The sequence below is a fragment of the Lysobacter sp. HA35 genome (assembly GCF_054061195.1).
In genome coordinates, this window is sequence record NZ_JBSSDY010000001.1 from 1,738,470 (window position 1) to 1,796,140 (window position 57,671).

General features: G+C 67.0%; 41 protein-coding genes (2 of these 41 cut by a window edge). 14 read left to right on the plus strand and 27 right to left on the minus strand.

The features are described from left to right. The 4 genes from ACVWZN_RS08685 to ACVWZN_RS08700 all read left to right on the plus strand — a co-directional run. Positions 1-1,091 carry the 3' portion of a chemotaxis protein CheA gene (locus ACVWZN_RS08685; RefSeq protein WP_456953455.1) on the plus strand. The gene continues 877 nt to the left of window position 1, outside the view, so 1,091 of the gene's 1,968 nt are visible here — the last part of the coding sequence; the start codon falls outside the window, past its left edge; it ends in the stop codon at positions 1,089-1,091. Between the two features lie 23 nt (positions 1,092-1,114). Beyond that, positions 1,115-1,603, plus strand: a complete 489-nt coding sequence (locus ACVWZN_RS08690) for a chemotaxis protein CheW (protein ID WP_027083209.1) — start codon at positions 1,115-1,117, stop codon at positions 1,601-1,603. Between the two features lie 209 nt (positions 1,604-1,812). Next, positions 1,813-2,235: a YsnF/AvaK domain-containing protein gene (locus ACVWZN_RS08695; protein WP_456953456.1), complete on the plus strand. Its 423-nt coding sequence runs from the start codon at positions 1,813-1,815 to the stop codon at positions 2,233-2,235. A gap of 43 nt (positions 2,236-2,278) precedes the next feature. Further along, on the plus strand, positions 2,279-3,091 hold the full coding sequence (locus tag ACVWZN_RS08700) for a YsnF/AvaK domain-containing protein (protein WP_456953457.1): 813 nt from the start codon (positions 2,279-2,281) through the stop codon (positions 3,089-3,091). Between the two features lie 166 nt (positions 3,092-3,257). Here the strand turns inward: ACVWZN_RS08700 and ACVWZN_RS08705 are convergent, their stop codons facing one another. Next, complete coding sequence (locus ACVWZN_RS08705; protein WP_456953458.1) at positions 3,258-3,563, minus strand: energy transducer TonB; 306 nt, start codon at positions 3,561-3,563, stop codon at positions 3,258-3,260. Positions 3,564-3,840: 277 nt separating this feature from the next. Here ACVWZN_RS08705 and ACVWZN_RS08710 point away from each other — a divergent pair, with 277 nt between their 5' ends. The 7 genes from ACVWZN_RS08710 to ACVWZN_RS08740 all read left to right on the plus strand — a co-directional run bounded on the left by ACVWZN_RS08710 (position 3,841) and on the right by ACVWZN_RS08740 (position 14,223). After that, on the plus strand, positions 3,841-6,495 hold the full coding sequence (locus tag ACVWZN_RS08710; RefSeq protein ID WP_456953459.1) for a methyl-accepting chemotaxis protein: 2,655 nt from the start codon (positions 3,841-3,843) through the stop codon (positions 6,493-6,495). A gap of 222 nt (positions 6,496-6,717) precedes the next feature. Continuing rightward, on the plus strand, positions 6,718-8,958 hold the full coding sequence (locus ACVWZN_RS08715) for a putative bifunctional diguanylate cyclase/phosphodiesterase (RefSeq protein ID WP_456953460.1): 2,241 nt from the start codon (positions 6,718-6,720) through the stop codon (positions 8,956-8,958). Further along, positions 8,951-9,835: a CheR family methyltransferase gene (locus ACVWZN_RS08720; protein ID WP_456953461.1), complete on the plus strand. Its 885-nt coding sequence runs from the start codon at positions 8,951-8,953 to the stop codon at positions 9,833-9,835. The genes ACVWZN_RS08715 and ACVWZN_RS08720 overlap by 8 nt, the downstream gene beginning before the upstream one ends. A gap of 1 nt (position 9,836) precedes the next feature. After that, positions 9,837-10,448 carry a chemoreceptor glutamine deamidase CheD gene (gene cheD, locus ACVWZN_RS08725; RefSeq protein ID WP_456953462.1) on the plus strand — a complete coding sequence of 204 codons (612 nt, stop codon included), beginning with the start codon at positions 9,837-9,839 and terminating at the stop codon, positions 10,446-10,448. Beyond that, positions 10,445-11,503 (plus strand): protein-glutamate methylesterase/protein-glutamine glutaminase, encoded by a 1,059-nt coding sequence (locus ACVWZN_RS08730; RefSeq protein ID WP_456953463.1) that lies wholly within the window; start codon positions 10,445-10,447, stop codon positions 11,501-11,503. The genes cheD and ACVWZN_RS08730 overlap by 4 nt, the downstream gene beginning before the upstream one ends. A gap of 162 nt (positions 11,504-11,665) precedes the next feature. Next, a complete protein-coding gene (locus ACVWZN_RS08735; protein WP_456953464.1) occupies positions 11,666-12,832 on the plus strand; it encodes a methyl-accepting chemotaxis protein in 1,167 nt (388 codons plus the stop codon). Positions 12,833-12,993: 161 nt separating this feature from the next. Further along, on the plus strand, positions 12,994-14,223 hold the full coding sequence (locus tag ACVWZN_RS08740; RefSeq protein ID WP_456953465.1) for a sensor histidine kinase: 1,230 nt from the start codon (positions 12,994-12,996) through the stop codon (positions 14,221-14,223). Here ACVWZN_RS08740 and ACVWZN_RS08745 read toward each other — a convergent pair. The 17 genes from ACVWZN_RS08745 to gap all read right to left on the minus strand — a co-directional run bounded on the left by ACVWZN_RS08745 (position 14,212) and on the right by gap (position 42,453). After that, positions 14,212-15,027, minus strand: a complete 816-nt coding sequence (locus tag ACVWZN_RS08745; RefSeq protein WP_456953466.1) for a TrmH family RNA methyltransferase — start codon at positions 15,025-15,027, stop codon at positions 14,212-14,214. The two genes, ACVWZN_RS08740 and ACVWZN_RS08745, sit on opposite strands and share 12 nt — an antisense overlap. 157 nt (positions 15,028-15,184) lie before the next feature. Next, positions 15,185-16,825: a M4 family metallopeptidase gene (locus tag ACVWZN_RS08750; protein WP_456953467.1), complete on the minus strand. Its 1,641-nt coding sequence runs from the start codon at positions 16,823-16,825 to the stop codon at positions 15,185-15,187. A gap of 101 nt (positions 16,826-16,926) precedes the next feature. Continuing rightward, positions 16,927-17,445, minus strand: coding sequence for a hypothetical protein (locus ACVWZN_RS08755; protein ID WP_456953468.1), 519 nt, complete (start codon positions 17,443-17,445; stop codon positions 16,927-16,929). Between the two features lie 3 nt (positions 17,446-17,448). Beyond that, positions 17,449-17,892, minus strand: coding sequence for an EF-hand domain-containing protein (locus ACVWZN_RS08760; RefSeq protein WP_456953469.1), 444 nt, complete (start codon positions 17,890-17,892; stop codon positions 17,449-17,451). Next, the gene (locus ACVWZN_RS08765) at positions 17,889-19,085 is read right to left on the minus strand and encodes a TIGR03032 family protein (RefSeq protein WP_456953470.1); all 1,197 of its coding nucleotides are present in this window, start codon (positions 19,083-19,085) and stop codon (positions 17,889-17,891) included. Before ACVWZN_RS08765 ends, ACVWZN_RS08760 begins: the two co-directional genes overlap by 4 nt. A gap of 87 nt (positions 19,086-19,172) precedes the next feature. Continuing rightward, entirely contained in the window at positions 19,173-25,895 is a 6,723-nt protein-coding gene (locus tag ACVWZN_RS08770; protein WP_456953471.1) for a hypothetical protein, read from the minus strand. 205 nt (positions 25,896-26,100) lie between these two features. Next, positions 26,101-29,226 (minus strand): efflux RND transporter permease subunit, encoded by a 3,126-nt coding sequence (locus ACVWZN_RS08775; protein WP_456953472.1) that lies wholly within the window; start codon positions 29,224-29,226, stop codon positions 26,101-26,103. A gap of 100 nt (positions 29,227-29,326) precedes the next feature. Continuing rightward, the gene (locus ACVWZN_RS08780) at positions 29,327-30,385 is read right to left on the minus strand and encodes an efflux RND transporter periplasmic adaptor subunit (protein WP_456954739.1); all 1,059 of its coding nucleotides are present in this window, start codon (positions 30,383-30,385) and stop codon (positions 29,327-29,329) included. Between the two features lie 202 nt (positions 30,386-30,587). Further along, entirely contained in the window at positions 30,588-31,598 is a 1,011-nt protein-coding gene (locus ACVWZN_RS08785; protein ID WP_456953473.1) for a class I fructose-bisphosphate aldolase, read from the minus strand. A 114-nt stretch (positions 31,599-31,712) separates the two neighbouring features. After that, positions 31,713-33,050, minus strand: a complete 1,338-nt coding sequence (locus tag ACVWZN_RS08790; RefSeq protein ID WP_456953474.1) for a hypothetical protein — start codon at positions 33,048-33,050, stop codon at positions 31,713-31,715. Positions 33,051-33,122: 72 nt separating this feature from the next. After that, positions 33,123-34,589 carry a pyruvate kinase gene (gene pyk, locus ACVWZN_RS08795; protein WP_456953475.1) on the minus strand — a complete coding sequence of 489 codons (1,467 nt, stop codon included), beginning with the start codon at positions 34,587-34,589 and terminating at the stop codon, positions 33,123-33,125. A gap of 69 nt (positions 34,590-34,658) precedes the next feature. Continuing rightward, on the minus strand, positions 34,659-35,294 hold the full coding sequence (locus ACVWZN_RS08800; RefSeq protein ID WP_456953476.1) for an HAD hydrolase-like protein: 636 nt from the start codon (positions 35,292-35,294) through the stop codon (positions 34,659-34,661). Next, positions 35,294-36,469, minus strand: coding sequence for a phosphoglycerate kinase (locus tag ACVWZN_RS08805; protein WP_456953477.1), 1,176 nt, complete (start codon positions 36,467-36,469; stop codon positions 35,294-35,296). The genes ACVWZN_RS08800 and ACVWZN_RS08805 overlap by 1 nt, the downstream gene beginning before the upstream one ends. A gap of 93 nt (positions 36,470-36,562) precedes the next feature. Beyond that, on the minus strand, positions 36,563-37,858 hold the full coding sequence (locus ACVWZN_RS08810) for a DUF3999 family protein (protein WP_456953478.1): 1,296 nt from the start codon (positions 37,856-37,858) through the stop codon (positions 36,563-36,565). Beyond that, positions 37,855-40,560: a DUF2339 domain-containing protein gene (locus ACVWZN_RS08815; protein WP_456953479.1), complete on the minus strand. Its 2,706-nt coding sequence runs from the start codon at positions 40,558-40,560 to the stop codon at positions 37,855-37,857. The genes ACVWZN_RS08810 and ACVWZN_RS08815 overlap by 4 nt, the downstream gene beginning before the upstream one ends. A gap of 297 nt (positions 40,561-40,857) precedes the next feature. After that, the gene (locus tag ACVWZN_RS08820; RefSeq protein WP_456953480.1) at positions 40,858-41,286 is read right to left on the minus strand and encodes a hypothetical protein; all 429 of its coding nucleotides are present in this window, start codon (positions 41,284-41,286) and stop codon (positions 40,858-40,860) included. A 162-nt stretch (positions 41,287-41,448) separates the two neighbouring features. Further along, a complete protein-coding gene (gap, locus tag ACVWZN_RS08825; RefSeq protein WP_456953481.1) occupies positions 41,449-42,453 on the minus strand; it encodes a type I glyceraldehyde-3-phosphate dehydrogenase in 1,005 nt (334 codons plus the stop codon). 118 nt (positions 42,454-42,571) lie between these two features. Here gap and ACVWZN_RS08830 point away from each other — a divergent pair, with 118 nt between their 5' ends. The 3 genes from ACVWZN_RS08830 to ACVWZN_RS08840 all read left to right on the plus strand — a co-directional run bounded on the left by ACVWZN_RS08830 (position 42,572) and on the right by ACVWZN_RS08840 (position 46,014). Further along, positions 42,572-43,387, plus strand: coding sequence for a S1/P1 nuclease (locus ACVWZN_RS08830; RefSeq protein WP_456953482.1), 816 nt, complete (start codon positions 42,572-42,574; stop codon positions 43,385-43,387). Positions 43,388-43,534: 147 nt separating this feature from the next. Continuing rightward, complete coding sequence (locus tag ACVWZN_RS08835) at positions 43,535-44,791, plus strand: HD-GYP domain-containing protein (RefSeq protein WP_456953483.1); 1,257 nt, start codon at positions 43,535-43,537, stop codon at positions 44,789-44,791. Then, entirely contained in the window at positions 44,788-46,014 is a 1,227-nt protein-coding gene (locus tag ACVWZN_RS08840; protein ID WP_027082048.1) for a bifunctional diguanylate cyclase/phosphodiesterase, read from the plus strand. Before ACVWZN_RS08835 ends, ACVWZN_RS08840 begins: the two co-directional genes overlap by 4 nt. A 71-nt stretch (positions 46,015-46,085) precedes the next feature. On the opposite strand, the gene tkt is transcribed toward ACVWZN_RS08840, so the two are convergent. The 9 genes from tkt to ACVWZN_RS08885 form a co-directional block, all read right to left on the minus strand. After that, a complete protein-coding gene (gene tkt, locus ACVWZN_RS08845) occupies positions 46,086-48,077 on the minus strand; it encodes a transketolase (protein ID WP_456953484.1) in 1,992 nt (663 codons plus the stop codon). A gap of 70 nt (positions 48,078-48,147) precedes the next feature. Continuing rightward, positions 48,148-49,476, minus strand: coding sequence for a dicarboxylate/amino acid:cation symporter (locus ACVWZN_RS08850; RefSeq protein WP_456953485.1), 1,329 nt, complete (start codon positions 49,474-49,476; stop codon positions 48,148-48,150). Positions 49,477-49,541: 65 nt separating this feature from the next. Then, a complete protein-coding gene (locus tag ACVWZN_RS08855) occupies positions 49,542-51,266 on the minus strand; it encodes a BatD family protein (protein WP_456953486.1) in 1,725 nt (574 codons plus the stop codon). Continuing rightward, complete coding sequence (locus ACVWZN_RS08860; RefSeq protein WP_456953487.1) at positions 51,266-52,966, minus strand: VWA domain-containing protein; 1,701 nt, start codon at positions 52,964-52,966, stop codon at positions 51,266-51,268. Before ACVWZN_RS08860 ends, ACVWZN_RS08855 begins: the two co-directional genes overlap by 1 nt. After that, complete coding sequence (locus tag ACVWZN_RS08865) at positions 52,963-53,961, minus strand: vWA domain-containing protein (RefSeq protein ID WP_456953488.1); 999 nt, start codon at positions 53,959-53,961, stop codon at positions 52,963-52,965. The genes ACVWZN_RS08860 and ACVWZN_RS08865 overlap by 4 nt, the downstream gene beginning before the upstream one ends. Next, complete coding sequence (locus ACVWZN_RS08870; RefSeq protein ID WP_456953489.1) at positions 53,958-54,407, minus strand: DUF4381 family protein; 450 nt, start codon at positions 54,405-54,407, stop codon at positions 53,958-53,960. Before ACVWZN_RS08870 ends, ACVWZN_RS08865 begins: the two co-directional genes overlap by 4 nt. After that, positions 54,407-55,327 (minus strand): DUF58 domain-containing protein, encoded by a 921-nt coding sequence (locus ACVWZN_RS08875; RefSeq protein ID WP_456953490.1) that lies wholly within the window; start codon positions 55,325-55,327, stop codon positions 54,407-54,409. The genes ACVWZN_RS08870 and ACVWZN_RS08875 overlap by 1 nt, the downstream gene beginning before the upstream one ends. A 10-nt stretch (positions 55,328-55,337) precedes the next feature. Next, positions 55,338-56,360: an AAA family ATPase gene (locus ACVWZN_RS08880; RefSeq protein ID WP_456953491.1), complete on the minus strand. Its 1,023-nt coding sequence runs from the start codon at positions 56,358-56,360 to the stop codon at positions 55,338-55,340. A 122-nt stretch (positions 56,361-56,482) separates the two neighbouring features. Then, positions 56,483-57,671, minus strand: partial view of a type IV pilus secretin PilQ gene (locus ACVWZN_RS08885; RefSeq protein WP_456953492.1) — the 3' portion only. Its footprint extends 758 nt past the window's final position; the window shows 1,189 of its 1,947 coding nt (coding positions 759-1,947); its start codon lies off the right edge, out of view — the gene reads right to left on this strand; its stop codon occupies positions 56,483-56,485.

The window sequence follows — 57,671 nt, forward strand, 5'->3', positions numbered from 1 at the left end:
AGCGCGCGGAAGGTCTTGATCCGGTGCAGTTCGAAGGCCTTCTGGCCGCGATCAACCAGCTCGAGCGCAACAGCCGCGACCTGCAGGAAGCGGTGATGAGCGTGCGCATGCTGCCGGTCGACTTCGCGTTCTCGCGCTTCCCGCGCATGGTGCGCGACCTCGCGACGCGCCTAGGCAAGAAGGTGCGCCTGAAGACGCAGGGCGAGCAGACCGAACTGGACAAGGGCGTGATCGAAAAGATCGTCGATCCGCTCGTGCACCTCATTCGCAATTCGATCGACCACGGCCTCGAATCGCCGGACGATCGCCGCGCCGCGGGCAAGGACGAGACGGGCACCATCTCGCTGTCCGCCATGCATCAGGGCGGCCACATCGTCATCGAAGTCAGCGACGACGGCCGCGGCCTGAATCGCGACAAGATCCTTGCGAAGGCTGCCGAACGCGAGCTGCCCATCGGCGACAACCCGACCGATGCGCAGGTGTGGGAGCTCATCTTCCACCCCGGCTTCTCCACCGCCGACAAGCTCACCGACGTGTCGGGCCGCGGCGTCGGCATGGACGTGGTGCGCAAGAACATCCAGGCGCTCGGCGGCAGCGTCGACATCCGCAGTGCGACGGGCAAGGGGTCGACCATGACCATCCGCCTGCCGCTCACGCTCGCCATCCTCGACGGCATGACCGTCGCGGTCGGTAGCGAAGTATTCGTGGTGCCGCTCAACGTCGTCGTCGAATCGCTGCAACCGAGTGGCGACGAGATTCGCACGATCGGCGGCGGGGATCGCCTGCTGCGCCTGCGCAACGACTACATCCCGCTGGTCAACCTGTCGACGCAGTACGGGCTCGGCATGGACATGTGCGCGATGCTCGATACGCCGTCGATCGCCGTCGTCGTCGAAAGCGAAGGCAAGCGCATCGCGCTGGAAGTCGACGAACTCATCGGCCAGCAGCAGGTCGTCATCAAGAACCTCGAGTCGAATTACCGCAAGGTGGCCGGCGTGTCCGGCGCGACGATCCTGGGCGACGGTCGCGTCGCGCTGATCATCGACGCCGACGGCCTCGCGCAGCACATCCGCATGAAGGACGCGGCGTAAGCACGCCGCCACAGGAACGCACCATGAGCACCGAAGCCATCCACGACGCCGGCATCACCGACCACGAGTACCTGACGTTCACCCTCGGCAGCGAGGAGTACGGCGTCGACATCCTCAAGGTGCAGGAGATCCGCGGCTACGACCAGGTCACCCGCCTGCCGGGCGCGCCGCACTTCGTGAAAGGCGCGATCAACCTGCGCGGCCTGATCGTTCCCGTCGTCGACATGCGCCTGAAGTTCGAGCTGTCGCAGGCGGTGTATGACGACACCACGGTGATGATCGTGCTGAGCATCGCCGGCCGCACGATCGGCATCGTCGTTGATGGTGTGTCCGACGTGCTGCGCCTGGATCCGTCGCAGGTTCGCGCGGTGCCGGACCTCGGTTCGGCGATTGACCGCCAGTTCCTCACCGGGCTCGGTGTCGTCGACGAACGCATGCTGATCCTACTCGACATCGAACGCCTGATGACGAGCGAAGAGATGGGGCTCGTGGAGCAGGCTGTCGCCGCCTGACGTTCACGCACTGCCTGTTCACGAGAGCCGCGATGGCGACATCGCGGCTTTTTTCATGCGCAGTTCGTGCATCACCGTTGCGGCGCGCGCTCGCAGTCTTAACCGACACCGGCCGTAAGCCGCGATGACTCCAATGCATGCGCGAATTTCGCGATCGATTTACTTGATGACTGTTGCACTGCGTGCCCGCAACACGGACACCGCCTTCCATGCCCACGTTTCCACGCTCCCCGCACTTCGATCGCAACGACGAGGTCCTGCTTCCCGTCGTGCAGGAAGAGTTGCAGGTCGACAAGCGCATCGTCGACACCGGCGTGGTGCACGTACGCACGGTGACGCGCACCCACGAGCAAGTCGTGGACATGCCGCTGGAACGCGAGGAAGTGCAGATCGAGCGCGTGGCGATCGGCCGGCCCGTCGATCGACCGGTCGAAGCGCGGCAGGAAGGCGACGTGATGATCGTGCCGGTGCACGAGGAAGTCATCGTCGTCCAGCGACAACTGATGCTCAAGGAGGAACTGCACATCCGTCGCCGCGTTGCGACGGTGCAGAGCACACAGCCGGTGACGCTGCGTCGGCAGGACGTCGAGATCGATCACCACCCCATCGGGGGCGCAACGCCCCTTCAGTAGTCCGCCCAACGGGCACCCTTCCCCACGCAAGGAGACACAGGCCATGGCCACCACCCTGGTCGGTATGTTCGATTCGCTCGCCGACGCCGAACGCGCCCGCGACATGCTGCTTCGCGAAGGCGTGCAGCAGAGCGCGATGCACGTCGCCAACAATGAATCCCTGTCCGCCACGACGACTGCCGATTCCGATTCGAGCGATCACCGCGGCTTCTTCTCGCGCCTGTTCGGCCTCGGCGACAGCGACGAGACCGCGTCGACATATTCCGATGCAGTGCGCAGCGGCCACGCCATGCTGACCGTCACGCTCCCGGATGAGTCCGACGCGAGCCGCGTGAGCTCGTTGCTCGAAAGCAGCGGCGCGAGCGATGTCGATGAGCGCGCGCGTGCCTATCGTGCCTCGTCGCAGGCGATCCAGCGTGGCGATACGCTCGGCAACGACACGTTGAAAGTCGTGCAGGAAGAGCTGCAGGTCGGCAAGCGTGCAGTCGAAACCGGTGGCGTGCGCGTGCGCCAGTTCGTCACCGAGCGCCCGGTGCAGGAGCAGGTGCAGCTGTGCCAAGAGCGCGCGATCGTAGAGCGCCGCCCGGTCGACCGTGTGCTGCAGCCGGGTGAACTCGAAGGCCTGAACCTGGGCGACCGCGAATTCGAACTGCGCGAGCGCGGCGAGGAAGCGGTTGTCGGCAAGCAGGCGCGCGTGGTCGAGGAAGTCGCGGTCGGCAAGAAGGCCGAGGTGCGCACCGAGACCATCGAGGACACGGTCCGCCGCCAGGATGTCGACGTCGAGCAGCTGACGGCTGCGCAGCAGACGCAGCGCCAGCAGCCGGGCAGCACGACGCGCACGCCGCCGTCGCGTTGATCGCACGTGTATGAAACGAACCGGAGGCTACGGCCTCCGTTTCTTCGTCGCGCAAAAAAAAAACCGGCCGCTTTCGCGACCGGCTCAAGGGTTTGTGCGGGCAACCGGCAATGCCGGCTCCGCAGGTGCGCGCCGAAGCGCAGCCCCCGATAGAGCATCGAACCTCTTACAGCGAGAAGGTCAGGCGAACCTTGCCCTTACCGCCGCCCGGCTCGAACTGCCACTGCTTGACCGCCTTCACTGCCGACTGCTCGAACGTACGCGTCGGCTTGGCGCTGACGACGGACACCGAGGCGACCTTGCCCGTCGGGTCGACTTCGAATTCAACGTCGACGTAACCGGTCGTGCCGGCACGTGCGGCCTCCGGCGGGTACGACGGCTCGACACGCTTGATGGGCTTGAGGTCGGCGGCCTGGGCCGGCAGCGCGGCACCGAGCACCAACGCGATCGCGAACACGAAAGAACGGGTCATTTGTTTTTCTCCTGACAACGGGTACAGGGCGCACACAGCGGCGCCATGAGCCCGACAACGGCGACGCGCACGTGTTCTTGAGCCGCGCAACGCCTTTTGCCGCAACGGATTCACCAGTTCTTGATGTGCATCGCACTAAGCCGCCCGTCGGCCGCACGCGAAGCGATGCGCAGGATTCCTGACGCGCCGGAAATCCGACGCGGGTCACTAAAGTTCGCGGGTGACGAGCCGATGACGGACACAGCCGACCCATGAAGGGTCTACCGCCGAGGCTGTCATGCGTTCCAACAGTTCGTCCTTCGCCGACCGGGCACTCGCGCCGTCCACGCGACTGATGTCGAAGCTCCGCTTCACCCAGAAGGCCGTCGTCATCGGCGCCTCGTTCGTGCTGACCTGCGCCGTGCTCACGGGCTTCATTGCGAAGTCCGCGTACAGCGAGATGTCGGCGGCGAAGCTGGCGGCAAGCGCCTCGGCACCGATCCATTCGCTCAGCGATGCGATGACCGCGATGCAGCTGCATCGTGCGTTGTCGATGCGCGCGCTGTACAAGCAGCCGGTATCGACGGAAGCGTTGGCGTCTGCGCAGACCGCGATCGACAAGGCGCTGGCTGACGTCACGAGCTGGCAGGACGATCGCCTGAGCGGCACGCCGCTCAATGAGCAGATCAATACGTTCAAGGCCGCATGGGCAAAGGCACTCGTGCCCGAAACCGACGCCGCCAAGATGACCGAAGCGCACACCGAGGCGCTGCGCCAGGCGCGCCTGCTGGTGAAGCAGATCGACGTCTCCAGCGGCCTGAGCCTGTCGCAGAACCCGGCCAGCTACTACTCGAGCCGTGCGGTCGTCGATTGGCTTCCGCTGCTGGGCGAAGCGAGTTCGACCTATGGCCTGACCGCCGTGCACGTGCTTGGCGAGCAGTCGATCTGGGCCGATGACCGCGCGAATTTCGCCGCGGCTGGTGGCATGGAGCAGTTCCTGCTCGACCGCATCGACGTCGACCACAAGCAGCTCGCCAAGTTCGACGCCGAGAATGCAGCCAAGGCATCCGGACCACTGAAGGCCGCGCTTGCCGCGATCAACGGCAACAAGGCGTTCGTGCAGAAGAACGTCATCGATGCCGAAACGCAGGACATGCCGATCCCGGCGATGGCCGCGAACAACGATGCGATGCGAACTGCCTTGCAGAAGGCGAGCAACGCGATGTTCACCTCGCTGGATGACACCACCGCCGACCAGATCGCCGCCGTGCGTAATCGCACGCTCGTCGTGATCATGATCGTCGTACTGTCGCTCGGCCTGGCGGCCTACCTGTTCGTCGGCTTCAGCCGCAGCACCCGCGATTCGCTCGCGAAGATCAAGAACGCCGCCGAGCTGCTTGCCGTCGGCCAGTTCCCGGACACGGTCGGCGTCGACAGCCAGGACGAGCTGCGTGTGATCGGCGACGGCATCGAGAATGCGGTTGGCGCGCTGCGTGGCTTTGCCAAGGCGCAGCAGGACATGTTCAACCACCACGAGTCGGGCAACATCGATCACCGCATCGATGCCGACCAGTTCCCCGGCTCGTACGGCGTCATGGCCGATGACCTCAACACGCTGGTGTCGTCGCACATCGACGTGCAGAAGAATGTCATGGACCTCGTGGGCCAGTACGCGAAGGGCGACCTGTCGCGCGACATCGAACGCTACCCGGGCCAGAAGGCGCGCATCACCGAATCCATGGATGCGGTGAAGGCCGGCATGCTGCAGGTCACCGGCGAGATCAAGACGCTGGTCGACGCCGCGGTCGCAGGCGATTTCAGCCCGCGCGGCAATGCCGACGCGTACCAGTTCATCTATCGCGAGATGGTCGGCAACCTCAACACGCTGATGCAGAGTGCCGACCACGGCCTGAGCGAAGTCGGTTCGCTGCTCGCAGCGGTGTCCGACGGCGACCTCACGCAGCGTGCGGACGAGAACCTGCCGGGCCAGTTCGGCGAACTCGCGCACAACGCGAACCGCACCGTGCACCAGCTGGCGGGCATCGTCGGCCAGATCCGCATGGGCAGCCAGCTCATCAACACCGCCGCCGGCGAAATCGCCGCGGGCAACAGCGACCTGTCGGCGCGTACCGAACAGCAGGCCGCGTCGCTCGAGGAAACCGCGTCGTCGATGGAAGAACTGACCAGCACGGTCCGCCAGAACGCCGACAACGCGCGCCAGGCCAACCAGCTCGCGATCGGCGCCGCCGATGTCGCGCAGCAGGGCGGCACCGTGGTGAGCAAGGTGGTCGGCACGATGGGCGCGATCAACGCGGCCTCGCGCAAGATCGTCGACATCATCAGCGTCATCGACGGCATCGCGTTCCAGACCAACATCCTCGCGCTCAACGCGGCGGTGGAAGCGGCGCGCGCCGGCGAACAGGGCCGCGGCTTCGCGGTCGTCGCCTCCGAAGTGCGCTCGCTCGCGCAGCGTTCCGCGCAGGCGGCGAAGGAGATCAAGGGCCTGATCAACGACTCGGTCGAGAAGGTCGGCGAAGGCACGCAGCTGGTCGACCAGGCCGGCCAGACGATGCAGGAGATCGTGACGAGCGTGAAGCGCGTCAGCGACATCATCGCGGACATCTCGGCGGCATCGCAGGAACAGACCAGCGGCATCGAGCAGGTCAACCAGGCGATCCTGCACATGGACGAATCGACCCAGCAGAACGCGACGCTGGTCGAGGAAGCTTCCGCCGCGGCACGCTCGCTCGAGCAGCAGGCCGTGCAGCTCGTCGAGACGGTCGCAGCGTTCCGCCTCGACGCGGCGCAGGCCGAAGTCAACGCGGCGCTGGCCCGCGCGGTCGAGCCGGTGAGGGTGCATGCGCCGAAGACCGCCGCGACGGTCGCGATCGCGGCGCCGAAGACGCGTCGCACCGCGAAGGCGAACGGCGAGCAGCACTGGCAGGAGTTCTAAAGGCCCTGCCCCGTTTGCCCCACGAACGCCGGCCACGTGCCGGCGTTCGTGTTTCTGGACCGTGACGCATGCACGCCTGGAGCCGTGACGCGCTTGGCGTCGCGACATCGCGGCGGCCCGGCCGCCGGTTCAAGTCGCACTGCGCGTCGCCGTTAATCCAATAGCGCAGGACCCTGTCCGTCTGGACGCCCTGCGCGGGACGACCCCACCCGAAGGACCTCCATGGCGCTCATTCCACATCCCGCGAACGACCACATCGATGTGTCGTCGCCGCACGTGTCGGACACGCTGCCGGATGCGAACGCATGGGGCGAGGAATTCGACGATCTCGTCGCGCTGGCCGCGCGCGTCGCCGACGCACCGTTCGCGTGGATCGCACTCAACGATGGCGAGTCGCGCCCGCGCATGGTCGCGCGCTTCGGCCTCGACGCGAGCCTCGATGCATCGCTGATCGCGCTGTGCGCGTCGACCAATTCCGAAGTGCCGCGCCTGACCGTGCCCGATGCGCTGGACGACGCCTGCTTCGTGTCCGAGCCGCTGGTCGCGAGCTATCCGGGCATCCGCTTCATCCATGCACAGGCGCTGCTCGGCGAGCACGGCCGTTACATCGGAACGCTGGCTGTCGCTGATCGCACCGCGCGAACCGCCGCGGGTCGCGATGTCGTGCAGGCGCTTACGCGCGTGGCGGCGCTCGGCGAACGCCTGATCGAGCGCCAGCGCCTGCAGCGTCGCAACCGCATCGCCACGCAGATCATGCAGGCCGGTTTCAGCGCGATGATCGTCACCGACGAACACGGGCAGGTGACGCTCGCCAATCGCGCGGCGGAACTGCTGTTCGGCATCCGCGGCCGTCGCATGCGCGGCATGCCGGTCGAAATACTGTTCCCGTCGCAGCTGCAGACCGACCCGCTTGCGGCGAGCACCTGGCTGAGTGCGGAAGATGGCGACGCCCTGCTCGGCCGCGCGCCGCAGCACCGCCTGCACGCGTTCGGCCCGAATGGCGACGTGCGCTCGCTTGAAGCGACGCGTTGCACGTGGCGCCTCGGCCAGGGCCACGGCAAGGCGATCATCCTGCGCGACATCACCGACGATCTCGCGCAGCAGGCCACGCTGCGACAGCTCGCGCTGTACGACGCACTGACCGGGCTGCCGAATCGCACCGCGCTGGTCGAAACACTGACCGCGCAACTCGAAGCCACCGACACGCCGCTCGCGCTCGCGCTGCTGGGCCTCGACAACTTCAAGACCATCAACGACACGCTGGGCCACGCCGCGGGCGACACCGTGCTGCAGACGACCGCGGCGCGGCTGCGCATGACGCTGCCGGCGAATGCACAGGTCGGCCGTTTCGGCGGCGACGAATTCGGCGTGCTGTTCACCGGCATCGACACCGCCGACCTGCCCGCCCACCTCGACCGCATGCTGGTCGCGGTGAACGAGCCCATGGATGTCACCGGCACGCCGATGCACCTGGAAGCCAGCGTCGGGCTCGCCGTGCGCGAAGACCTGCACAACATCGACGACGACAGCCTGCCGAACGCCAGCGAACTCATCGCACGTGCGGACCTTGCGCTGTACAAGGCGAAGGCGCGTGGCGGCCGCCAGTGGTGTCGGTACGACCTCGGCATGCGCCGAGAAGTCATCGACCGCCGCATGCTCGAAGTCGAGCTGCGTCGTGCATTCGCGCGTGGCGAATTCGAATTGCATTACCAGCCGCAGATCGACCTTGCGAACGGCCTGACCTTCGGCGCCGAAGCGCTGCTGCGCTGGCGTCATCCCGAACGCGGCCTGCTGTCGCCGGCGGCCTTCCTCGACGTGCTCGCCGGCAGTGCGATGGCCAATGACGTCGGCCGCTGGATCATCCGCCAGGCCTGCCGCGACGCCGCGTCGTGGCCGGAAGTCGGCGGCCGCCGCATCGCGATCAGCATCAACCTGTTCCCCGGCCAGGTGCACGAAACCGACCTGCGTTTCGACGTCGACGAAGCGCTGCGCGAAAGCGGCCTGGCGGCAGAGCAGCTCGAACTCGAGATCACCGAAACCATTGCGCTCAAGCCCGACGACAGTGCATCGCGCGCGCTCGCCGCGTTGCGCGCGCGTGGCGTCAAGCTGTCGTTCGATGACTTCGGCACCGGCTTCGCATCGCTGTCGATGCTGCAGCGCTTCCCGATCGATCGCGTCAAGATCGATCGCTCGTTCGTGCGCGACATGCTCGACAACCGCGGCGACGCGGCGATCGTGCGGTCCATCGTTCTGATCTCGCGCAATATGGAACTCGACGTCACAGCCGAGGGCGTGGAGAACCACGCGCAGGCCGAACTGCTGCGCGGCATCGGTTGCCAGGCGGCACAGGGTTTCCTGTACTCCCCTGCACTCGCGCCCAAGGCGTTCGAGAACTGGCTGGCCGCGCAGACGACCGACCCGGTGCGTGCGCCGTGGCGTCGCCCGGAGCATCAGGATGGCTGATGCAACGGCGCGTCGACGCGGCGAGGAATTGCCGGTCGGCGCCAGTATGGAGCGGGTGTTCGCGTTCGAGGATCGCGACTTCAACCGCATCTGCAAGCTGATCCACCAGCGTGCCGGCATCGCGCTCGGCCCGCACAAGCGGGACATGGTCTACAGCCGCCTCGTGCGCCGCCTGCGCGCGCACGGCATGAGCCGCTTCAGCGACTATCTCGACATGCTCGAGATGCGCGGCGATGCGGACGAGTGGCAGGCCTTCGTCAATTGCCTGACCACCAACCTCACCTCGTTCTTCCGCGAGGCCTACCACTTCGAAGCGCTGATCGAGCAGCTGCGTGAGGCGCATGCGCGCGGTCGTCGCGACGAGCCGCTACGCATCTGGTGCGCGGCGGCGTCGACCGGCGAAGAGCCGTGGTCGCTGGCGATCACCGCGTGCGAAGCATTCGGCACGCTTACGCCGCCGGTGCGCATCCTCGCCACCGACATCGACACGCAGGTGCTGGAAACCGCGGAGAACGGCGTGTACGCGCTCGACCGCGTCGCGAACCTGTCGGAAGAACGCAAGCAGACGTTCTTCCAGCGCGGCAGTGGCCCGCATTCCGGCCAGTGCCGCATCAAGCCGGCGCTGCGCGAGCTGGTGCAGTTCCAGCCGATGAACCTGCTCGATGCCAACTATCGCGTCGTGCCCGGTCTCACCGCGATCTTCTGCCGCAACGTGATGATCTATTTCGACAAGCCGACGCAGTACCAGGTGCTGCAGCGCATGCGCCCGTTGCTCGCGGCCGATGGCCGTCTGTACGCCGGCCATTCGGAAAGCTTCAATCACGCCGCCGACCTGTTCACCGGCTGCGGCCGCACCATCTACAAGGCGGCCCGCTGACATGGGCGCCGCGCTCGCCATCGCCGATCCCGGCACCTACTACGACGAAGCGCTGCAGACGCACGCGTTCCGCCTGTTGCCGGCCGAATACCGCGTCTGCAGCGACGCGATGGCGATCGTCACCCTGCTCGGTTCCTGCGTCGCGGCGTGTATCTACGACCCGGCGCTCGGCGTCGGTGGCATGAACCACTTCATGCTTCCGGATTCCGAGCCTGCGTCCATGGCCGCGAAGTCCGACGGCAGTGCGCGTTACGGCGCGCACGCGATGGAACTTCTGATCAACGACCTGCTCAAGCGCGGCGCGCGGCGCTCGCGACTGCAGGCCAAGGTGTTCGGCGGTGGCAACGTGCTGCGCGGTTTCACCAGCGACCCCATCGGCACGCGCAATGCGCGCTTCGTCGTCGACTATCTCGGCGCCGAGAACATTCCCATCGTTGCCCGCGACCTCGGCGACATCCATCCGCGCAAGGTCTGCTTCTTCGTGCAGACCGGCCGGGCGCTGGTGCGTCATCTGCCGGTCACGCGCGACCAGGAAATCGTCAAGGCCGAGCGCGCCCTCTTCGGTCGGCTTTCGCATACGCCCGTTGCCGGCAGTGTGGAACTGTTTTCATGAGTGCAGTGAAGACCGACGCGGCCGCAGGCCGCCCGGTTCGTGTGTTGATCGTCGACGACTCCGCGCTGATCCGCCAGCTCATGACCGAGTTGTTGTCCGCGGATCCGGGCATCGAAGTGGTCGGTGCCGCGGCGGACCCATTCATCGCGCGCGACAAGATCAAGCAGCTCAATCCCGACGTGCTGACGCTCGACGTCGAAATGCCGCGCATGGATGGCCTGACGTTTCTGCAGAACCTGATGCGCCTGCGTCCGATGCCGGTGGTGATGGTGTCGTCGCTGACGCAGGCGGGTGCGACGGTCACGCTCGACGCATTGGCGCTCGGTGCCGTGGACTTTGTCGCCAAGCCGAGCATCGACGTCGCACGCGGCATCACCGAATACGCGACGGTGCTGCGTGAGAAGGTGTTGAACGCGGCGAAAGCACGCGTCGGCCGAATCGAGCCGCGCGCGGCGAGCCATGCCGTCACCGCGTATCGCACGACGGACCGGTTGCTCGCGATCGGCGCATCCACCGGCGGCACCGAGGCGATCCGTGAAGTGCTGTCGGCGATGCCCGCGGATGCACCGGCGGTGGTCATCGCTCAGCACATCCCCGCGCAGTTCAGCGCCTCGTTCGCCGAGCGCCTCGACCGCCACAGCAAGATGACCGTGCTGCAGGCCGAAGACGGCCAGCAGATCCTGCCGGGCCATGCGTATCTCGCGCCGGGTGGGCTCCATCTTCGCGTGCAGCGCAGTGGCGCGCGCTGGCTCTGTCGCGTGGGCGAGGACGACGCGGTGAACAACCATCGCCCGAGCGTCGACGTGTTGTTCGATTCCGTCGCCGCGCATGTCGGCCGCAATGCCGCTGCTGCGCTACTCACCGGAATGGGCGAGGACGGCGCGCGCGGTCTGCAGAAATTGCGCGACACCGGCGCCGCGACCATCGCGCAGGACCAGGCGACGAGCGTGGTCTGGGGGATGCCGGGCGCAGCGGTCGCGCGCGGCGCGGCGCAGCAGGTCGTGCCGCTGGCCGATGTCGCGCAATGCCTGCTCGCCGCCACGCAGCGTGACTGAACAGCTTCATCTCCAGCGCGTCGCAATACGCCGCCGTTCGATACACCCATCGCAAATCAACGTGCAAAACCGCGCCCCGCGCATCGAAATTCGCGACACCGTCCGCTAAAGGGCCTGCCCCCAGTGCCGTTATCACCTTTGACCCTCTTCCAGAGAGCCGCGATGGACTCCCGCGTACTAATCCGAATCGCAGCGCCAGTAGCGCTCACTTTTCTCGTCATGCTCGCTGTCGGGCTCGAATGGCCCACCGCGGTGCGATGGGGCGCTCTCGTTGCGATGTTCGGCGCCTGGCTGGCCTTCGCGTGGTCGATGAGCCATACCGGCGGCAAGCAGGTCTCGATGGTGCGCGAGCAGATGCGCGTTCTCGACGAACTGCGCACCTTCGTGTCGACCGAGATCAACGGCAGCAAGCACGAACTCGACCGCACCAAGGACCTCATCCGTGAGGCCGTCGCCAAGCTCGGTGGCAGCTTCGAAGCGGTGAACCGCAAGTCGCGCGAACAGAACCAGGTGGTGTCGCGCCTGATCGATCGCGGCGACGGCAGCAGCGGCGTCGACGTGCAGCGCTTCGCGGTGCAGGCCAGCCAGCAGATGGAGCAGCTCGTGGAAGCGCTCGAGGCCGTGTCCGGTCAGAGCAACCACACGGTCACGCACATCGACGCGATGGCCGAGCATCTCGACGGCATCTTCGCGCTGCTTGAAGACGTCAAGTCGATTGCCGACCAGACCAACCTGCTCGCGCTTAATGCCGCGATCGAAGCGGCGCGTGCCGGCGAAGCGGGCCGCGGCTTCGCGGTCGTCGCCGACGAGGTGCGCAACCTGTCCGAGCGCAGCACCGCGTTCAACGAACAGATCCGCAAGCTCGCGTATTCGTCCAAGGACGCGATCGCCAAGGTACGTGACACCGTCACCACGATGGCGTCGCGCGACATGGACCGCGCCCGCAGTGCACGCGGGGAAGCGGCGTCGATGCTGGAGCGCGTGGAAGGCATCAACCGCTCGCTCGGCAACGGCATGCGCGATATCTCCGAATGCGGTCGTGCGATCGACGGCTCCGTGTCGGAAGCGGTGCGCTCACTGCAGTTCGAGGACATCGCGACGCAGGCCCTCGGCGCCGCGAACGTGCATCTCGATCGCCTGGCCTCGATCAACCGTGAAGCGGTCGCGCTGCAGGAACTCCTGCACCGCCCGCACCACGACGTCGAAGTGCAGCGCGCACTCGCCCAGATCGCCCAGCGCATCGCCTCGATGCGCGGCGAGTGGGAACGCCCGCCGCACAAGCCGGTGATGCAGCAGTCGATGGACGCAGGCGGCATCGAGCTGTTCTGATTTCACTGACCGCGACACCCCTTCGGGGCCGCCACCGGAAACACCGGTGCGCGGCCCCGATCGTTTTTCGGCATCCGCCAGCGCACTGAACGGCTCACCCGACGCACGCGCTGCGCCTCGTGCCCGCATGGCACACTCCGGCCATGCCCATGGATGCGCCCGTGCCCCCGCACCGCTCCCCTGCGCAGGCCGCGCTGCCCCTGGTGCCGGTGCTGCTCATCGCGTTCGGCGTTCCCTACGCGCTGCATCTCGATATGCGCGCCGCTGCCGCCGTCACCGTCGCGGTGCTCGCTGCCGCCGCATTCGCCGCCTCCGCAATGCGTCGTGCACTCGACAACGGCGACGAACCGGTCGCCGAATGCGAACGGTCCCTGCTCGACCTGACATCCACACTGCCGCAAGGCGTGTTGCTCATCGTCGACGGCCGCCTGCACGCCGCGAATCCGGCCGCGCGTGAAATGCTTGATCTCGATCCCCATGCTGACGTCGCCGCGATCGATCCGCGCACGTTGTTCGTCGACAGCGACATCGCGCGCGCGGTCGTCGCCGAGGGTGCGCTCGATCGCGACGCCCTATTGCGCCGTCGCGGCGCGAGTCCTTTCGATGCCCACGTCTCCGCGCGCGATGCACGCATCACCGGCGTCGCGATGCGCCTGGTTCAACTTGCGGATCTCGGCGCCGATCGCGCGCTGGCCGCGCGGCTGGACGTGCAGCGCGCTGAGCTGGAAACGCTCACGCGCCGGCTGATGAGCGTGCAGGAAGACGAACGCGCGTCGCTCTCGCGCGAGCTGCACGACGACATTGGCCAGGCGATCACCGCGATCAAGCTCTGCGCGAGCTCGCTGGCGCACGAACCCGATCCGCCGCGCACCGCGGTGGTCACGGAAACCGCACACGAGATCGGGCAGATCGCTGACCAGACGGTCGCCAAGCTGCGCGACCTGTCGCTGCTGCTCCGCCCGCCTCAGCTCGACGCGCTTGGCTTGGAAGCCGCGCTGCGCTGGCAGGCCGGCGCGCTGTTCCGCAGCGACCTGCCGCGCATCGAACTCGACATTCCGCCGCTCGATTGCCGACCGCCGCGCGAAGTCGAACTCGCATGCTTCCGCATCGCGCAGGAGGCGCTGACCAACGTGCTGCGTCACGCGAGCGCGGGACGCGTCGTCGTGCAGCTGCGGTGCGACGACGTGGAGCTGCGGCTCCGGGTCGAGGACGACGGTCGCGGCATTCCCGCCGACCATCGCGCCGGCCTCGGACTCATCACGATGCGTGAGCGCGCGCGACTCGTTGGCGGCGTGCTGACGCTGGACAGTCGTCCGGGAAAGACGGTCGTCGAAGCCGTGCTGCCGTTGCCGCCGGAAGCCGACGCTCGCGCGGGGCTGCTACAGGGCTGAGCGCACGCAGCGTCGCCATTCGGCAAGCAGCACCGCCGTCGCGCTGGCGACGTTGAGGCTTTCCACTGCACCGCTGCCGGGAATCGATACGCGCATGTCGCACATCGACGCGAACGTGCGATCCATGCCCGCGCCTTCCGCGCCCATCACGTAGACCAGGCGCTCCGGCAACGTCGCGGTGAAGACGTCATCGCCACCCTTCACGAGCGTGGCCGATAGCCGAAAGCCTGCACCGTGCAGCTGCGCCACCGAGTTGTCCGCGCGACCCAGTCGAACGAACGGCACCGCTTCCGCACCGCCTTCCGCGACGCGCGCCGCCGCGCCAGACAACGCGAGCGTCGACTCCTTCGGAATCAGCACCGCGGAGACACCGAAGTGCGCCGCGGAACGCAGGATCGCGCCCAAGTTGTGCGGATTACCCACGCCATCGAGCCATATCGCGCAATGCGGACCGGCCGGCAGGTCGCGCAGCCAAGTGGACAGCGGCATCGGCATATCGCGCAGAACGTCGGCGACGATGCCTTCGTGATGCGAACTCGCCGCTAGCTTCTGCAGGTCCGGCTCATCGACCACGCGGTATCCCACGCGGTTTGCGACGCACCACTTCAGAAGCGGCTGCACGGCGGGGATGCGCGCCTCGGCCAGATAAAGCTTTCGGATCGCCTCTGGCCGACGCGCGAACACCGCCTGCACCGCGTTGAGCCCATACAGCCGCAGCTCGTCGCGCGCGCCCCGGTCGCCCATCTCGCGCTGGGATGCATCGGCCTGCGGCGGACGCCCACGCGGCGGGAAAGGTCGGTTCATGTCGGCAGCCCTGCGATCGAGGCCGCCATTGTCCGCGATGCGGGCTATGGATGTGTCGAGCCCTCCCGCCGCCGATAGCCTGCACCGCGAAATCCGGCGCCGGAAACGAACGTGCCCGCCATGGAGGCGGGCACGTCGAAAGCCGAACGATGGAACGTCAGTTGACGCTGACCGCACTCCACGCCGCGGCGACGGCGTTGTACTGCGGCGAGCCCGCACCGTAGAGGTCGGTCGCGGCGCTCAACGTCGCAGCGCGTGCGGCCGCGTAGTTGGTGTTGGACGTCATGTAGTGCGTCAGCGCCGTGTACCAGATCTTCTGCGCTGCATCGCGGCCCACGCCGACGAGGCCCGTGTTGCCGTTGCACACCAGCGAGGCCGGCGTCAGGTTGGCTGAGGTACCCGCACCGAAGCCTGCCGGCACCGCCGCGCCCTCCGCGAGCAGGTAGAAGAAGTGGTTCGCTACGCCGGAGCTGTAATGCACGTCCGCTTGTCCGACGTTCGACGAATAGCAATCGCGCGACGCGCCATCCAGGCTGGGCTTGAACATGTAACGCAGCGCCTTGAGGCCGGTGGGGTTGTCCACATAAACGTTCTCGCCGATCAGGTAGTCGGGGCGATCGTTGGCGTTGTTGGCATAGAACTCGACCATCGTGCCGAAGATGTCGGACGTCGCTTCGTTCAACCCGCCGGACTCGCCGGAATACGTCAGGTCGGCCGTATGACTTGTCACGCCATGGCTCATCTCGTGACCTGACACATCCAGCACGGTGAGCGGATTGGTGAACACGCCGTCGCCGTCGCCGTAGGTCATGCAGAAGCAGCCATCGGACCAGAACGCGTTCGAATAATTGCGACCGTAGTGGACGCGGCTCATCGCACCGACGCCGTTATCGGCGATGCCGCTGCGGCCGTGTACGTTCTTGTAATAGTCCCACGTCACGGCGACGCCATACGCTACGTCGGCCGCAGCCGTCTGCGAATTCGTCTTCAGGCCGTTGCCCCAAACGTTGTCCGCGTCGACAACAAGCGTGCCATTGCCGAACATCTGCGTGCCCAGGTTCGTCACCGTGGCGTTGCCGCGCGTCAGGTCACGCAGCTGGAAATTGCCGTTCGCGCACAGCGTGGTCGCAAGCGCCACGGTGCCAGAGGTGAAGGTGTAGCCGGTACCGGTCTTGGCCGTCGCGCCCGCGCAGACCGCAGGAGCGTCCGGCCCCTGCACCGCCGTCTCGATCGTGTCCCACTTGTCGAGCACCGCGGCGGTGCGCGCGTCGACGAAGTAGTGCATGTCGGTCGGCGTCTGGTCGGCCTTCTTGCCGGCGAACGTCACTTCGTACGCGAGCGTCGGCGTGCCGGTGCGCGCATACACGACGAGACGCGCGGTTGGCATGCCGACGAAACCGGTACCGAAATGCGCGCCGGCCTCGACGATCGCGCGATCGCGCGTCACCGTCGGCACGATGTTCGGACGCGCCGTGGTCGCGAGCGTCTGGCTCACGCCGACGGCTTGGCCGTTGCGCGAGTGAACGATGAAGTCGCCGCCGATCACCGGCAGGCCGCGGTACGTGCGCGCGAAACGCACGTGCTCGGTGCCGCGGTGGTCGACGATCGCGTCACCGGCGATGAATGCGTCGGCGTCGGCGCGACGAAGACTCGCGGCCATTGGGCCCCGCGCAAGGCCGAGTGCGCGCTGCGCGACGGCCGCGCGGGTGCCGGCGGCGAGCGTACCGGCGCTGGCCGGTGCGGAGACGACGAGCGCCGCGACGATCGCGGCGGTCAACGAACGAAGCGGATGCTGCATGGTCATTTCCCCTGGAGCGATGATGCCGGCCGAGTCGATGGCGGCGCGACGGATGAGCCGCGACGCGGCCCGGACGACACTTGACGTGATTGAAGGGTGACTCACGCGCGACGCAGGTCCTGCGACGCGACGTGCGCGACGGGCGACAACGTCGCGCCGTCGAAGTACGAAATGCGCTGCGCGAATCCGCGCGGCGAATAGCCAATGAAAACGAAACCGTCTTCGATGGCCTTGCTGTAACGCGCACCCACGTCGCGGTTCTCGAAATCGAGCAGCACGCCGAGCGACTCGGGTGCGGAAAGCGACGCGTTGTACGTCGCAAGAATGCTGCGCGACGCGAGCGCGAACTCACGCGCAGCCCGCTGACCTCGGCGACTCTCTGCGAAGAACTGCCGGTAGTTGTAGACCGGCTGACGCAGGCGCGGCAGCACGCGGATCGCGGCCGTCGACACACCCCAAATCGCGCCACTGTCATCGCGCGCGATCGAGACCGCCTGCGTGGCGCGCTTTTCCGCGGCCGCGCGGTCGGGCAACGCGCGATGGCCGAGCCAGAAGTCCGCGAGCTCCGACTGCAACTCGGGCGTCACCTGCTTCCACACCGGAATGATGTCGATCGACATCGATCAGCGCCCCTTCGACGCCGGCGACGCGGATGCCGGCGCGCGCGGCGCGAGCGCCTGCACGAGCCCGACGTACTCGGCGAAGGTGAGCTTCTGGTCGTAGTTCAAGTCGAAACGCGACAGCGGTGCGGCGGCGCCCTGTTGCTTGGCGAGCGCGACCCCGGCGTATTCCTTCGCATCGAGGCTGCCGTTGTGGTCGGTGTCGAGATGCTGGAACTGCGCACGCAGTCGGCCTTCGACCTGCATGCGCGACTGAAGACGCGCCCAGCCCTGGCGGAACTCGTCGTGAGTCAGCGAGCCGTTGTGGTCGACATCCCACGCACTGAAGACGGCGTCGGCTGGATTCGGCTGCGCGGCCGCTTTCGGAGCCGCGGCGGGCGGCGTCGCCGCGATCGCAAACACGGGCGCGAGTGCAGCCATCGTAAAGGTGAGCAGGATGCGTTTCATGGAGCGAGTTCCGCGCCGGGAACGGCGGATTCGAAAGTGATGAGGTCGCGGATCTCGGCGGTGCGCAGGCCGATCATCATCGGGTTGCGCACGCCGGGCAGGAAGCTGATGTCGAACAGTTCGGTCACGTCGCCCTCGAAGCGGATCCAGTTGAGGACATCGCCATTCGTGAGCGAAACGATCTGCACGCCGCACCAGGGATCGGCATCGCGCTTGCGCAGTTCGTCGTCGAGTTCGAGACCTTCGAAGCGCTGGTTGCGTGGCTTCGACAGGCCGACTGCTGCGACGTTGCCGACGATCGACAGGCCGCGCGCGAAGCCCGGCACGAAGGTGAGCGGGACGAACGCCTTCTTGTCGAAGTCGACCCAGCCCAGATGCCCGGTACCCGCGTTCAGCACCCAGAGCTTGCCGTTCGCCCAGCGCGGCGAATGCGGCATCGACAGGCCTTCGCAGACGATCTCGTCCGTCTCGATATCGATGACGACGCCACCGTCGCGACGGCGATCGCGCCACCCGTCCACGCTGTCGCTGCGGCAGACGGCGGTCACGTACTTCGGCCGGCCGTCGACCATCGCGAGGCCATTGAGATGGCACCGATCCTCCGGTGCGAGGCGACTGATGAACTTCGGCTTCCAGATCGCCTTGAAGCTATGCGTCGTGCTCAGTTCGGCAAGGCAGGAATACTTGGTGTTGACGAACACGACGCGGCCGTCGCTGCGGATGCCGAGCTCGTGGATGTCGAGGTCGCCTATCGTCTGTGCATTGCGCGGCACGTAGCACTTGTCGTACTGGCCGTGGATCACTTCATTGGGGCGCAGCACGTTCTCGAAGCGCCACAACTGGTACAGGCCGCCGAGGTAGATGCGCTGCGCATTGCCGACCACGCCCATGGCGCGCTCGAAGATTCGTTCGAAGAACGAGACGCGGCCTTGTGCATCGCTGCCGACCAAATACAACCGGCCGCTTTGATACGACGAGATCGCGATCGACATGCGGTTCTGCGCAAGCCAGCCGGCAAGTCCGCGCGAGCAGCTCTTGTCGACCTTCAGCTGCGTCAGATCCACGGGCGGCTTTGCAGCGGGTGCGCCCGCTGCGGGCGGCTCGGCACCGACGGTATCGAGTCGCGCCTGCGCGCCCGAAGGCTCGCTGTTTTCGTTGATCGGCGTTGCGTCCGCGCCTTTCTCGGTCGCCACGTGGAACTCCAGAAGTCGAACGTCAAACGAGTATGCCAGCGCCTCGAAAGCCCTCGGCCGGCGGACTGATCCGCCGGCCGCGGAGCATTACCAGGTGTAGCGCATGATCACCTGGCCGCCGAGGAAGTCTTGCAGCGCACCGCCGTCCGTCCAGTCCACGCCGCCCGACACGCTGATGCCGTGGTACTGCATGCCAACGCCGAGGTTCACCTTCGCGCTGGTGCCTTCGGTGGTCGTCGTGCCGCTGAAGACGCTGTCGATGTCGTAGGACGTCTCGCCATCGAACTCGCGTACCGCGCTGAGTGCGCCGTACGGCATCCACGTCACCGCACCGCTGTGCAGCAGCGTGTTGAACTCGACGCCGAGGCGCGCGCGGGTGGACCGGCCACCGTCGGCCGAGAACACCGCCGTCGCGCCATCGACCGCATCGATGTTGTCGATCGTGGTGCGCGTGTACTGCGCCTGCGGAACGACGTTGACGCCAGCGAACGACAGGCCGCCGAGACCGGCTTCGACGTTGAACGCCGAACCATCACCGCGCGTCTTCTGCGGGCCGGCCGACGAATTCATCTTCGCGGTGAAGCTGTTCCAGCGATACGAGAGATCGACGTAGCTCCCGTTCGTACCGAACCAGCTGCCATAGACACCCGAGGTCTCGCCGCGCAGGTGATCGGTGCCGGTCTTCGCGACGAGGGTCTCGCTCGAATCCGCCTCGCCGACGAGCACACCGAGGTGCACGCCGCGGCCGACATGCGCATCGAAGCCCACCTCCGTGCCGTGCGTGGACTGGTCGAAGCGCAGATCGCCCGATGAACCCATCGTGGTACCGAGATTCTCCGGCGCCACGCGACCGTGCTCGCCGAACACACGCACCCACGGGCCAAGCCCGACGCGACCTTCGTCGAGCGACGGGTTGAAGCCCATGCGCTCACGCCAGGTGCCGACCTGCGCGCTCATCAGGCTGTGCGCCGCCGGTGCGACGGTCGCCGCAAGCGCGCCGGCCGTGTTGAGGCCCGCGATGTCGAGGCCGACGAAGAAGATGTCGGGCGCCGCGTTGCTGGGCGAGAGCGAACTGGTGACACCGACGCGCAGGTCGAGGAAGTCCGCCGGCGAGTAACCGATCAGCTGGCCGCCGACGAACGAACCCGCGGTCGAATCGCCGCTGACACGTGCGAATTCGGTCGGCGTGACCGCGCCATCGGACGGCAGCCCGGTGAAGTAGACATCGACCGTCTGCACCGCATTCGGCACCACGTTGCCGTTCACCACGAGATGATCGGCGCCGCCACCGTTCGGATCGAGATCAACCGCGAGACGTCCGGCGCCGGCGAGGTTGCCGGTCAGCGTCAACGTGTCCGTCGGGCTGCCGTTCGCCATGTCGATCAGGCCGGTATTGGTGAACGCCTTCGCGTTCGCGGCGCCCATGTCGATCACGCCACTGTCGAGAATGCGCAGCGTGCCGGCGTTGGCGAACGTGTTGCCGGTCGTGCTCGTGCCGAAGCGGATCGTGCCGCCGCTCAGGAACAGCGTGCCGCCGGCTGCGTTCGTCAGGCTGTCGTCGCCCGCACCGAAGGCGATGGAGCCGCCATCGAGCACGAGGTTGGCGTTTGCCGCGTTGACCAGAGTGTCGTTGCCGTCACCGAAGTCGGTCGACGCGTTGTAGACCGTCCATGTGCCGCCGCTGTTGTTGACGAACACATCGTCGCCCGCGCCAGTGATGACTGCCCCGGTGATCGAACCGCTGTTGCGGATGTCCTGCACGCCCGCATCGCCGCGCACCGCGATGGCGGCATCGCCGTCCGCGACCGGCGACAACGTGCCGGAGTTGAGCAGCGTGCCCGCGGTGTCGAAACTCACCGCCACGGCCGAGGTATCGCTCGCGCTGGTGATCAGGCCGCGGTTGTCGATGACGACGCTGCCTGCCCCGCCGGCGCGCACGCCGATGGCTTCATCCGTGCTCGACGTGGCAGAGATCGTGCCGCTGTTGAGCAGCGACGCTGCGCCCGGCCCGTTGGCAATCGCGACGCCGGTCGCGACGCCGTAAGCCTGTGCGTCGATCGTCGAACGGTTCTCGATCGCGAGCGCGCCGTAGGCCGTCGCATCGATGCCCGTCGCGGTGCCGTAGTTCGACAACGCGGTGATCGCACCGCGGTTGAGCACGCTCGCACCCGCATAGGTCTGCACCAGGATGCCGTCGGCGATGCCGTAAGCGGTGGCGCTGATGGGAGCCGCGTTGTCGATCGTCAGCGAACCACCGCTGCCGGCCACAACGCCGTAAGCGTCGCCTGCAGAGGACGACACGGTGATCGCGCCGCCGGTCGTCGCGACCGTCGTGCTGCCGTAGCCGAACGCGTTGATGCCCATCGCAAGCAGGTCGCCGTTCACCGTGAGCGCGCCGCTGTTACGAGCCGTGGTGCCGCCCTGGTTGTCGGCGAGCATGCCGATCGCCGTGTCCTGCGAATCCACCTGCAGCGTGCCGCTGTTGATTGCAGCCCCGTTCCCGGCGCCGCTGACGTCGAAGCCGAATGCGCGACTGGCACCGGATACGCCGAGCGTGCCCGTGTTCGTCGCGCTGGCGCTGGCGTCGCTGGTCACGAACGCGCCGATCGCCGAATCACCGGTGATCGTTGCGGTACCGGAGTTCGTGAACGATCCGGCCGTGGCGCCACTGGCATACGCGCCGTAGGCGAACGCGCCGTTAACCGTCAGATCGCCGCTGGTGCTGACGGTAACGCCATCACCGACCGCCGCGATGCCCATCGCCTGGTCGTAAGCGGTGACATCGATCGATCCTACGTTCGTCGCGACGATATTCGCAGCGGCAAGATCGAGACCCACCGCACTCGCGTAATACGACTGCGCGCCAATCGCGCCGCTGTTGGTCAGCGCGATCGCGTTCGTTGCACGACCGACGACCGATGTCGCGTTGCCGTAGACCGAATAGGCCTGCACGTCGCCGGTGTTCGTCAGCGTCGCAGTGTCGCCCGCCTGGACGAACGCACCGATCGCGTCACCCTGGACACCGAGTGCGTAGATGCTGCCACTGTTGTCGAAACCGACATCACCGGCCAGCGCGCGCGCACGCACGCCATAGGCGCCGAAGTAGCCGACTCCGTTGATCGTGCCACTGTTATCGACGTGAACGTCACCGTTGGTGGCCGTCAGCCTTACCGCCTCGGCACTGGTGTTCGAATAGTTCCCGACGCCAATCGAAGTGATATCACCGGTATTGGTCAGGCTAACGTCGCCGTAGGTCGAGTTGCCGCGCGCACCAACCGACGGGAAGTAAGAGCCATAACTTTGAATCGCGCCGGCGTTGTCGATGGCGACATCCCCCTGCGTCGAACGAGCCGACACGCCGAAGGCGATCGCGCCCCCGCCATAGATGGAACCGTTTCCGCCATTCGCGATCGACACGTCACCGGCATCGGCGTGGACGTCTATGCCGTAGCCGCGCACTGCATACGCGGCGACCGCGCTGTCGTTCGTGACGCTCGCGCCGGCCAGGCCATCGGCATGGATGCCCGTCGCGAAATAACCGCCGTAGGCGCTGACCGCGCCCGTGTTGTCGACATGAGCCGTGCCGCCGTTCGAGATCGCCGCCAGACCCGTCGTGTAGTGATAGCCACCGACCGTCGGCGCCGCGACATATACATCGCCGCTGTTGACGATCGTTGCAGGGCCGATGACCGACTCGGCGACAATGCCCTCGAGCGTGCCGTGACCCAAGACGTCCACACTCGCGTTATTGGTCACCGTCGTTGCCGCATCACCCAACCCGATGATGCCGGTAGTCGCGTAGTGGGAGGACAGCGTGTTGGCCGTAATAGCGCCAGTATTCGATATGTCGACTGTGCTGCCTGCCCCCGTCGCAATGGCTTCGATGCCAGTGCTGTTCCAGAACGCGTTGACGTTCATGTCGCCCGCGTTGACGATACTGACATTCGCCCCGTCGTACCCAGTGGAGACGTGGATGCCGGTGGACACAAGCGAGTAGTAGGTGGCGCCGATGGTTAACGCACCGTCGTTCGTCACCGATGCCATGCCGTCGGAGCGCACGTCGATGCCGTTGGCGTAATAAGCGTTCGCGATGATGTCGCCATGGTTCTGCACCACTGCGCCACCAGTGCCGGCCTGCACGCTGATGCCCGTCGCCAACGAGCTGTAGATGCCGTAAGCCCCGACGACCGAGACATCAATTGCGCCGGAGTTGGTCACTGTCGCCAGACCAGTTCCGCTCGTTGCGTACACGCCAAACGCATTGCCTAGCCCGCCCTGCGTCGCCTGCGAGCTGATTGCACCGCTGTTGTCGACGCTCACGCCATCCGTCGCCTGCGCTTCGATGCCGGCAGCCCAGCTGTAGCCCGACAGGCGCATCGATCCGGAATTCGTTACGGCGATGTCGCCGCCGCTCGCGAAAATGCCGTCGGCCGTTGCGTACGCGGAACTGACCTGGAAATCACCGCTGCTATTGATCGTGACGCTGTCGCCCAAGGCTGCAATGCCAGTGGCGTTGCCATAGCCCGTGACGATAACGGGCCCGTCATTGGTGATCGCAACATTCGCGGCGCCGAGATACATGCCGATGGCGCCGCCGTTGTTGGACTGTGCTGTGATCGCACCGTTGTTGGTCAGAGCGATCCCATCGATCGCCTGCACCACGAGCGCTGCGGCGAGCCCGTCTCGCGAGTACGCCTGCACGTCGCCGGTGTTCGTCAGCGTCGCAGTGTCGCCCGCTTGGACGAACGCACCGATCGCGTCACCCTGCACACCCAGCGCGTAGAGGCTGCCGCTGTTGTCGAAACCAACATCACCCGCCAGGGCCCGCGCACGCACGCCGTAAGCGCCGAAGTAGCCGACTCCGTTGATCGTGCCACTGTTATCGACGTGAACGTCACCGTTGGTGGCCGTCAGCCTTACCGCCTCGGCACTGGTGTTCGAATAGTTCCCGACGCCAATCGAAGTGATATCACCGGTATTGGTCAGGCTAACGTCGCCGTAGGTCGAGTTGCCGCGCGCACCAACCGACGGGAAGTAAGAGCCATAACTTTGAATCGCGCCGGCGTTGTCGATGGCGACATCCCCCTGCGTCGAACGAGCCGACACGCCGAAGGCGATCGCGCCCCCGCCATAGATGGAACCGTTTCCGCCATTCGCGATCGACACGTCACCGGCATCGGCGTGGACGTCTATGCCGTAGCCGCGCACTGCATACGCGGCGACCGCGCTGTCGTTCGTGACGCTCGCGCCGGCCAGGCCATCGGCATGGATGCCCGTCGCGAAATAACCGCCGTAGGCGCTGACCGCGCCCGTGTTGTCGACATGAGCCGTGCCGCCGTTCGAGATCGCCGCCAGACCCGTCGTGTAGTGATAGCCACCGACCGTCGGCGCCGCGACATATACATCGCCGCTGTTGACGATCGTTGCAGGGCCGATGACCGACTCGGCGACAATGCCCTCGAGCGTGCCGTGACCCAAGACGTCCACGCTCGCGCTATTGGTCACCGTCGTTGCCGCATCGCCGGAACCCACGATGCCGTTGGTGGCGGAGCGACTCGACAAGGTATTGATCGCGATCGCGCCATTATTGGACACGTCGACCGTGCTGCCCGCTCCGGTGGCGATCGCTTCGATGCCGGTACCGCTAAGAAATGCATCTACGGTCAGGTCGCCGGAATTGACGACACCGACGTGAGCTCCGTCGTAGCCGGCCGAGGCATGGATACCCGTGGCCTCAAGCGTGTAGTTGACGCTGCCAATGGCCAGCGTGCCCTCGTTCGTCACCAGGGCTGTGCCGTACGAGCGCACGTCGATGCCGTTGGCGTAGTAACCGTTCGCCGTGACGTCGCCATGGTTCTGCACCACTGCGCCGCCAGTGCCGGCCCGCACGCTGATGCCCGTCGCCACCGCGCCAGGCCCGTAGGCATCCACCAAAACGTCCAGCGCTCCCGAGTTGGTCACCGTCGCCTGGCCGGCTCCGCCCGTGGCGTATATGCCAAACGCGCTGCTCTGTACGCCGTAGGCGTACTGCGTCGCATGCGAGTTGATTGCGCCACTGTTGTCGACGGTCACCCCATCGGTGCCCTGCGCTTCAATGCCCGCGGACCAGTTGTAGCCGGACACGCGAATCGACCCGGAGTTCGTGACGTCCACGTCGCCAGCGCTCGCGAAAATGCCGTCGGCGGTTGCGTAGGCGGAACTGATCTGCAGATCGCCGCCGTTGTTGATCGACACCGCATCAGTCGCGACCGTGTAGATGCCGGTGGCCTGCATAAGCCCGTTCGCGGCGATGGCGCCTACGTTCGCAATGTCAACTGCGTCGGCGATGCCCACGATGCCAAGCGACGCGTAATTGATGGTGCTGGCACCGAGCGCGATGGCGCCCGAGTTCGTGATCGCGACGCCTCCATCCACCGCGTTGCCACTGATGCCTACGCCGATCGCCGACCCGGCGTACGCCGAATCGATCGTGATGTCGCCGGTATTGTTAATGTGGACGTTTGCGCCGCTGGCGTACCCGTCCACCCCGACCGTGTACCCCGAAGCCGCCGCATACGTAACGGGCACGTTGTTATCGACGACGGTGTCGCCCGTCTGCGGGGGCGGCACCAAAGAGTTGAAGGCGGGAGCCTGCACGGCGGAAACACGCGTGAGGTCGTGAACGGGGTAAGTCGGGACGAATGCGGCCGGCGCGCTATAGCTCGTCGACATGCGTGCCGGCGCCGCGAGGGCCATGCCCGGGCCGGCAAGCGCGACCGCTGCGACCGATGCCGCGAGGGCGTGGCGGATCGCCGATGCAACCGGCGCCATGCGAATAACACGCGACGTTCCAGCGCGGGCCGCGCGGGCCGGCTTCTTACCTTGCATCGAGTTTTTCCCCTGTAGGCGACACACCACGCCCGCAAAGCGGGACGACGGCTACACTTTTGTGACGCCGATCATAAGGGGGCTCCAACGCAAAACGGAAGTGCTTCCGGCCATCGTCAACCCTTCCGGGCTGACGATGATGAACCGGTCAGGCGTGACCACCCGCCTGCGGCGTACTGGCTTCCAAGGCCTCGAGCTCATGGCTGACCGCCTCGGGCGATCGGGTGTACTTCGCGAGCAGCACATAGAACGCGGGGACGACGAACAGCGAGAGCAGCGTCGAGAACGAGACGCCGAAAATCACCACGACGCCGATCGCCGCGCGGCTCGCGGAACCCGGTCCGCCGGCGAGCACCAGCGGCACCGCACCGACGACCGTCGCGATCGAGGTCATCAGGATCGGCCGCAGGCGCACGCTCGCGCTTTCCACGATGGCCTGGTGGATCGTGCGGCCTTCGTCGCGCAACTGGTTGGCGAACTCGACGATCAGGATGCCGTTCTTCGCCGCGAGGCCGACCAGCATGACGATGCCGATCTGGCTGAAGAGGTTGAGCGTGCCGTGCGTGATCCAGATGCCGAGCAGCGCGCCGAGCACGCCCAGCGGCACGGTCAGCATGATCACCAGCGGATGGATGAAGCTTTCGAACTGCGCGGCGAGCACGAGGAATACGACGAGCAGCGCGAGCGCAAACGTCAGCACCACGGCGCCGCCGGCCTGCTGGTATTCGCGCGACTCGCCCTTCCAGTCGATCTGCGCTTCCGGCGGAAGATCCTGTTTGACCGCCTGGTCGAGGAACTTGATCGCGTCGCCCATGCGATAGCCCGGCGACAGGCCGGCGCTGAGGGTGATCGAACGCAGTCGATTGAAACGATTGAGGCTACCCGGCTCGGCGACTTCGCGCAGCGTCACCAGATTCGACAGCGGCACCAGCGAACCATCGCGCGCACGCACCTGGATCTGCTCGAGATCCGCCGGCGACGCACGCGCGACGCGGTCGGCCTGCACGATGACGTCGTACTCCTCGCCGTTCTGCACGAACGTGGTGACGCGACTGCTGCCCATCATCGTTTCGAGCGCATGACCGATGTCGGTGACGCTAACCCCGAGATCCGCAGCGCGGCCGTGGTCGATCTCCACGTGCATCTGCGGACGCGTCTCCTTGTAGTCTGAGTCGACGCCGAAGAAACCCGGGTTCTGTTCCATTCGCGCCTGCAACGCGTCGCGCCACTTCACCAGCTGCGCGTAGTCGGGGCCACCGAGCACGATGTTCACCGGCTGCCCGCGCGAACGCACGAGTCCACCGCTCACCTGCGCGGCGACTTTGACGCCCGGAAGTTTCGCGAACTCCTTCTTCAGGCTGTCGGCCGCGTCCGCGGTGCTGGTGGTGCGCTTGTCCCAGTCCTGCAGGAACACGGAGATACGGCCCGTGTGCATTTCCTCGCTCGCGCCGAATCCACCCGGAACACGCGGGTTGTAACGCGCGATCGTCTTGCCGTTGCCGGTACGCGCCGCGAGGATCTTCTCGACCTGCTGCACCTGCCCGACCGTGTAGTCGAAGCCCGCGCCTTCAGGCCCGGTGATCATCACCTGGAAGAAGCCGCGATCTTCCGCGGGCGCAAGCTCGCTCGGCACGACCTTGAACAGCGCGAAGCTCGCCGCCAGCGCGACCAGCATCAGCAGGCCGAACATCCACGGGCGTTCGACGGTGGTGTCGAGGAAGCGTCGATAACGCGCGCTCACCGCTTCCAGCCGCGTGTTCACGAACCGCGTCGCCGGATTCGATTTTTCATCGCTATGCGGACGCACGAGCTTCGACGACATCATCGGCGTGAGCGTCAGCGCGACGAATGCCGACAGCGCGACCGCGCCGGCGAGCGCCACCGACAACTCACGGAACAGTCGGCCGGTATTGCCCTGCATGAAGCCGATCGGCAGGAAGACCGACACCAGCACGGCGGTCGTCGCGATGACCGCGAACGCGACCTGCTTCGTGCCACGCGCAGCGGCGACGAGGCGTGGCTCACCCAGATCCGATCGACGCTGGATGTTCTCGAGCACGACGATCGCATCGTCGACCACCAGGCCGATACACAAGACCAGCGCGAGCAGCGTCAGCAGGTTGATCGAGTAACCGAATGCATACAGCGGAATGAACGCGGCGATCAGGCAGACCGGCACCGTCACCGCTGGAATCAACGCGGCGCGGAAACTGCCGAGGAATAGCCAGATCACCACGAGCACGAGGATGATCGCCTCCGCCAGCGTGTGATAGACGCGATCGACCGCGGCATCGATGAACGTGGTGGTGTCGAACGCGACGAAAATATCGGTGCCCGGCGGCAGCGACGGACGGATCTCGTCGGCCGCGACACGCGCGGCGCGTGCAACGTCTAGGCTGTTGGCGGTCGACGTCTTGATGACGCCGAGGCCGATGTTGTTCTCGCCGTTGCTGCGGTAGTACGCGCGGCGCTCGGCGGTGGTCAGCTCGACGCGCGCGATGTCGCCCAGGCGCACGACGTAGCCATCGTCGCCCTTCTTCAGCGGAATCTGCGCGAAGTCCTGGGGCTTCTGGTAGTTGCGTGCCACGCGCAGGGTGAAGTCGCGCGTCTGCGATTCGATGCGGCCCGCCGGCAACTCGACGTTCTCGGCGCGCAGCGCGCTTTCGACATCGTTGACCGTGATGTTGCGCGCGGCCATCGCGTCGCGGTCGAGCCAGATGCGCATCGCATAGCGCTGCTCGCCGCCGATGCGGACCTGCGCAACGCCTTCCAGCGCTGCCAGACGATCGACGATGTAGCGGTCGGCGTAGTCCGACAGCTGCAGCGTGTTCATCGACTTGCTGCTCATGTTGAGCCAGATGATCGGGTCGGCGTCGCTCTCGACCTTCGCGATCTGCGGTGCATCGGCCTCGTCGGGCAGGCGATCGACCACGCGGCTCACCGCATCGCGCACGTCGTTCGCCGCGGCTTCCATGTCGCGCGTGAGCTTGAACTCGATCGAGATCGACGAGCGTCCGTTGACGCTGCGCGAATCGATGGACTCGACACCCTCGACGCCCGACAGCGCGTCCTCCAGCACCTGCGTGATGCGCGTTTCGACCACGCTCGCCGACGCACCCTGGTAGCTCACGTCCACCGACACAACGGGCGGATCGATCGCCGGCAATTCGCGCAGCGTGAGGCGGCTGAAGGCCATCACGCCCAGGGTGATGAGCAGCAGGCTCATCACGGTCGCGAACACGGGACGGCGGATCGACAGGTCGGACAGATTCATCGCGAAGGCTCAGGCTCGTCGCGCCCGCGTGCCGGCGGCGTCGGAGGACACCCGGTGCGTGGGCGTCGGGAAATGCCGGGCATTGCGCGCCCGGCGCAGGTCACGCGGCCTTGCCGCGCGGCGCCTTGGAAACGTCGCTGATCTTCGCGCCCGGTTTCAGCTTGCCGGTGCCGTCGACGACGATGCTGTCGCCGACCGCGATGCCCGACAGCACCTCGACGCGGCCATCGGTGCGCGTGCCGAGCTTCACGTCGGCGCGTTCGGCCTTGCCGTCGCGCACGCGATACACGTACGAGTCGTTGCCGACCTGCACCACCGCGATCTCCGGAATCAGCAGCGCCTGGCGCTCGGCTCGTGCGACGTCCACCTGCATCAGCATGCCGGGCTTGAGCGCGTGGTCGGCGTTCGGAAACTGACCGCGGATGGTGACGGCGCGGGTGGTGGGATCGACGCGCGCATCGACCGTCGCGACCGTGCCGTCGAAACGGCGACCGGCATACGCGGCGGCGTGGCCGCTCAGCGATTCACCCGCCGATACCTGCGCGAGTTGCGTCTCGGGCACGGGGAAGTCGACGAAGACCGTGCCGAGATCGTCGAGCGTGGTGATCGCGGTGCCCGGCGTCACCAAGGAGCCGGGGCTGACTTGGCGCAGGCCGACCACGCCAGCGAACGGGGCGCGGATGACGCGATCGGCTGCCTGCGCGCGCATCTGCGCGACGCGGGCGATCGCGGCGTCGCGCACGGCGCGCTGGGTCTCGAGCTGGGAACGAGCGATGAGCTGCTGCGTCGCGAGCGAGGCCTGGCGGTTGTAGAGGTCACTCGCTTCTTTCGCCGCGGCCTCGGCCGAGCGCAGCTGCGCCGCCTCGGCGTCGCCCACCAGCGTGATCAACGGCGCGCCGGCGCGCACGGTGTCGCCGCTGTCGAAGTGCACCGTCTGCACCTTCTGCGACACGCTGGCGGTAACCGTCACCGACTCGCGCGCGCGCACGGTGCCGAGCGCCTGCAGCGTGTCGACGAAGGGCTGGGTTCGGACGACTTCGGTCGTCACCGTGATCGGGCGGTCGCCGCCGCCCTTGCTGCTGCCGTCCTTGGCGGCGTTCGCCCGGTCACCGCAGCCCGTCAGGGCCAGGGCTGCCACGAGGGCCGGGAACACCAGAATCGATCGCATGCGGATCCGAACAACGGGGGGACCGGGAATTCTATCGAGCCCATGTGTTACGACCCGTGTCATCGGTACTGGGTGGCGTGACGCGGTTGGAACGTCGGCGTTGCGCAGGCGACGTCAACGGACGCGCTACGGCCGCCTGAAACGAAGACGCCGGCACGTGGCCGGCGTCTCCAGACAACGTGGGAGCGATCGGTTACGCGGCCGACTGCCACTGGCCGAGCGCGGCCAGGCCGTTGTCGCGGGCGCGGGCGAACACGGTTTCCTGCGCCTTGCCGTAGTTGCCGTGCATGTCCTGGCTCCACAGCTTGAGCGCGGCCTGCTGCATGGCGCGGCCGTACGAGAACGACAACGGCCACGGATGCGGGCCGGCCGCGTTCATCGCGTTCAGGTGTGCTGTCGCGTCATTGTCGGACTGGCCGCCGGACAGGAAGACGATGCCCGGCAGCGTGGCCGGCACGGTCGACTTCAGGCAGCGCAGCGTGGCCGCGGCCACTTCCTCCATCGATGCCTTCTCGGCCGATTCGGTGCCGTGGATGACCATCGACGCCTTCAGGATCGTGCCCTCGAGCATGACGTTCTGCTCGTACAGCGCGCCGAAGAGCGAGCGCAGGACGACTTCGGTGACCTCGTAGCAGGTGTCGATGTCGTGGCTGCCGTCCATGATGACTTCCGGCTCGACCATCGGCACCAGGCCCTGCTCCTGGCAGAGCGCGGCATAACGGGCGAGCGCGTGGCTGTTGGCCTCGATCGCGGTGCCGGTCGGGATGTCGTCGCCGATGTTGATCACCGCGCGCCACTTCGCGAAGCGCGCGCCGAGGCGGTAGTACTCCTCGAGGCGCGCGCGCAGGCCGTCGAGGCCTTCGGTCACGACCTCGCCAGGGAAGCCGGCCAGCGGCACCGGACCCTTGTCGACCTTGATGCCCGGGATGATCCCGTTGGCCATCATGACCTGGGTGAACGGCGTGCCGTCCTTGGTCGACTGGCGGATCGTCTCGTCGAACAGGATCGCGCCCGAGAGGTACTGGCCGATGTTCGGCGCCGTGAGCAGCAGCTCGCGGTAGGCGCGGCGGTTCTCTTCGGTGTTCTCGATGCCGACGCCCGCGAAGCGCTTGGCGCAGGTCGCGTTGGACTCGTCGATCGCGATGATGCCCTTGCCCGGGGCGACCATCGCCTGGGCGGTCTCGGCAAGCTGTTCGATGCTCATGGGGTCCTTGGCGCGCTGGAATCGGGGGCCGGCATTATACCGGCCGCGGTGACTACGATTTCAGTGGCTGGCCGGGCGCTAGACGGCCGGGCGTAGGAGCAGGTGCGAGATGCGTCAGCGGATGAACTGGCTCGGCTGCTGCGCGCGCTGGCCTTGCGTCCAAAAGCGCGCTTTCGCCTCGTAAAGGTTTCGAAGCACGTCCTCGAAGCGCTCTCCATCTCGAAGCGCGAGTGCAATGTCGCCGTCCTTGCACGCATCGGGGGAGCTCGCGGCCTTGCCATCGAACTGGACCGTGGTGGCGGTAATCGTCGGCTTGCGTTCACCGACCGGCGCGAATTGCCACTGCGCGACCGCGCCGGCCGCAGCCTGTGCGAACCGCTCGATGACTTGGCGCTTCGCGAGCGGCGAACGGACGCTGGCGTCGGCATCCAACGTATGGAAGTCGGATGTGCGACCGTCCGACCCGATCGTGTAGGCGAGCGTCACGCAACCGGTAGTCCCGCGGGAGGCGAGATCGGGCGGATAGGTGACCGGCGTGAGTCCCGAAGCCGGAGACCAATAGTTCGTGAGTTGCTCAGGCGCAACGACTATCGGCGTCGGCCCCGATACCGGCTGCTCGGCTGACGCGGTCGACGCGGTCGACGCAGACACGACCGCAAGAGCAATCGGAACGAGCCTTTTCCACATCATTTTTCTAGGTCCATGTTCGATTCGCAGGATGTCCCCGAGGCGCAGAGGCCTAGTACGCGCTGCTCGCGGCCTTCGCCTGGTCATATCCGTAAAGGCCGCAACACGCGGCAGCGTCGCGATCAGCGCCCGCCCGTGATCACCGTCGGCGGGCTCAGAATTACGCCAGTCGTGCCGTCCCAAGGCGAGTCCGTTGCGCGCACGACCTCCCCGCTGCGACCGCGAGAATTCGTGGATGCCAGTCGATCCATTGCGATCGACGGCGTGGTCGCGCTCGTATGCCGCGCCAATCAGTGCGGCCCACTCGCTACCGCCGTCCAGCAGGCGCGCAGTGCGGGTGCCTTCGCAACTGGTCGACTCGGCCGAGGGCGTCTCGCCGAAATGGAGAGTTCTAGCCGTCAGCGTCGGCTGCGCGTCACCGCTTGGCACGAAGCGGGTGACCGAAAGCGCGGTCGCGCCAGCGCCTGCAAAGCGCTCGACCGCCAACTGGGCTGCCAGCGGCGACCGTGCGCTTGCGCGGCCGTCCAGCACGTTGATTCGCGACACTCGGCCATCCGAACCGATCATGTAGGTCAGCGTCACACATCCGGTTACGCCCCGGTCCGCCAGCTGAGACGGATACACAGGCGCGACGGACGCTTCCGGCGTCCAGGCGCTGGCAATGGCGTCGGGGCCTATGACGCGAAGTCCATCAGGTCCGTTGTCGGCAGCGAGGGCCATCGGCCCGGCCATCGAAAGTCCGAGCAGCATGAGGGTCCGTTTCATGTTCGCCTCCGGTCTTAGATCAACCGAAATTAGCGCGAGACCCGCTCCGATTGCGCCCCATTCATCGGCGGCCTACAGGTCGCCCAGCCCTTCCGCCTTGCCGTTCGGCCCGATCTGCAGCAGGCGCAGCGTATTGGTCGCGCCGTGCTGCTGCATGATCTCGCCGCTGGTGAAGATGATGCGGTCGCCCTCTTCCAGCAGGCCGCGCTCGAACAGCACCTTCGCCGAGGCGCGGGCCGCGACGCCGGCCGTCATGCCGGCGCTTTCGAAAGGCAGCGCGGTGACGTCCCGCATCAAGGACATCCGGCGCCGTGCGGCCTCGTCGCCCGACAGCGCGATGATCTGCGCGGGCGAACGGAAGCGCGACAGAAAGCGTGGGGTGCCGCCCGACTCGGTGATCGCGACGATCGAGCGCACGCCGATGTGCTCGGACAGGAACATCGCGGCCATGGCGATCGCCTGGTCGGCGCGGTCCAGGCCGCGCGGTGCCTTTTCGAAATCGGTGTCGTGCGAGAACTGGCGCTCGGCGCCGAGGCAGACGCGGGCCATGGCCTCCACCGCCTTCAACGGATATTTGCCGGCTGCCGTCTCCTGCGAAAGCATCACCGCGTCGGTGCCGTCGATCACCGAGTTGGCGACGTCCAGTACTTCCGCGCGTGTCGGGATCGGGCTGTCGACCATCGACTGCAGCATCTGCGTCGCGGTGATCACCACGCGACCGCGTGACAGCGATTCGCGGATGATCTTCTTCTGCAGGCCGGGAAGCTCGGCGTCGCCAATCTCCACGCCCAGGTCGCCGCGCGCGACCATCACCACGTCGCTGGCCTCGACGATTTCGGCGAGGTTCTCGATCGCCTCGGTGCGCTCGATCTTCGACACCAGCGCGGCATTGCTGCCGGCCTCCTGTGCGATGCGCCGCGCGTCGTGCATGTCCTGCGCATTGCGGCAGAACGACACCGCGATGAAGTCGACGCCGATCTGCGCCGCGATCTTGATGAGCTCTTCGTCCTTCGGCGTCAACGCGCCCAAGGACAACCCGCCGCCCTGCTTGTTGAGGCCTTTGCGATTGGACAGCACACCGTCGTTGAGCACCGTCGAAATGATGCGCTCGCCTTCGACGCGATCGACCTGCAACTGCATCATGCCGTCGTCGAGCAGCAGCACGTCGCCGGGCACGACATCACCCGGCAAGCCGAGATAGCTGACGCCGACTTCGCTCGCGTTGCCGGGGGGCGCGTCCTCGCGCGCCACGAGGTCGAAACGATCACCGACCTTCAGTTCGACACGGTCGTTCTCGAATTTCTCGATGCGGATCTTCGGGCCCGGAAGGTCGGCGAGGATGCCGACTTCGCGTCCTACACGTGCCGCCGCTTCGCGCACCGCCTGCGCCCGCGCAACCTGCGCCGACGGATCGCCGTGCGAGAAGTTGAGGCGGACGCAATCGACGCCGGCTTCGAGCAGGCGGTCGAGCATGCCGGGCGCATCGGTAGCCGGGCCCAGTGTGACGAGGATCTTGGTACGGCGCGTCTTGTGGCTCATGCGGCAACGGGTTTCGGGTGATCACCGAAACCTAGCACGGCTGTGCGACTGCACCAGCGGCAATCGATTTCAGCCTAGCAGCGGTACGAGGTCGGCCGGTTGCCGGACGAGGTCGCGAGCGCCGGCAGTGCGCAGCTCGTCCTCGCTTCCGAAGCCCCACAGGACACCGACGCTGCGCATGTCGTGATGCGCGGCGCCCTCCATATCCATGCGGCGGTCGCCGATCATGGTGCACTCACCCGCAGCAACGCCGAGGCGTTCAAGCGCTTCGGCGATGAGCTCGGGCTTGTGGCTGAGGCGGCCGTCGAGCGTGGCACCGATGACGTCGACGAAGCGGTGGCCGAACGGCAGGCTCGCGATGATCTTGCGTGCATGCGGTTCGTTCTTGGCGGTCACGACAGCGAGCGTGTGGCCCGCGGTATGCAGCGCTTCGATCGCTTCCGGAATGCCATCGTAGACGGTGCGCTCGGCCCATCCGTGCGTTTCGTAGCGCTCGCGGTAGTACACGAGCGCCTGCTCGGTACGTTCGTCGTTGTGCAGGTAAGGCGCGAAGCTGTCGCGCAGCGGCGGGCCGATCCAGGTGCGCAGCGTCGCCTCGTCGGGCACGGGTTGGCCGACTTTCTCGAACGCATAGGTCGCGCAGCGCATGATGCCGACGGCCGAATCGATCAGCGTGCCGTCGAGGTCGAAGAAGAGCGTCGCCATCAGGCGCCACGCGCCGCGAGTGCAGCGACTGCCGGCAACGTCTTGCCTTCGAGGAATTCGAGGAATGCGCCGCCACCGGTGGAGATGTACGAGACGTCGTTCGCGATGCCGTACTTGTCGACCGCCGCCAGCGTGTCGCCGCCGCCCGCGATCGAGAACGCATTGCTGCTGGCGATCGCACGCGCCAGCGCTTCGGTGCCCTTGCCGAACGCATCGAACTCGAACACACCCACGGGCCCGTTCCACACCACGGTGCCTGCGCTGCGGATAAGTTCCGCGTAGTGCGCGGCGGTCTGCGGGCCGATGTCGAGGATCATGTCGTCGTCGCCCACCGCGTCGACCGCTTTCACGGTGGCCGGCGCGTTCGCATTGAATTCGGGTGCGACGACGACATCGACCGGCAGCGGGATTTCCGCGCCGCGCGCCTTCGCCTGTTCGATGATCGACGTCGCCGTGTCGACGAGGTCGCGTTCGACCAGCGACTTGCCCACGCTGTGCCCCATCGCCGCAATGAACGTGTTCGCGATGCCGCCACCGACGATCAACTGATCGACGCGCGGCACGAGGTTGCCGAGCAGTTCGAGCTTGGTCGACACCTTGGAACCCGCGACGATCGCGAGCAGCGGTCGCGCCGGATGTTCGAGCGCCTTCGCCAGCGCATCAAGTTCCGCCATCAGCAGCGGGCCACCGCAGGCAACCTTGGCCTGGCGAATCACGCCGTGCGTCGATGCCTGCGCACGATGCGCGGTGCCGAATGCATCCATGACGAACACGTCGCAGAGGTCCGCGTACGCCTTCGACAAGGTCTCGTCGTCCTTGCCTTCGCCAACGTTCATGCGGCAGTTCTCGAGCATGACGATCTGGCCCGGTTGCACGTCGACGCCGGCGACCCAGTCGCGCACCAGCGGCACGTCGACGCCGAGCAGTTCCGATACGCGCTTCGCCACCGGCGCCAGCGAATCGGCGTCGCTGAAAACGCCTTCCTTCGGGCGACCGAGGTGCGACGTCACCATCACCGCGGCGCCCTTCTCCAGCGCCATGCGCAGCGTCGGGAACGCGGCGGTAATGCGCTGCTCGGACGTGATGCGGCCGTCGGCGATCGGCACGTTGAGATCCTCGCGGATCAGCACGCGCTTGCCGGCGAGGTCGAGGTCGGACATGCGGAGGATGGACATGGGCGGTCTCTTGAAGGGAACGGGTCGCGCACGGGACGGCGGGCCGTCGCCGGTCGGCGAAGCCGCCTATTGTCGTCGTTGCGACGTGTCGCGTCAGTCGGCGGTGCGTGCCGGCTCGCGCAGGACCCGCAGCGCGAACGTCCCGACGGCGATGACGCCGAGCCCCAGCACCGCCCACAGGCCCCAGGTCTTCCAGTCGCGAACCGGCGCGAATGCCGCGTTTCCGGCGCGCTCCGTCGACGCACCGAGACGGGCAACCGCGGCTGCTTCTGCGGTATCGCGCAGCACGGCCTGCACCGGCCGCGCCTCGCGGCGATTACGCAGACTCCCGGCGACCAGCGCGTACGGCGCACGCCCGCCCGCGACGAACACCACGCGCTCGGGCAGGTAGCCGAGTTTCAGCGACGGCGCGTCGCCCGTGCCCTGCGGCACGAGGCGCCAGTAGCGGTCCCGCACAGGGCTGTCGAACACGCGCGCTGGCGAACGGCCGTTGCCCACGCGGTAGACCATCCAGTACGGCACGCGCTCGACCCATCGCGCCTGCGGCGTGTCGCGGCTCTGCAGTCGCCACGTGCGCACGTCGTTGCCGGAACCGTCGAGGTCGACCCAACGCACCGGATAGCGGCCGTCGGCTTGGAACTCGAGTGAACCGTCGGCGTTCGCGCGTGGCGCGAGCGTGCGCCAGAGCGGCGCGCGCTGGGGGGTCGAGGTCCAGATCGCGTCGATACCGGTGATGTCGGGCAGCGGACGGCTCACATCGTCGGGTACCAGACGCAAAAAGCGCGGGTGTTCGACTCCTGTTTCGATCGCGAGCCGCCGCATCTGCAGGCCGTGCGCTCCTTCGCGCAGGTCGACTAGCCGACCGCGCCCAAGCTCGAACCAGTGATCGAAATCGGTACTGCCTTCGACGCGATAGCCGGTGTCGAAGTTCGTCGCGGGACGCCACGTGACCTCGAGCGCGATCGGCCGCTCGCGCAGCACCGCGGCATCGATCAGTACGGTTGTCGCTGGGCGTTCGTTCTCCACCGTCGACGAGCGCAGGCCACGCAGTCGACCGTCCGCATCGACCTCGGCGATCACTCGCCAGTCGCTGCCGGACGTCGTGCCGGGTGCCGGCATGCGGTACCACGGCAACGCGCGGCGCTGCTCGGTCGGTTGCGCGGGCGGCGCGACGACATCGGCGGGCACCGGATGGCCGGATGCGTCGAGTACGTCGAGATCACCGAGGTCAGCGCGTTGAACGACCGTGTAGGCCTCAGGCGTCAGCTCGAACGTGTAGGCGCCGGCCGACGTCGTCGTCACCACGGGCCACTGGCGTGCGTAGTCGACAGGCGCGGCGATGGCGAACGTCGTGACACATGCCAGCAGTGCAACGATCGCGCGCTTCATGCCGTCGCCTCCGTTTCGCCGGGCGGAACCGGCGCGAGATAACCCACCGCGGTGCACAGAAGACCGAAGGCGATGAACGAGCCGATGCCGAGCAGGTTGCCGAGGTACTGACGGTCGACCAGCACGAGTTTCGCGAGGACCACGGCCATCAGCACCGCGCCCACCTTCCACAACCCGCGACGGTGTCGACGCGAACCCGCGACCCATGCGGCCATGCCGATCACGCTCCAGAGCACCGTGAGTGACGTCTGTACCAGGCCCGTGGAGAACATCGACGTCGACCACGAGACGCCGCCCCAATGGTGGGCCGCACGCAACACGACCGATGTGGCGAATACGAACGCCGCGCCCGCGAGCCACGGCCGCATCAGGCGTTCGTCGGCCAATACAAGCCATGCAAGCAGGAGCGCTACGAGTTGCACGAGTTCCACGGCGTCGAACAGCGGAACGTAGGGCAATGGCGACATCGAGCCTTCGTGCACCAGGCCGACCACGAAGAAGCCGCCCAGGACGAGCGCAAGCATGGCCTGCAGGTTGCCGCGCCATGCTTCGAAGTCATCGCCGAACGGCGCAGCGATGCGCTCCGGTCGCAGCAGCGCGACTGCGGCGAGCACGACCCACGGCAGCGCGGTCGCAGCGAAGAGCCATGCATCGCCGATGTTGGCCTGCTGAGCGATGCGGAACAGCGCGAGCGACGAGACCAAAGCGATGGACGCGAGCCAGCCGATATGCGTCCACCCGCGCACCCGCGAGCCGACGTCACGCAGACAGGTCAGCACGCGCCAGGCGACGATGAGATCCACCACCCACGCGATCGCGCCGAGGCCCGCGAGCGGCTGACCGCGCTCGTTGACCTGCCAGCATGCGAACGCGATCGGCAGCAGCAACGACGCAGACGCTGTGAGATGCAACGCACCAGCGGCGCGACGGCGCGCGACTTCGGCCGCGAGCAGGCCGGTACCGAGGAGGACCAGCATCACGGCGTCCACGGCGTGCTTCGGATCGACACTGCGGTCAACCTCCCACAGCGCCGCACCCAACCACCACGCAAGGCCCCAGAGATAGGCGCCGACGGCCATGCCGTTCTGTTCGTGACGACGCGCGGCCACCGCAGTCGCGAAGCCGCCGATCGCGATGAGCAGCGCCGTCATGAACGTGCCGTTGAACACTGCCGGCCCCACCACGTCGACATGGAACGCAGTGCCGAATGCGCCCAACGCTGCGAGCTGCAACGCAAGGCCGGCGAGCTGCGGAAGCGACCGCGACTGTCGCAGCCCGAGCCACACCAGCCCTGCACCTTCAAGCGCGAAGATCGCTGCCGTTGCGCGTGCGGACAACGCGAGCGGCACAGCAAGCGTCGAGAAGCCGATTGCGAGCACCGCATAGGGCGCGATGAGCTCGGCGAAGGCCTTCTGCCGACGCAGCAGCGCCGCCAGCGCCGCGTACATGGCGCCCAGCCCGAGCGCACAGAACGCGAGTTCCATGCGATCGCCGCGAAGCATGGCCGCCTGCAGGACGAACGCGACCAGCGGCGTTCCGAAGATCAGGCTGCCGTCGAAGATGCGCCGCTGCGGTGGCGCTTTGGCCGCCGCGTAAAGGATTGGGATCGCGAGGTACATCGCGAAGAACAACAGCAGGAACGGCTCCGTCGTACGGAAGTCCTCGGGGCGGTACTGCAAGGCGCCCCACAGGCTGCCGATGCCGAACGTGAACGCGAACCCGAGCAGATTGAGCAGACGCCAAGGGCGTCGCCATGCGATCGCGACGATGCCGGCGTTGAGCACTGCGTAGTAACCGAACAACGCGACATGGTTGCCCTGCCCCGTCGACAACCAGATCGGCGCGAGGAAACCGGCCAACACGCCCAGCACCGCCAGCGCCAGCGATTCCTGACGCACCGCGAGTACGCCCAGCCCCGCGACCAGCGCGACGCTGATGGCGAATGCCGCACCTGCGGGAATGAAGTGATACAGCTTGAACGCAGCGAACGTGACCAGCAGCAGCACACCGATCGCGCCACCCTGCAGCGCAAGGCCGAACGGACGCCGAGCTTCACGCTGGCGCCAGCCGAACACGAGTCCTGCGATCGCCGCCATCGCAACGCCGGCGAGGCGAAGCTCGATCGGAACATGCAGCTTGCCCTGGTCGACGGCGTACTTGAGCAGGGCCGCGACGCCGGCGAACAGCACGAGCACGCCGACCTTTACCGGCACGTTGCCCTCGGTGAACCAGCGCCGGACGGTGTCGAACAACTCGTCGGTGCGCGAGCTGCGCGTGTACGCCGGTTGCGGGCGTGGCGCGGCCGGCGGTGCTGGCGAAACCGGTAGCGACGGCGGCAATGGCGGCAGCGGCGGCGGTACCGCAGCGCTCGTGGGTTCCGGAACCGCCGGCGTGGTCGCGCGTGTGGGCAACGGAGCTGGCGCCGGTACAGAAGTCGACGCGGGTGGCACTTCGTTCGCGGATCCCGACTGTCGCAACAGCTCGGACAACGTCGGCTCCGGTTGCAGTGCCGACGCGGTGTCAGTCGCCGGCGACGCGCTCGGCGATGCGGCAGCGTCGACCGCACTCTGTCGCAGCCACGAAACCTCCGCCTCCAGCGTGGCCATTCGACGACGAAGGCCGACGGTCCAGGCGAGCAACAGGACCAGCAGTACGGGTATCGCGAGCACCGCAACAACCGCGAGCATCACCACGCTTTCCATCGTCCCCTCCGGCTTCCCCGGCCGTCCGGGAACGGTAGCACGTGGGCTTTTGCTGGCCTTCCAAAACACGTGTCGATCGCGTCGTCGAATGCATGCGCCCGCGATTAACGCAGTCGGCGCTGCGCCAGTCGAATAGACGCAACGAACGCATCGCGCATCGATCGACAGGCGTGCGCGATGACTGGCGATCAGGATGCGGTCGTACTTGGTAGCTCACCACCATCGACCGCTCGACAAGCTACGGAACTGGAAGCGTCCCCCCGATAGCAGCGGGACGCTTCCATCGAACCGTTCGACTCAGCCGCGATAACCGTCTTCGGTCGCGTCGTACTCGATCTTGATCAGCACCTTCTGGCCGTCGAAGTCGGACTGATTGGTGAAGACCAGACGACCGAGATGCTTCATCGCGCACTCGGTACGCACCTTGTCGCCGCCGAAGTGGAACGGAATGAACGACTTGCCCGTCATGTACTGGCCGCAGTCGGCCTCGTGCGTGGCTTTGTCACCGAGGATGTCGCCGACCTGCTTGAACGACATGCCGATCTCGAGCTTCGCGAACGGGCTGCCGGGAATCTCGGTGCCGACGATCTCGCCTTCGACGTCGTGAAGCCCGGTGACCTCGCGGCTCGGCGGTTCGTCGGAATCCTTCTTGCCGGCCTGCGCCGTTGCGGCGGTGGACAGGGCCACCAACGCCACCATGCAGGCGGCGAGCGTCTTGCGTGACATGACATCTCCTTGTGATTGCGCGTCTGCGCGGCGCGAAGTATGTGCAGCCTGCAGTACGACGACAAGACGGGCGGCCACCCGTCGCGAGGTCGGAATATTCCGAACCCGTAACGAAGAACCCCGCCAATCGGCGGGGTTCGGTGCAGCACTTCAGACGTCGCCTCAGCCGCGCGCGACCACGCGCACCATCTCGAGGCACTTGTTCGAGTAGCCCCACTCGTTGTCGTACCACGCGACCAGTTTGACGAAGGTCGGGTCGAGCGCGATGCCCGCTTCCGCGTCGAAGATCGAGGTGCGCGCATCGCCGCGGAAATCGGTCGCGACGACCTTGTCCTCGGTGTAACCCAGCACGCCCTTCAGCGCGCCTTCGCTCTGCGCCTTCATCTCCGCGCAGATCTCGGCGTACGACGCCGGGCCATTCAATTCGACAGTGAGGTCGACCACCGACACGTCCGATGTCGGCACGCGGAAGCTCATGCCGGTGAGCTTCTTGTTGAGCTCGGGGATCACCACGCCGACGGCCTTCGCCGCGCCGGTGCTCGACGGGATGATGTTCTCGAGGATGCCGCGGCCGCCGCGCCAGTCCTTGTTCGACGGGCCGTCGACGGTCTTCTGCGTCGCGGTCGCCGCATGCACGGTGGTCATCAGGCCGCGCTTGATGCCCCACTTGTCGTTCAGCACCTTCGCGAGCGGCGCGAGGCAGTTCGTTGTGCACGACGCGTTCGAGATGATGGGCTCGCCCTTGTACGTCGCGTGGTTCACGCCGTAGACGAACATCGGCGTGTCGTCCTTCGACGGCGCGGACAGGATGACCTTCTTCGCGCCCGCATCGAGATGCTTCTGCGCGGTGGCCTTGTCGAGGAACAGGCCGGTCGATTCGATGACGACGTCGGCACCGACTTCGTTCCACTTGAGGTTGGCGGGGTCGCGTTCCTGCGTCAGGCGGATCTTCCTGCCGTTGACGACCAGCTGGCCGTCCTCGATCGACACGTCGCCCTTGAAGCGGCCGTGCACGGAGTCGTAGCTCAGCATGTAGGCCAGGTAGTCCGGCTCGAGAAGATCGTTGATGCCGACGATCTGGATGTCGTCGCCGAAATTCTGCACGGCTGCGCGCAGCACGTTGCGGCCGATGCGGCCGAAGCCGTTGATGCCTACCTTGATCGTCATGTGGGGAGCTCCTGCGGGGGCCGGCGACGGCCGGGAAACAGTCGCGCATTCTAGCAGGGCGCCCGAACCGGCTCCTGCGTCACTCGGCCTCGGCGGGACCGTCGCGTACCATTCGCCGATGACCCGAAAACTCCTCGCATCCGCACTCCTTTTCTGCATCGCCTCGCCCGCTTTCGCGTGGGGCGCACTTGGGCATCGGCTCGTCGCCGACCTCGCGCAGGACGACCTCACGCCGCAGGCGCGTCGCGAAGTCGACGAGCTGCTGAAGGGCGAAACCGAGCCGACGCTCGCGGGCGTCGCCAACTGGGCCGACGAGCTGCGCGCGAACGATCCGGACCTCGGCAAGCGCAGCGCCAAGTGGCATTACGCCGACATCGCCGAGAACGGCTGCGGCACCTACGAGCCGCCGCGCGACTGCCCCAACGGCGACTGCGTGATCGAAGCGATCCGCGCGCAGACCGCGATCCTCGCCGACCATTCGCAGTCGCTGGACGCGCGTCGTCAGGCGTTGAAGTTCGTCGTGCATTTCATCGGCGACGTGCACCAGCCGCTGCACGCGGCGTTCGCCCACGACAAGGGCGGCAACACCGTGCAGGTGCGCATTCCGACCGCCGACGGCGGCGAGAAGGGCGGCAACCTGCATTCGCTGTGGGACAGCGGCCTGATCTCGAAGACCGGCCTCGACGAGCCGGCATACCTCGCGAAGCTGCGGGCCCTGCCCCTTGCGGTCGATATTCCGAAGCACGTTCTGCCGCCGGATTCGCCGGCCTGGGCGCAGCAGTCGTGCCGCATCGCGACACGACCGGGCGTCTATCCGCCGGGCCCGGAGATCGACGCGACCTACGTCGCCACGTTCACCCCGCTGGTCGACGAGCAGCTTCGGCGCGGCGGAACGCATCTGGCGCAGGTGCTGAACGCGGTGCTGGGCCACTAGGGCTCGCGCACGCGGGTTTAGCCTGCAACGCCATGCGACCCGGTGGGCGGCCAGCCGCCCTCCCCGACCATGGACTACTTGTAAGCGCCCCCCGGCGGTTTACTCTTGCCGTTCGCGGCGTCCGCAGGGGAGCGTCGGCGGGGGCGCATGCAGATCGAAGAACGCCAGATCGAAGCGGACCAGGTGCGGCTCGGCATGTTCGTATGCCGCCTCGATCGCCCGTGGACCGAGACGCCTTTTCCGTTGCAGGGCTTCTACGTCAGCGAGCTTTCGCAGATCGAAACGCTGCGGAACCTGTGCCGCAGCGTGTGGATCGACGTGGAGCTCAGCCAGCAGACGCAGACGCGGGGGCTCACCGGCCTGATCGCGCCCGGCGCGTTGATGATGACCTCGCGCGAAGACACAGCCACGCCGCAGCGCGCGACCCCCGCTGTGCGTGACCCGCGCATCGGCGCCGTCCGCTACCACGACACGGTCGACTTCGAGCACGAGATCCCCGCTGCGCGCGAAGCGCTGGACGTCACTGCCGCAACGATCAGCAGCTTGGTCGACCAGGCACACAGCGGCGATCCGATCTCTCCCGAAGTCGCGCACGCCGCGGCGCGTCCAGTAGTCGCCAGCGTGCTGCGGAACGCCGATGCCATGTTCTGGCTCAACGCGCTGCGTCGTCGCGACGGCTACGCGTACTCGCATGCGCTCAACTGCGCGATGCTCGCCGCCGCATTCGGCCGGCATCTCGGCCTTCCCGAGGACTACCTCGTCGATCTGTCGACCGGCGCCATGCTGATGGATATCGGCAAGACGCAGGTGCCGCAGCCGCTGCTTGAACGCGACGGCCCGCTGGACGCGATGTCGATGGCGCGCGTGCGCCGGCATGTCGAACTCGGCGCGCACATGCTGCAGGACGACCGCTTCAGCGACACCGTGCTGGAGATGGTGAGTGGCCACCACGAGCGCGCGGATGGCAGCGGTTATCCGCAGCGTCGGCGCGGCTCCGATATTCCACTGCATGCGCGCGTCGCAGCCATCGTCGACAGCTTCGACGCGATGACCAGCGATCGGCCGCATGCGCCAGCCATGGCGCGACACGTCGCGTTGCAGGAGCTGTATCGCGATCGCACGACGCGCTATTACCCCGAACTCATCGAGCAGTTCATCAGCTGCCTGGGCGTGTATCCCACCGGCTCGCTGGCCGAACTCAACACCGGCGAGATCGTCGCGGTCATGTCGCAGAACGCGGCGCGTCGCCTGCGCCCGCGCGTTCTGGTGCTGACCGATCCGGACGGCCAGCTGACGTCGGGCTTCAGAACGCTCGACCTGCTATCGGCCGACAGCTCGATCGAAATCGTGCGACCGCTTCCGAATCACCACGCAGGCATCGACGTCTCGGAGCTCTATCTTTGAACCGCGCCGAGCTGTCGCGCCGGCTCAACGCGCGCATCGAAGCCGGTGAAAACTGCCTCGGCATCCTGCTGGTCCGCATCCAGCGCCTGCAGGAGTTCCGACTCGTGCACGGCTACGAGGCCAGCGACGCCGTCGGCCGCGCGGCATTCGAGCGCATCCAGGAGTTGTTGCGCCCGCAGGATGTGCTCGAGCAGGTCGCTGAAAACGAATTCATTGCGTTGCTGCCGGGCCTGATGAATCCCGGCCACGCGATGCTCGCCGGCACTCGCGTGGTGCGGGCATTCGAGCGGCCGCTGGTGTTCGGGCAGCACGCGATGATGACGCCGGTCGCGGTCGGCCTCGCCCTGTCCCCCGAGCACGGCGGCGACGCCACCACGCTGCTGCGTCGTGCCGAGATCGCATTGCGCGACGCGAAGCGCATGAGCGACCGCTGCGCGCTGTACAGCCCCGGCACCGAACGCATGATGGTGCCGTACGAATGGCTGCACGATGCGCTGCGCACGAATCGTCTGGAAGCGCATTTCGAACCCATCCTCGACCTGCGCCGCAATGCGATCAGTGGTTACGAATCGCTTGCGCGATGGAACGATCCCGACAGCGGCGTGATCCGCCCCGACGTATTCATCCGTCTCGCGGAAGACACCGGGCTGATCGCTGAACTGACGCGATGGAGCCTCAACGCCACGTTCCGCCATGCCGCGGCGATTCGGGTGCGCGATCCGAAACTGCGCTTTTCCGTCAACGTCTCGCCACGCGTGTTCGGCCAGCGCGATCTCGTGCAGCAGATCACGGGCGCATTGTCGGTGTGGGACATGCCGGCCGAATCCGTGACGCTCGAAGTCACCGAAAGCGCGCTGATGGAAGATCCGATGACCAGTATCGCGATGCTGCATACGCTACGCGAAGCGGGTCTCGGCATCGCGATCGACGACTTCGGCGCGGGTTATTCGTCGCTCGCGTATCTCAAGCAGTTCCCCGCGACCGAGCTGAAGATCGACCGCAGCTTCGTCGCCGACATGCGGCACGACCTGCGCTCGGCACGCGTCGTGCGCGCGATCATCGACCTCGGCCATCAGCTCGACTTGCACGTGGTCGCCGAAGGCATCGAGGATGCGGAAACGCTCGAAGTGCTGCGCGCACTCGGTTGCGATCGCGCGCAGGGTTATCACATCGGCCGCTCGACGCCGGCATCGTACCTGCTCGACCGCGCGCCGAACGCCTGACTGCGTTTTTCCCGGCCTGAAACGAACACGGCGCCCCGAAGGACGCCGCGTTCAAACATCGTCGCGGACGATCAACGCAGCGAACGTGCCGCCTCGACCACGCGCTCGACGGTGAAACCGAAGTGCGGCATCAGCTTCTCGATCGGCGCACTCGCGCCGAAGCCGTGCATGCCAATCACCGCGCCGTCGAGGCCGACGTACTTGCGCCAGTAATCGGCAGTCGCTGCTTCGATGGCCACGCGACGACGCACGCCGTTCGGCAGCACCGACTCGCGATACTCCGGCGACTGGCGGTCGAAGATTTCCGTGCACGGCATCGATACAACGCGCGCCTTGTCGCCGAGCTGCTCGGCCGCCTGCATTGCGAGGCCGACTTCCGAACCCGTCGCGATCAGGATGATCTCCGGCGTGCCGACCGAATCCTTCAGCACGTAACCGCCGCGCTCGATGTCGGCGACCTGCTGCGTGCTGCGCTGCTGGTGCGGCAGGTTCTGCCGCGAGAACACAAGGCAGCTCGGGCCGTCGTTGCGGATGATCGCGTGCTTCCACGCCACCGCCGATTCCACCGCATCGCACGGACGCCACACGTCGTTGTGCGGGATGTAGCGCAGCGAGGCGAGATGCTCGATCGGCTGGTGCGTCGGGCCGTCTTCGCCGAGGCCGATGGAGTCGTGCGTATAGACGTGGATGACGTGCGCGCCCATCAGCGCGCTCATGCGCACGGCGTTGCGCGCGTAGTCGCTGAAGACGAGGAACGTCGCGTCGTACGGAATGAAACCGCTGTGCAGTTCCAGGCCGTTGCAGATCGCGCCCATCGCGAATTCGCGCACGCCGAAGTAGATGTAGTTGGCGTTCGGGTCATCGGTCGCGACCGACTTCGAACCCTTCCACAGCGTGAGGTTGGAATGCGCGAGGTCGGCCGAACCGCCCACCAGTTCCGGCAGCAGCGGCGCGAACGCCTCGATCGCCATCTGCGATGCCTTGCGCGACGCGACCACCGGGCCTTCGGCCTGCAGCTTCGCGATGTAGGCATTGGCGGCGTCGACGAAGCCTTCGGGCAGCTCACCGGTGATTCGGCGCGACAGCTCGGCGGCTTCGGTCGGGAAGCTCGCGGCGTACGCCTGGAAGCGGCGATCCCATTCGCCTTCGCGCAACGCGCCGGTGTCGGTCGCATGCCAGGCCTGTGCAATCGGCGTCGGCACTTCGAAATCACCCGCGGTCCAGCCGAGCGCCGCGCGCGTCGCGATGATTTCGTCCTTGCCCAGCGGCGCACCGTGGCTCGATTCCTTGCCGGCCTTCGCCGGGGAACCGAAACCGATCGTGGTGCGGCAACAGACCAGCGTCGGCTTGTCGTTCGACCTCAGCGCCTGCTCGATCGCCGCCTTGATCGACGCCGCGTCCTGACCATCGACGCCGCGCAAAACGTTCCAGCCGTACGCCTCGAAGCGCTTCGGCGTGTCATCGGTGAACCAGCCGTCGGTGTTGCCGTCGATCGAGATCTTGTTGTCGTCCCAGAACGCAACGAGCTTGTTCAGGCCCCACGTGCCCGCTAGCGACGCGGCCTCGTGCGAGATGCCTTCCATCAGGCAGCCGTCGCCCATGAACACCCAGGTGCGGTGGTCGACGATCGCGTGGCCGTCGCGATTGAAGCGCTGCGCGAGCAGCTTCTCGGCGAGCGCGAGGCCGACGGCATTCGCGAAACCCTGGCCGAGCGGGCCGGTGGTGGTCTCGACGCCCGGCGTCATGAAGTTCTCGGGGTGACCCGGCGTCTTCGATTCGAGCTGGCGGAAGTTGCGCAGGTCGTCGATGGACACGTCGTAGCCCGTCAGGTGCAGCAGCGCGTACTGCAGCATCGAGCCGTGGCCGTTCGACAGGATGAAGCGATCGCGGTTGAACCAGCCCGGATTCGACGGGTTATGGCTCAGGTAATCGTTCCAGAGCACCTCGGCGATGTCCGCCATGCCCATCGGCATGCCCGGGTGGCCGGAGTTGGCGGCCTGCACCGCGTCGATGGCGAGGAAGCGGATGGCGTTGGCGAGTTCGCGTCGGGTCGGCGTGGTCATCGGGGAGCGGGCGGCGGCGGGAGCCCGCTATTCTCCCATCCCCTGCCGCGCCGTGCCCGGCCGCTGGGCGTCAGTGCCCCAGGCCGCCCTGCGTCGGCAACGTATCCGGCACGTCGGCTTCGCCGCTGCGGTGCGAGACGACGACCGCGGTGGCGAGGTCGCCCGTCACGTTGAGTGCGGTGCGGCACATGTCGAGGAACGTGTTGACGCCGAGGATGATGCCGATGCCTTCGGCCGGCAGGCCGACGATGCCGCAGATCATCGCGATCACCGGCAGCGAGCCGGACGGGATGCCGGCGGTGCCGATGCCGCCGAGGATGCACAGCACCAGCACCATGAGCTGATGTCCCAGGCCGAGGTGCAGGCCGTAGACCTGTGCAAGGAACAGCACGGTGATGCCTTCGAACAGCGCGGTGCCGTGGTGGTTGGCGGATGCGCCGACGGTCAGCACGAAACGCGAAACCTTGCGCGGCAGGCGAAGGTTCTCTTCGGCCACCCGCAGCGTGACGGGCAGCGTCGCGGTCGAGGACGCCGTGGCGAACGCGGTCAGCGTCGCTTCCTGCGAACCGCGGAAGAACACCAGGGGCGACATGCCGCCCATGAAGCGCACCCACAGCGGCAACACTACGAAACCGTGGATGGCGATCGCGACGAGCACCGTCAGAACGAACCAGCCGAGGCTCAGCAGCACGTCGAGGCCCAGCTGCGCGCACAGCACGAACATGAAGCAGAACACCGCGTACGGCGCGAGCTTGATGAACATGCCGATCAGATGCATGCAGATCTCGAACAGGCCGTGCAGCGCGTTCTTGAAGGCCTCGGTGCCGGCCGTCGGCTTCATCACCAGGCCGATGCCGAACATTAGCGCGAAGAACACGATGCCCAGCTTCTCCTTGTCGTTGCCCATCGCGCTCACGATGTTGTGCGGCACGATGTTGACCAGGAGGTCGATGAAGTTGAGCTGGTTGCCCTGCGTGGCGATTTCGCTCGCCTTCGCCAGGTTGCTGCTCATCGCCTTCTGGATGAGATCGGGCGACATGTGCGTGCCCGGCTGCAACACGTTCACGGCGATGAGGCCGATCGCGACGGCTGCGGCGGTGACCGCGCCGGTGTAGATCAGCGTGCGCCAGCCGAGCCGGCCGAGACTCGCGATGTCGCCGAGCTCCGCGACGCCGAGCACCAGCGCCGAGAACATCAGCGGGACGACGAGCATGAAGAGCAGGTTGAGGAAGACCTGGCCGAACGGCTTGGCGACGTAGGCGATCACATGCGCGACCCACGGCGCGTCCGGCGTGGTCGCGTGCACGATGAGGCCGATGACGGCGCCGAGCACGAAGCCGAGCAGGACCTTCACGTGCAGCGGAAGGCCGCGGCGGACGGCGGGATTCGTTGCGTGCATTGGGCGTTCTCCGTCGAAGCGATGCGAGCTTAACAAAGCAGCGCGACCGGTCGACGCCGCCGATCTCAGGTCGGCGGGTACAGCGGAGGCAAGGGATCTCGCTCGCGCGTCGCGGCGGTGCGCCAGCGTGGACCCGACGCGAACGCAGCTCGCAGGCGCGCGCGCGCATCGGCCGGATCACCACCGCCCCAGCGCGCGCGACGCAGGCGATCGACCGCATCGCGTTGTGCTGCGTCATCCAGGCGCGCGGCCACGGCTTCGAGGTCGAGCGTGTCGCCTCCGGCCAAGGTTCGCAGTGCGGCGTCGATGTCCGACAAGTCGCCGAGCTCGAGCGCGCGCTTGAGGCCTGGTTCGGTTGCGGTCGACGTCGCCTCTGCGGTGCGCGTCGGGATCGGAGGTGGCTGGGCAACATTGCCCGGGGCCGGGAACGGCGGCGGCGAGGATGTCGAGGTCGGGCTGTACGTGGGCGTCGCGGTGACGCGCGGCGCTGTCGACACGACCATCTGATCGCGACGCGCCGAACGCGAGCGCCACAGTCCCGCGCCGACGAGCAGCAACGCGGTCAGCACGGCAACGACGCCGATGAGCATGCGTCGATCCGGCCCACTCGCGGACGGCACGCCCGACGGTGCCTCGCCGCGTGACGCGGCATTTTCGGACGGCGCGCCCGGCGCGACCGCCAGCGTGATCGGCGGCAGCTGCGTCGAACGTGCTTCGCCCGCACGGCTGTCCCACCAGTCGATGCGCGGGCCGGGAATACTGAGCGTGCCCGCACGCGACGGCACGATCGAGAAACGGCGCTGCTCGCGAACATGCGGGCGTCCGTCGACCATCGATTCGTCCGACTGCGGACGCTCCGGGAACACCTGCGCGCCGTCGGGTGCGGTGATCTGCAGGTCGGGCAACTGCGCAGCGCCTGCGCCATCGGCCTCGACTTCGACCACGATGTTCGACGCACCGCCGGCGCGCGCCTGGTTCGGCTGTTCGAGATAACGCATCGTCAGGCCGCGCAATGGCAGCCACGGCGTCGCCGCGTTGGCCGGAATCGCGCGCACGTGCAGGATGCGCGGCCGCGCTACGGCATGCAGTGCGGACTGGCCATCGCCGAACAACTGGTCGAATGCGTTGCCGGTGCCGCGCCCTTCGAAACTCGCCGGAGGCACGACCAGTTCACCGCTGCGTTCGGGCACCAGCATGAAGCGGCGTTCGGTGACCACATACGATCGACCACCGACCACGCGCCGGTACTGCACGTCGTCGCCTACACGCTGCAGGCTCGCGCCGGTCGGCTCGGGCTGGTCGAGCTGGCCCGCGATCAGCGGAATCGCCGAATACAGGCGCACGACCCAGCCGACCGACTGCTGCACATACGGGTCCTGCGCATCGGCTTCGCTTTCGATGAAGACATCCGCGTTGCCCGACACGGTCGGCGTGTTCGGCGCCGGTGTGACGAGCAACGTCAGCGGTTGCGTATTCGCGCCGCCGACATGCAGCGACGGAATGCTCAGCAGCCCATCGCGTCGCGGCCGCAGCGCAACCGCATACAGGCTGCGACGACTGATCTGTCCGTTCACCCACTGCAGTTGCTGCTGGCTCGCCTGGCCGCTCAGGTCGAAGTCGCGCAGCAGCGGCGCGTAATCCGGCGCATCGTTGGCGTCGGTCTCAACGTTGAGCGTCGTAGTCTCGCCGACGGCGATGCGGTCGCGATCAAGCCATGCACGCGTCTGCGCACCGGCGACCGTCGCGAACGCGAGCAGAACGAACATCGCGAGAAAGCGCGCGACGCACATCAGCGTTGTCCCCCGAGTTGCCGGCGTTCGTACTCGAGCCGGAACTTCTCGCGCAGCAGGTTGCCGGGCTCGTCGGGCACGCGCATCAGTGCGGCTTCGTCCGACAGTCGACGCTCGCGCTGTTCCGGCGTCATCGGCTGCGCCTTCGCCTTGTCCGCACCCGCCTTTGCCTGCGCCTGCTGCAATGCGCGCTGCATGCGCTCGCGTTGTGCGGCATCGGCCTGCGACTGGCGCGTCGCGTCCGCGGGTTTCGGCTGCGATGTACCGTTCTGCTTCGGCGGCGGCGTCTGGCCGGTGGACGCCTGCGGAGACGGCGACTTGCCGTTGCACGCCGCATCACCCGGCTTGCAGTTGCGCGGTTGTTGCGACTGCTGCGACATGCCGCCCTGCTTGCCCGATTGCTGCTGTCCGCCCTTCTGCTGCTGCGGAGGGCGCTTCATGGCCTGCAGCACAGCATTTCGATTTGCGATCGCATCGGCCATACCGGGCTTGCGACGCAACGCTTCGTCGTACGCGGCGACCGCATCCTGCAGCCGTCCGGCTTTCGCGAGCGCGTTGCCGCGGTTGTAGTTCGCATCCGCACTGTCGGACTTTTCGAACTGCGTCGCTGCCTCGTCGAACTCGCCGCGACGATAGGCATCGATGCCGCGGTCGATTTCCTTCCAGGCGCGCTGGTCTGGGCGATGGAACAGATCGGCTGCCAACGAGGGGCGCGGGATCAACGCGACGACCAGCAGCAGCACTGCGGCACGCGGACGTCGCACCAGCACGATCAGCGCCAGCAGCATCACGAATGGCACGAGGCGGAAGCCTTCGTCGGCCCATGCGCGGCCGCCTTCGCCGTGCTTCGCTCCTGCGCCGGTTCCCGTTGCGAACACTGCATCATCGCTGCCGTCGAGCGCGAGGCGTGCGTAACGACCGCCACCGTTGCTGGCGAGTGCGCGCATCGATGCTTCGTCGAGACTCACGCGCACCGTCGATCCGCCCGTCGTGCGGATCGTGCTGCCGTCCGGCGTGCCGAGGCCAAGCGCCGACACGGTGATCCCGGCGTTCTGGGCATCGCGCGCAGCGCGCTGCGACGTGCCGTCCGCGTGATCGGTAACGAGCACGATGCGGCCGCGCGGAAAGCCGGCGCGCTCGATCAACTGCCGTGCCTGAGCGATGGCGCGTGCCGGCGACTGGCCGTCGATCGGCATGACGGCGGGTTCGAGCGCGTCGACGAACAGTGCGACGTTCGCGGCGTCGTCGGTCAGCGGTGCGACGGTAAATGCGTCATCGGCGAATGCGACCAGCGCGACGGGTCCGCTGCGCGGCGACTGCAGCAGTCGCGTGAGGCGTGCACGCAATTGCGCGAGGCGCGTTGGCGGCAGATCGTTGGCGACCGTCGCGCTCGACAGGTCGACTGCGATGACAAGCGGCTCGCGTGTTTCCCATGCCGGCATCTCGAGCTGACGCCATGCGGGGCCGGCGAGTGCAGCCACGGCCAATGCGTACGCGAGCATCCCCGTCCATGCGGCGAACCGATGGGTCGCAGCGCGGCCCGGCGCGAGAAGATGCGGCAGCAGATGCGGATCGACGGCACGCTGCCATGCGGCATCGCTCGACCCGCGTCGACGCAGCCACCACCACAGCACCGGCAGTGCGAGCAGCGCGAACAGCCATTCGGGTCGGAGGAAATTGAGCGGGCCCAGCGCGATCATGTCGCGCGCCTCCACTGCAGCGCGGCGAGCAGCGCGAACGCGAACGCAGCTGCGAGTGGCCACAGGTAGCGCTCGATGTGCGGACGCACCGCGCGGCCTGGGCGTGCGATCGGTTCGAGGCGATCGATCTCCGAATAGATGCCCGCGAGCTCGTTGGTGTCGCGCGCACGGAAAAAGCGTCCGCCGGTGGTGCCGGCGATGTCGCGCAGCGTTGCCTCGTCGATTTCATCGTCGCCACCCGGCGATGGAATGCGGAAGCCGAACAGCGACATGCCGCCTTCACCGCCGAACGCGACGGTGTGGATGCGAACACCTGCGTCGGCGGCGATGCGCGCGGCCTTGCGTGGATCGAGCACGCCCGCGGTGTTGACGCCGTCGGTCAATACGACGAGCACGCGCTCGCCAGTGGGTTGGTCGCGCAGCCGGCGCACTGCGAGGCCGATCGCGTCGCCGATTGCGGTTTCCTGCCCCGCGAGCCCGACCACGCTGTCAGCGAGCTGATCGCGCACGGTGTCGCGATCGAGCGTGAATGGCGTGAGCACGTGCGCCTGTCGACCGAACACGAGCAGGCTGAGGCGATCGCCCGCGCGACGGTCGATGAAGTCCGACAGCACCGCTTTCGCCGCGGTGAGCCGATCGACCGGACTGCCGCCGAGTTCCATGTCCGGCTCGTTCATGCTGCCCGACAGGTCGAGCGCGAGCATGAGGTCACGGCCCTTCGCGGGCGGCTGCGTCGGCGGGCCGAGTTCCTGCGGTCGCGCCGCAGCGATGCACAAGAGGATCCATGCGATTCCGGCGAGCACGCCGACGCCACGTCGCGGCTGCGTCATCGACGTACCGACAATCTCGCGCAGGCGTTCGGACAGCGGCATGCGCAGCGCAGCGCCATCGCTTCGCGGCGGGGGCAACAGTCGCGACGCGATCCACGGCAGCGGGACCGCCAGCAGCCATGCGGGCCACTGCAGCAGATCGTAGGCTTCGCGCAGGCCGATCATGCGCGGCGCCCCATCAGTTGCACGAAGCGCTCGCGCGCGAGGCGGACGGCTTCGTCGGCCGCGCGTTCGTCGACCTTCGGGCGAAATGCGCCATCGAGCAGCAGGCGGCCCGGGCCGTCGACGAAATGCAGGTCGCGTGTTTCGAGAAAGCGCAGCCAGTCGTCGCCATCGAGGCGATCGGCGTCGCCACGCACGCGGCGTGCGGCGCGGCGAAGAAGCTCGGAGCTGCGTGCGAGGCGTGCGGTCGTCGTGTCGGCGGTCGCGATGTCGTCGTCGAACAACGCCATGATGAGAGCCCGGCGACGCGCAAGATGTCGGCGAACGAACATGACGATCGCGACGACCGCGATCACCGCAAGAAGCAGCAACCACCAGCCCGGTGCGGGCGGCCATAGCGGCGGAGCCGGCGGGCGATGCACGTCGCGCAGCAGCAGGCCGTCCGCCATCAGGCCACCTGTGCGACGCGGCCGCGCAGAAGCGCGAGGCAGCTTTCCGACGCATCGGTGGTCGACAGCCCCATGACGCGGACGCCGCGACCGGGCAGCGCTTCGGTCGCGCGCTGCAGTGGCGCAGCGAAACGTGCGAGCCAGCGGTCGCGCGTTTCACGGTCGTCGAGCGCGACTTCGACGCGGCCGTCGTTCGTCGCGAAGGGCACGCGCAGCGATGGCGGTGCGGTTTCGATGGGATCGTTGAGCAGCACGATGGCCGCGTCGTGGTGCCGCGCCAGCGCACTCCATCGCTGCAACGGCACGGCTTCGAGACTCGAGGGATCGGCCAGCACGACGATGCGCGCGCCGGGACGCATCAGACGCTGCGCGCGTTCGAGTGCGATCGATAGCCCGAGGTCGTCGTCAGGCCGCTGCGTGTACCAACGCGACAATGCATCGATGACGCGCAGCGCGCCGCGCGGACCGCCGGCCGGCGACACCGGCGCTTCGCGCGGACTCGCACGCAATACCGCGACCCGATCACCCTCACCCACGGCGTGCCAAGCGATCACCGCGCCGGCGCGCGCAGCCTGCACTGACTTGAATCTCACGCGCGTTCCGAAATAGAGCGCGGCATTGGTATCGACGACGAGGAGCGTCAGGCGCTCGCGCTCGGCGTGAAAAACCTTGGTGTGCGCGCGTCCCGTGCGCGCCGTAAGTCGCCAGTCGACATGGCGAGCATCGTCACCGACGGTGTATTCGCGCGACTCGGCGTACTCCATGCCACGTCCGCGCATGGGCGAGTTCGCCAAGCCCGCATGCGCGGTGCGGACACGACGCAGGTGGCGCGGGCTCGCCGCGACGCCGCGCAGGGCGACGAGCTCGGCGATCGTCGGCGTTACGCCGTCGGGGATTGTCGGGGTGGTGTCGTTGCGCATGGCGGTGCGCTCAGGGCAGCGGCACCCGCGCGAGCAGCTCGGCGACGAGGCGTCCGCCGTCCCAGCCTTCGGCGGTCGCCTCGAAGCTCGGCAGCACGCGATGGCGCAGCACATCGGGCGCGACGCTGCGCACGTCGTCGGGGGTCACGTAGTCGCGGCCGGCGAGCCATGCGTGCGCACGCGCACAACGTTCCAGCGCAATCGATCCGCGCGGGCTCGCACCCCAGGCGATGCGTCGCGCGAGCGCGGCGTCGTAGCGTTGTGCATCGCGCGACGCCAGCACAATCTCGACCAGATAGCGCTCGACGGCGGGCGCGACGTGGAGGGACAGCACATCGCGACGCGCGGCGAAGACATCGTCGATCGAAAGACGTTCGACGGTCGCGGTGGAGGTTGTCGTATTGCCGTCGAGCACATCGCGCGCACGTTCGCGTGCGAGCCGAAGGATTTCCGTTTCGACGTGCGCATCGGGGTAGCCGATGCGAACGTGCATCAGGAAACGGTCCAGCTGCGCCTCCGGCAGCGGGAACGTGCCTTCCTGCTCGATCGGGTTCTGCGTCGCCATGACGAGGAACAGCGGCGGCAGCGGATACGTCGCGCGTCCGACAGTGACCTGGCGCTCGCCCATGGCTTCGAGCAATGCCGACTGCACCTTCGCGGGCGCGCGGTTGATCTCGTCCGCGAGCAGCAGGTGATGGAAGATCGGACCGGGCTGGAATTCGAAGCGTCCGTCCTGCGGACGCCACACCTCGGTGCCGGTCAGGTCGGCGGGCAACAGGTCAGGCGTGAACTGCACGCGCGCGAATTCCGCATGCAGTCGCGACGCGACCGCGCGGATGGCGCTCGTCTTCGCCAAGCCGGGCGCACCTTCGACGAGAAGATGGCCATCGGCGAGCAGCGCGACGAGCAGACGCTCGACCAGCGTCGCCTGCCCGACGATCTCGGCCTGCAAGGCGTCACGCAGGTCATTGAAAAGGCGGTGGAGCCGGTCGGCATCGGGGGCCGCATCCATGGTGTCGTCCTGCGCATTCATTCGCGCATTCTGACCGGATCGCCGGGCGGGAGTTCCGACAGCGCCTTCACAAGCGGCCAAGCGCTCCCACAAACGGAAACGGGGCCCGAAGGCCCCGTCCGTCGAACATCGTTCGCGAGCGCTTAGCGCTGCGCGACGTGAAGCACCTTCGGTGTCACGAAGATCAACAGCTCCGCCTTGCTCTTGGTGCGGCCGTTCTTCTTGAACAGGTTGCCCAGCCACGGAATGTCGGCCAGGAAGGGCACCTTGGTGACGTCCTTGCGGTCGGTGAACTCGTAGACGCCACCGATCACGACGGTCTGCCCATCCTCGACCAGCACTGCCGTGTTCACTTCGCGCTTGCTGATCTGCGGAACCTGGCCGATGGACGTGTCGATGAAGCCTTCGACTTCGTCCTTCTTGACTGCCATGTTGAGGAACACGCGACCGTCGTTGGTGATCGTCGGGGTCACACGCATCTGGAGCACCACGTCCTTGAACTGGACGTTTGGCGTCGCGGGGCTACCCGCGACGGCCGGCTGGATCGTGACGTAACCAACCTCGCGGCCCTGCGTGATCACGGCCTCGCGCTGGTTGCTGGTGACGACGCGCGGGTTCGAGATCACTTCGCCGCGACCTTCCGTCTGAAGGGCAGACAGTTCGGCATCCAGCGCGAAACCGGCGTTGAGGATCGACAGTGCTACCGAGCCGGCCGGATTGGTGACCGCGAGGTTGCTCATCAGCCCCTTCGTGATCGTCGCCATCTTGAGCGGGTTCGGCGGCGGAGTTGCACTATTGGCGTTCGCCGCCTGCGCGATCGAGTTCTGGGTGCTGGTGTTGTTCTCGATCGAGCTGTTGAAGCCGACGTTGCCATTATGCGTGGTGCCTGAAACGCCGAACCGCGCGCCAAGCTCGCGGGAGAACGTGTCGGTTGCAATCACGACGCGCGCCTCGATCACGACCTGATCGACCGGACGGTCGATCACGCGGATCAGCTCCTTCATCGCCGCGACCTTCTTCGGGATGTCGCTGATCATGAGCGTGTTGGTGCGCTCATCGGCGACCAGGCGACCACGCGACGACAGGAATCCCGTGTCACCCGTCTGCGTGCTGCCCGCACCACCGCCAGCCCCGCCGCCGATGCCCTTGGCTTCGGTCAGCGCCTTAAAGATCGCGTCGGCGTTGTGATAGTTGATCTGCACGTACTCGGTTACGAGGTCGGTGCGCTGATCGATCGCGATGCGCGCGTCTTCCTTGTCCTGCTCGTACTTCGCGATCTCGGCCTGCGGCGCGACCCACACGACGTTGCCGTTGCGGCGCTTGTCGAGGCCC

Coding starts and splice junctions, on each gene's coding strand:
- ACVWZN_RS08695 (WP_456953456.1), top strand. CDS start 1,813: ATGCCCACGTTTCCACGCTCCCCGCACTTCGATCGCAACGACGAGGTC.
- ACVWZN_RS08855 (WP_456953486.1), bottom strand. CDS start 51,266: ATGTGCGTCGCGCGCTTTCTCGCGATGTTCGTTCTGCTCGCGTTCGCG.
- ACVWZN_RS08800 (WP_456953476.1), bottom strand. CDS start 35,294: ATGGCGACGCTCTTCTTCGACCTCGACGGCACGCTGATCGATTCGGCC.
- gap (WP_456953481.1), bottom strand. CDS start 42,453: ATGACGATCAAGGTAGGCATCAACGGCTTCGGCCGCATCGGCCGCAAC.
- ACVWZN_RS08815 (WP_456953479.1), bottom strand. CDS start 40,560: ATGGAAAGCGTGGTGATGCTCGCGGTTGTTGCGGTGCTCGCGATACCC.
- ACVWZN_RS08880 (WP_456953491.1), bottom strand. CDS start 56,360: ATGAATGCGCAGGACGACACCATGGATGCGGCCCCCGATGCCGACCGG.
- ACVWZN_RS08820 (WP_456953480.1), bottom strand. CDS start 41,286: ATGTCACGCAAGACGCTCGCCGCCTGCATGGTGGCGTTGGTGGCCCTG.
- ACVWZN_RS08705 (WP_456953458.1), bottom strand. CDS start 3,563: ATGACCCGTTCTTTCGTGTTCGCGATCGCGTTGGTGCTCGGTGCCGCG.
- cheD (WP_456953462.1), top strand. CDS start 9,837: ATGGGCGCCGCGCTCGCCATCGCCGATCCCGGCACCTACTACGACGAA.
- ACVWZN_RS08750 (WP_456953467.1), bottom strand. CDS start 16,825: ATGCAGCATCCGCTTCGTTCGTTGACCGCCGCGATCGTCGCGGCGCTC.
- ACVWZN_RS08805 (WP_456953477.1), bottom strand. CDS start 36,469: ATGTCCATCCTCCGCATGTCCGACCTCGACCTCGCCGGCAAGCGCGTG.
- ACVWZN_RS08860 (WP_456953487.1), bottom strand. CDS start 52,966: ATGATCGCGCTGGGCCCGCTCAATTTCCTCCGACCCGAATGGCTGTTC.
- ACVWZN_RS08875 (WP_456953490.1), bottom strand. CDS start 55,327: ATGCGCAACGACACCACCCCGACAATCCCCGACGGCGTAACGCCGACG.
- ACVWZN_RS08785 (WP_456953473.1), bottom strand. CDS start 31,598: ATGAGCATCGAACAGCTTGCCGAGACCGCCCAGGCGATGGTCGCCCCG.
- ACVWZN_RS08690 (WP_027083209.1), top strand. CDS start 1,115: ATGAGCACCGAAGCCATCCACGACGCCGGCATCACCGACCACGAGTAC.
- ACVWZN_RS08830 (WP_456953482.1), top strand. CDS start 42,572: ATGACCCGAAAACTCCTCGCATCCGCACTCCTTTTCTGCATCGCCTCG.
- ACVWZN_RS08870 (WP_456953489.1), bottom strand. CDS start 54,407: ATGGCGGACGGCCTGCTGCTGCGCGACGTGCATCGCCCGCCGGCTCCG.
- ACVWZN_RS08775 (WP_456953472.1), bottom strand. CDS start 29,226: ATGAATCTGTCCGACCTGTCGATCCGCCGTCCCGTGTTCGCGACCGTG.
- ACVWZN_RS08745 (WP_456953466.1), bottom strand. CDS start 15,027: ATGAACCGACCTTTCCCGCCGCGTGGGCGTCCGCCGCAGGCCGATGCA.
- ACVWZN_RS08755 (WP_456953468.1), bottom strand. CDS start 17,445: ATGTCGATCGACATCATTCCGGTGTGGAAGCAGGTGACGCCCGAGTTG.
- ACVWZN_RS08730 (WP_456953463.1), top strand. CDS start 10,445: ATGAGTGCAGTGAAGACCGACGCGGCCGCAGGCCGCCCGGTTCGTGTG.
- ACVWZN_RS08865 (WP_456953488.1), bottom strand. CDS start 53,961: ATGATCGGCCTGCGCGAAGCCTACGATCTGCTGCAGTGGCCCGCATGG.
- ACVWZN_RS08735 (WP_456953464.1), top strand. CDS start 11,666: ATGGACTCCCGCGTACTAATCCGAATCGCAGCGCCAGTAGCGCTCACT.
- tkt (WP_456953484.1), bottom strand. CDS start 48,077: ATGACCACGCCGACCCGACGCGAACTCGCCAACGCCATCCGCTTCCTC.
- ACVWZN_RS08850 (WP_456953485.1), bottom strand. CDS start 49,476: ATGCACGCAACGAATCCCGCCGTCCGCCGCGGCCTTCCGCTGCACGTG.
- ACVWZN_RS08835 (WP_456953483.1), top strand. CDS start 43,535: ATGCAGATCGAAGAACGCCAGATCGAAGCGGACCAGGTGCGGCTCGGC.
- ACVWZN_RS08720 (WP_456953461.1), top strand. CDS start 8,951: ATGGCTGATGCAACGGCGCGTCGACGCGGCGAGGAATTGCCGGTCGGC.
- ACVWZN_RS08710 (WP_456953459.1), top strand. CDS start 3,841: ATGCGTTCCAACAGTTCGTCCTTCGCCGACCGGGCACTCGCGCCGTCC.
- ACVWZN_RS08760 (WP_456953469.1), bottom strand. CDS start 17,892: ATGAAACGCATCCTGCTCACCTTTACGATGGCTGCACTCGCGCCCGTG.
- ACVWZN_RS08810 (WP_456953478.1), bottom strand. CDS start 37,858: ATGAAGCGCGCGATCGTTGCACTGCTGGCATGTGTCACGACGTTCGCC.
- ACVWZN_RS08700 (WP_456953457.1), top strand. CDS start 2,279: ATGGCCACCACCCTGGTCGGTATGTTCGATTCGCTCGCCGACGCCGAA.
- ACVWZN_RS08770 (WP_456953471.1), bottom strand. CDS start 25,895: ATGGCGCCGGTTGCATCGGCGATCCGCCACGCCCTCGCGGCATCGGTC.
- ACVWZN_RS08790 (WP_456953474.1), bottom strand. CDS start 33,050: ATGAAACGGACCCTCATGCTGCTCGGACTTTCGATGGCCGGGCCGATG.
- pyk (WP_456953475.1), bottom strand. CDS start 34,589: ATGAGCCACAAGACGCGCCGTACCAAGATCCTCGTCACACTGGGCCCG.
- ACVWZN_RS08715 (WP_456953460.1), top strand. CDS start 6,718: ATGGCGCTCATTCCACATCCCGCGAACGACCACATCGATGTGTCGTCG.